52 protein-coding genes and 1 riboswitch (1 of these 53 running past the window's edge) are annotated in these 55992 nt (G+C 68.0%); of the genes, 33 read left to right on the top strand and 19 right to left on the bottom strand.

The features are described from left to right. Both ACSFBE_RS06220 and ACSFBE_RS06225 read left to right on the top strand, forming a co-directional pair. Positions 1-1331, top strand: partial view of an MFS transporter gene (locus ACSFBE_RS06220; protein WP_435489519.1) — the 3' portion only. 364 nt of this gene lie to the left of the window's left edge; only the last 1331 of its 1695 coding nucleotides appear in the window; its start codon lies beyond the left edge, outside the window; the stop codon is at positions 1329-1331. Between the two features lie 124 nt (positions 1332-1455). Then, entirely contained in the window at positions 1456-1605 is a 150-nt protein-coding gene (locus ACSFBE_RS06225) for a hypothetical protein (protein WP_435489520.1), read from the top strand. An 84-nt stretch (positions 1606-1689) separates the two neighbouring features. Here the strand turns inward: ACSFBE_RS06225 and ACSFBE_RS06230 are convergent, their stop codons facing one another. Further along, positions 1690-2802, bottom strand: coding sequence for an ABC transporter substrate-binding protein (locus tag ACSFBE_RS06230; RefSeq protein WP_435489521.1), 1113 nt, complete (start codon positions 2800-2802; stop codon positions 1690-1692). Positions 2803-2974: 172 nt separating this feature from the next. Between ACSFBE_RS06230 and uvrA the strand changes: the two genes are divergently transcribed. After that, a complete protein-coding gene (gene uvrA, locus ACSFBE_RS06235) occupies positions 2975-8749 on the top strand; it encodes an excinuclease ABC subunit UvrA (protein ID WP_435489522.1) in 5775 nt (1924 codons plus the stop codon). On the opposite strand, the gene ACSFBE_RS06240 is transcribed toward uvrA, so the two are convergent. Next, positions 8736-10154, bottom strand: a complete 1419-nt coding sequence (locus ACSFBE_RS06240) for an amidase family protein (protein WP_435489523.1) — start codon at positions 10152-10154, stop codon at positions 8736-8738. The genes uvrA and ACSFBE_RS06240 overlap by 14 nt on opposite strands. Before the next feature lie 156 nt (positions 10155-10310). On the opposite strand from ACSFBE_RS06240, the gene ACSFBE_RS06245 reads away from it, so the two are divergent. The 13 genes from ACSFBE_RS06245 (at position 10311) to ACSFBE_RS06305 (ending at position 22410) form a co-directional block, all read left to right on the top strand. Further along, positions 10311-11318 carry an ABC transporter substrate-binding protein gene (locus ACSFBE_RS06245; RefSeq protein WP_435489524.1) on the top strand — a complete coding sequence of 336 codons (1008 nt, stop codon included), beginning with the start codon at positions 10311-10313 and terminating at the stop codon, positions 11316-11318. A 33-nt stretch (positions 11319-11351) separates the two neighbouring features. Further along, entirely contained in the window at positions 11352-12200 is an 849-nt protein-coding gene (locus ACSFBE_RS06250; protein ID WP_435489993.1) for an ABC transporter ATP-binding protein, read from the top strand. Beyond that, the gene (locus ACSFBE_RS06255; RefSeq protein ID WP_435489525.1) at positions 12197-12955 is read left to right on the top strand and encodes an ABC transporter permease; all 759 of its coding nucleotides are present in this window, start codon (positions 12197-12199) and stop codon (positions 12953-12955) included. Before ACSFBE_RS06250 ends, ACSFBE_RS06255 begins: the two co-directional genes overlap by 4 nt. Next, entirely contained in the window at positions 12934-13692 is a 759-nt protein-coding gene (locus tag ACSFBE_RS06260) for an ABC transporter permease (protein WP_435489526.1), read from the top strand. Before ACSFBE_RS06255 ends, ACSFBE_RS06260 begins: the two co-directional genes overlap by 22 nt. 8 nt (positions 13693-13700) lie before the next feature. Then, on the top strand, positions 13701-14468 hold the full coding sequence (locus ACSFBE_RS06265) for a class II aldolase/adducin family protein (RefSeq protein WP_435489527.1): 768 nt from the start codon (positions 13701-13703) through the stop codon (positions 14466-14468). A 41-nt stretch (positions 14469-14509) separates the two neighbouring features. Continuing rightward, entirely contained in the window at positions 14510-15349 is an 840-nt protein-coding gene (locus tag ACSFBE_RS06270; protein ID WP_435489528.1) for a TauD/TfdA dioxygenase family protein, read from the top strand. A gap of 62 nt (positions 15350-15411) precedes the next feature. Then, positions 15412-16140 carry a GntR family transcriptional regulator gene (locus tag ACSFBE_RS06275; RefSeq protein WP_435489529.1) on the top strand — a complete coding sequence of 243 codons (729 nt, stop codon included), beginning with the start codon at positions 15412-15414 and terminating at the stop codon, positions 16138-16140. A gap of 63 nt (positions 16141-16203) precedes the next feature. Beyond that, the gene (locus ACSFBE_RS06280) at positions 16204-17037 is read left to right on the top strand and encodes an SDR family oxidoreductase (protein WP_435489530.1); all 834 of its coding nucleotides are present in this window, start codon (positions 16204-16206) and stop codon (positions 17035-17037) included. After that, a complete protein-coding gene (locus ACSFBE_RS06285) occupies positions 17034-18209 on the top strand; it encodes a pyridoxal phosphate-dependent aminotransferase (protein ID WP_435489531.1) in 1176 nt (391 codons plus the stop codon). Before ACSFBE_RS06280 ends, ACSFBE_RS06285 begins: the two co-directional genes overlap by 4 nt. A gap of 13 nt (positions 18210-18222) precedes the next feature. After that, on the top strand, positions 18223-19104 hold the full coding sequence (locus ACSFBE_RS06290; RefSeq protein WP_435489532.1) for an alpha/beta fold hydrolase: 882 nt from the start codon (positions 18223-18225) through the stop codon (positions 19102-19104). Next, complete coding sequence (locus ACSFBE_RS06295) at positions 19104-20399, top strand: Zn-dependent hydrolase (RefSeq protein WP_435489533.1); 1296 nt, start codon at positions 19104-19106, stop codon at positions 20397-20399. Before ACSFBE_RS06290 ends, ACSFBE_RS06295 begins: the two co-directional genes overlap by 1 nt. After that, complete coding sequence (locus ACSFBE_RS06300) at positions 20396-21337, top strand: cupin domain-containing protein (RefSeq protein WP_435489534.1); 942 nt, start codon at positions 20396-20398, stop codon at positions 21335-21337. The genes ACSFBE_RS06295 and ACSFBE_RS06300 overlap by 4 nt, the downstream gene beginning before the upstream one ends. Positions 21338-21432: 95 nt before the next feature. Continuing rightward, the gene (locus ACSFBE_RS06305) at positions 21433-22410 is read left to right on the top strand and encodes a tripartite tricarboxylate transporter substrate binding protein (RefSeq protein ID WP_435489535.1); all 978 of its coding nucleotides are present in this window, start codon (positions 21433-21435) and stop codon (positions 22408-22410) included. 52 nt (positions 22411-22462) lie between these two features. Here the strand turns inward: ACSFBE_RS06305 and ACSFBE_RS06310 are convergent, their stop codons facing one another. The 4 genes from ACSFBE_RS06310 to ACSFBE_RS06325 all read right to left on the bottom strand — a co-directional run bounded on the left by ACSFBE_RS06310 (position 22463) and on the right by ACSFBE_RS06325 (position 28797). Then, complete coding sequence (locus ACSFBE_RS06310; protein ID WP_435489536.1) at positions 22463-23905, bottom strand: NAD-dependent succinate-semialdehyde dehydrogenase; 1443 nt, start codon at positions 23903-23905, stop codon at positions 22463-22465. Positions 23906-24027: 122 nt separating this feature from the next. Then, positions 24028-24816 (bottom strand): HAD-IIB family hydrolase, encoded by a 789-nt coding sequence (locus tag ACSFBE_RS06315; RefSeq protein ID WP_435489994.1) that lies wholly within the window; start codon positions 24814-24816, stop codon positions 24028-24030. 258 nt (positions 24817-25074) lie between these two features. Further along, positions 25075-26703, bottom strand: coding sequence for a peptide chain release factor 3 (locus ACSFBE_RS06320; RefSeq protein ID WP_435489537.1), 1629 nt, complete (start codon positions 26701-26703; stop codon positions 25075-25077). A 144-nt stretch (positions 26704-26847) separates the two neighbouring features. Further along, positions 26848-28797 (bottom strand): serine protease, encoded by a 1950-nt coding sequence (locus ACSFBE_RS06325; RefSeq protein WP_435489538.1) that lies wholly within the window; start codon positions 28795-28797, stop codon positions 26848-26850. A gap of 221 nt (positions 28798-29018) precedes the next feature. Further along, a riboswitch (S-adenosyl-L-homocysteine riboswitch) is annotated at positions 29019-29087 on the top strand. Between the two features lie 75 nt (positions 29088-29162). Here ACSFBE_RS06325 and ahcY point away from each other — a divergent pair. The 4 genes from ahcY to ACSFBE_RS06345 all read left to right on the top strand — a co-directional run bounded on the left by ahcY (position 29163) and on the right by ACSFBE_RS06345 (position 32977). Next, a complete protein-coding gene (gene ahcY, locus ACSFBE_RS06330) occupies positions 29163-30602 on the top strand; it encodes an adenosylhomocysteinase (protein WP_435489539.1) in 1440 nt (479 codons plus the stop codon). Positions 30603-30676: 74 nt separating this feature from the next. Next, positions 30677-31477, top strand: a complete 801-nt coding sequence (locus tag ACSFBE_RS06335) for a TlyA family RNA methyltransferase (RefSeq protein WP_435489540.1) — start codon at positions 30677-30679, stop codon at positions 31475-31477. Next, positions 31455-32288 carry a methylenetetrahydrofolate reductase [NAD(P)H] gene (metF, locus tag ACSFBE_RS06340; RefSeq protein WP_435489541.1) on the top strand — a complete coding sequence of 278 codons (834 nt, stop codon included), beginning with the start codon at positions 31455-31457 and terminating at the stop codon, positions 32286-32288. Before ACSFBE_RS06335 ends, metF begins: the two co-directional genes overlap by 23 nt. Further along, positions 32285-32977 carry a septal ring lytic transglycosylase RlpA family protein gene (locus tag ACSFBE_RS06345; RefSeq protein ID WP_435489542.1) on the top strand — a complete coding sequence of 231 codons (693 nt, stop codon included), beginning with the start codon at positions 32285-32287 and terminating at the stop codon, positions 32975-32977. The genes metF and ACSFBE_RS06345 overlap by 4 nt, the downstream gene beginning before the upstream one ends. 37 nt (positions 32978-33014) lie before the next feature. On the opposite strand, the gene ACSFBE_RS06350 is transcribed toward ACSFBE_RS06345, so the two are convergent. Further along, on the bottom strand, positions 33015-33947 hold the full coding sequence (locus tag ACSFBE_RS06350; RefSeq protein WP_435489543.1) for a 23S rRNA (adenine(2030)-N(6))-methyltransferase RlmJ: 933 nt from the start codon (positions 33945-33947) through the stop codon (positions 33015-33017). 185 nt (positions 33948-34132) lie between these two features. On the opposite strand from ACSFBE_RS06350, the gene ACSFBE_RS06355 reads away from it, so the two are divergent. The 5 genes from ACSFBE_RS06355 to mdtD all read left to right on the top strand — a co-directional run bounded on the left by ACSFBE_RS06355 (position 34133) and on the right by mdtD (position 38390). Further along, positions 34133-35200: a porin gene (locus ACSFBE_RS06355; protein ID WP_435489544.1), complete on the top strand. Its 1068-nt coding sequence runs from the start codon at positions 34133-34135 to the stop codon at positions 35198-35200. Positions 35201-35430: 230 nt separating this feature from the next. Further along, positions 35431-35898 (top strand): 50S ribosomal protein L13, encoded by a 468-nt coding sequence (gene rplM, locus ACSFBE_RS06360; protein ID WP_262073483.1) that lies wholly within the window; start codon positions 35431-35433, stop codon positions 35896-35898. Further along, on the top strand, positions 35895-36287 hold the full coding sequence (rpsI, locus tag ACSFBE_RS06365) for a 30S ribosomal protein S9 (RefSeq protein WP_162569459.1): 393 nt from the start codon (positions 35895-35897) through the stop codon (positions 36285-36287). Before rplM ends, rpsI begins: the two co-directional genes overlap by 4 nt. Positions 36288-36494: 207 nt before the next feature. Beyond that, the gene (gene erpA / locus ACSFBE_RS06370; RefSeq protein WP_435457138.1) at positions 36495-36866 is read left to right on the top strand and encodes an iron-sulfur cluster insertion protein ErpA; all 372 of its coding nucleotides are present in this window, start codon (positions 36495-36497) and stop codon (positions 36864-36866) included. Between the two features lie 90 nt (positions 36867-36956). Then, complete coding sequence (gene mdtD, locus ACSFBE_RS06375; protein ID WP_435489545.1) at positions 36957-38390, top strand: multidrug transporter subunit MdtD; 1434 nt, start codon at positions 36957-36959, stop codon at positions 38388-38390. Positions 38391-38417: 27 nt separating this feature from the next. Here the strand turns inward: mdtD and ACSFBE_RS06380 are convergent, their stop codons facing one another. Both ACSFBE_RS06380 and ACSFBE_RS06385 read right to left on the bottom strand, forming a co-directional pair. After that, positions 38418-39527, bottom strand: a complete 1110-nt coding sequence (locus ACSFBE_RS06380; protein WP_435489546.1) for an anhydro-N-acetylmuramic acid kinase — start codon at positions 39525-39527, stop codon at positions 38418-38420. Between the two features lie 30 nt (positions 39528-39557). Continuing rightward, positions 39558-40907, bottom strand: a complete 1350-nt coding sequence (locus tag ACSFBE_RS06385) for a M23 family metallopeptidase (RefSeq protein WP_435489547.1) — start codon at positions 40905-40907, stop codon at positions 39558-39560. A 158-nt stretch (positions 40908-41065) separates the two neighbouring features. On the opposite strand from ACSFBE_RS06385, the gene tyrS reads away from it, so the two are divergent. Next, positions 41066-42298 (top strand): tyrosine--tRNA ligase, encoded by a 1233-nt coding sequence (tyrS, locus tag ACSFBE_RS06390; protein WP_435489548.1) that lies wholly within the window; start codon positions 41066-41068, stop codon positions 42296-42298. 31 nt (positions 42299-42329) lie between these two features. Here the strand turns inward: tyrS and ACSFBE_RS06395 are convergent, their stop codons facing one another. Both ACSFBE_RS06395 and ACSFBE_RS06400 read right to left on the bottom strand, forming a co-directional pair. Next, complete coding sequence (locus tag ACSFBE_RS06395) at positions 42330-42932, bottom strand: OmpA family protein (protein WP_435489549.1); 603 nt, start codon at positions 42930-42932, stop codon at positions 42330-42332. Further along, positions 42929-43396 carry a FecR family protein gene (locus ACSFBE_RS06400; protein WP_435489550.1) on the bottom strand — a complete coding sequence of 156 codons (468 nt, stop codon included), beginning with the start codon at positions 43394-43396 and terminating at the stop codon, positions 42929-42931. Before ACSFBE_RS06400 ends, ACSFBE_RS06395 begins: the two co-directional genes overlap by 4 nt. Before the next feature lie 120 nt (positions 43397-43516). On the opposite strand from ACSFBE_RS06400, the gene ACSFBE_RS06405 reads away from it, so the two are divergent. Further along, complete coding sequence (locus tag ACSFBE_RS06405) at positions 43517-44452, top strand: cation diffusion facilitator family transporter (RefSeq protein ID WP_435489551.1); 936 nt, start codon at positions 43517-43519, stop codon at positions 44450-44452. After that, entirely contained in the window at positions 44449-44892 is a 444-nt protein-coding gene (dtd, locus tag ACSFBE_RS06410) for a D-aminoacyl-tRNA deacylase (RefSeq protein ID WP_435489552.1), read from the top strand. The genes ACSFBE_RS06405 and dtd overlap by 4 nt, the downstream gene beginning before the upstream one ends. A gap of 23 nt (positions 44893-44915) precedes the next feature. Here dtd and ybeY read toward each other — a convergent pair whose 3' ends face one another. Continuing rightward, positions 44916-45374, bottom strand: coding sequence for an rRNA maturation RNase YbeY (ybeY, locus tag ACSFBE_RS06415; RefSeq protein ID WP_435489553.1), 459 nt, complete (start codon positions 45372-45374; stop codon positions 44916-44918). Further along, the gene (locus ACSFBE_RS06420; RefSeq protein ID WP_435489554.1) at positions 45374-46321 is read right to left on the bottom strand and encodes a PhoH family protein; all 948 of its coding nucleotides are present in this window, start codon (positions 46319-46321) and stop codon (positions 45374-45376) included. Before ACSFBE_RS06420 ends, ybeY begins: the two co-directional genes overlap by 1 nt. A 30-nt stretch (positions 46322-46351) precedes the next feature. Between ACSFBE_RS06420 and ruvA the strand changes: the two genes are divergently transcribed. Next, positions 46352-46924 (top strand): Holliday junction branch migration protein RuvA, encoded by a 573-nt coding sequence (gene ruvA / locus ACSFBE_RS06425; RefSeq protein ID WP_435457148.1) that lies wholly within the window; start codon positions 46352-46354, stop codon positions 46922-46924. Positions 46925-46928: 4 nt separating this feature from the next. Here ruvA and ACSFBE_RS06430 read toward each other — a convergent pair whose 3' ends face one another. From ACSFBE_RS06430 to ACSFBE_RS06455, 6 genes are read right to left on the bottom strand one after another with little or no spacing between them, the layout of a single operon-like run. Next, positions 46929-47882, bottom strand: a complete 954-nt coding sequence (locus tag ACSFBE_RS06430; RefSeq protein ID WP_435489555.1) for a phosphatidate cytidylyltransferase — start codon at positions 47880-47882, stop codon at positions 46929-46931. A gap of 5 nt (positions 47883-47887) precedes the next feature. After that, the gene (locus ACSFBE_RS06435) at positions 47888-48562 is read right to left on the bottom strand and encodes a lysophospholipid acyltransferase family protein (RefSeq protein WP_435489556.1); all 675 of its coding nucleotides are present in this window, start codon (positions 48560-48562) and stop codon (positions 47888-47890) included. A 37-nt stretch (positions 48563-48599) separates the two neighbouring features. Then, entirely contained in the window at positions 48600-49043 is a 444-nt protein-coding gene (locus ACSFBE_RS06440; RefSeq protein WP_435489557.1) for a hypothetical protein, read from the bottom strand. Then, positions 49040-50368, bottom strand: a complete 1329-nt coding sequence (locus ACSFBE_RS06445; protein WP_435489558.1) for a phosphatase PAP2/dual specificity phosphatase family protein — start codon at positions 50366-50368, stop codon at positions 49040-49042. The genes ACSFBE_RS06440 and ACSFBE_RS06445 overlap by 4 nt, the downstream gene beginning before the upstream one ends. A gap of 1 nt (position 50369) precedes the next feature. Beyond that, on the bottom strand, positions 50370-52130 hold the full coding sequence (locus ACSFBE_RS06450; protein ID WP_435489559.1) for a bifunctional alpha/beta hydrolase/class I SAM-dependent methyltransferase: 1761 nt from the start codon (positions 52128-52130) through the stop codon (positions 50370-50372). 10 nt (positions 52131-52140) lie between these two features. After that, positions 52141-52758: a CDP-alcohol phosphatidyltransferase family protein gene (locus ACSFBE_RS06455; RefSeq protein ID WP_435489560.1), complete on the bottom strand. Its 618-nt coding sequence runs from the start codon at positions 52756-52758 to the stop codon at positions 52141-52143. A 118-nt stretch (positions 52759-52876) separates the two neighbouring features. Here ACSFBE_RS06455 and ruvB point away from each other — a divergent pair, with 118 nt between their 5' ends. From ruvB to ACSFBE_RS06475, 4 genes are all read left to right on the top strand, one after another. Next, entirely contained in the window at positions 52877-53932 is a 1056-nt protein-coding gene (ruvB, locus tag ACSFBE_RS06460; protein ID WP_262073501.1) for a Holliday junction branch migration DNA helicase RuvB, read from the top strand. Positions 53933-53942: 10 nt separating this feature from the next. After that, positions 53943-54938 carry a CDF family Co(II)/Ni(II) efflux transporter DmeF gene (gene dmeF, locus ACSFBE_RS06465; protein ID WP_435489561.1) on the top strand — a complete coding sequence of 332 codons (996 nt, stop codon included), beginning with the start codon at positions 53943-53945 and terminating at the stop codon, positions 54936-54938. Between the two features lie 61 nt (positions 54939-54999). Further along, positions 55000-55188 (top strand): hypothetical protein, encoded by a 189-nt coding sequence (locus ACSFBE_RS06470; RefSeq protein WP_435489562.1) that lies wholly within the window; start codon positions 55000-55002, stop codon positions 55186-55188. An 18-nt stretch (positions 55189-55206) separates the two neighbouring features. Beyond that, positions 55207-55983, top strand: coding sequence for a hypothetical protein (locus ACSFBE_RS06475; protein WP_435489563.1), 777 nt, complete (start codon positions 55207-55209; stop codon positions 55981-55983). The last annotated feature ends 9 nt before the right edge of the window (positions 55984-55992 follow it).

Below are 55992 nucleotides of genomic sequence, written 5' to 3' on the forward strand. Positions count from 1 at the left end.
GCGTCGCGGCACCGGTCATCCTGATCGCGCTGCGCATGCTGCAGGGCCTCGCGCTCGGCGGCGAGTACGGCGGTGCCGCCACCTACGTGGCCGAGCACTCGCCGCACGGCAAGCGCGGCGCCTACACCTCGTGGATCCAGACCACGGCCACGCTCGGGCTGTTCCTGAGCTTGCTGGTGATCCTGGGCGTGCGCACCTGGCTCGGCGAACAGGCGTTCGGCGATTGGGGCTGGCGCATTCCGTTCCTGGTGTCGATCGCGTTGCTCGGGATCTCGGTGTGGATTCGCCTTTCCCTGAGCGAATCGCCGGCCTTCCAGAAGATGAAGGCCGAGGGCAAGACCTCGAAGGCACCGCTGTCCGAGTCCTTCGGCGAATGGAAGAACCTCAAGATAGTGATCCTGGCCCTGGTCGGCCTGACCGCCGGCCAGGCCGTGGTCTGGTACACGGGGCAGTTCTACGCGCTGTTCTTCCTGACGCAGCAACTGAAGGTCGACGGCACTACCGCCAACCTGATGATCGCCGCCTCGCTGCTGCTGGGCACACCCTTCTTCGTGGTGTTCGGTACGCTGTCCGACAAGATCGGCCGCAAGCCGATCATCATGGCCGGCTGCCTCTTGGCTGTGCTCACCTACTTCCCGGTCTTCAAGATGATCACCGAAGCCGCCAACCCGGACCTGGCACGCGCGCAGGTCAGCGCCGGCGTGACGGTGACGGCCGACCCGGCGACCTGCTCCTTCCAGGGCAACCCGGTGGCCCGCGAGATCGACTTCCGAAGCTCCTGCGACATCGCCAAGCGCTACCTGGTGCAGAACTCGGTGAGCTACGAGAACGTGGCCGGCCCGGCGGGTTCGCCGGCCGTAGTGAAGATCGGCGCCAAGAGCGTTGCAGTGCCGACCGGCAACGTCGTCAACCTGAAGTTCGACGAGACCTCGGCCAAGGCCATCGCCGCCTTCAAGAAGGAAGTCGGCGACGAGTTGAAGGTCGCCGGTTACCCGGCGAAGGCTGACCCGGCCAAGATGAACAAGTTGCTGACCGTGGCGCTGCTGTTCTGGCTGGTGCTGCTCGTGACCATGGTCTACGGCCCCATCGCCGCCATGCTGGTCGAAATGTTCCCCACCCGCATCCGCTACACCTCGATGAGCCTGCCCTACCACATCGGCAACGGCTGGTTCGGCGGCTTGCTGCCCACCACCGCCTTCGCCATCGTGGCCAGCACCGGCAACATGTACAACGGCCTCTGGTACCCGATCATCATCGCGGGCATGACGCTGGTGATCGGCACGCTGTTCATCAAGGAAACGAAGGACGTCGACATCTACGCCAACGACTGATCGACACCAGGCCTCGACCGCGAACGCGCGGCGAGGCTGTTCAGCACAGAGGCTTCATGCCAGCCGATGGGCCGCATGAAGCCTTTTTCCTGAACATCGCAACACCCAAAAGGAGACTCAACCCATGTGGAAAATCGTCGTCGGCTTCATCCTCTTCGCCGCAGCATCGCTCTACTTCATCAACATGGCGGGCGACAAGGTCGACATGTCGGGGGAGAAGCATGGCGGGGACGTCGTGCATGAACCGGCGGCGGGGGCGAGCGGGGCGAAGTGATCGGACGGCGGCATCGGGCGAGCTGCCTGATGTTCCGTCGCGCGCGGGCCGGGCGGGTGTGAGGTACCCAGCGGCCTGCGCCGCCTAGCGCTTGAACCGCCCCTCGCTGATGATGGCCAGGTCCGCGAAGTCGATGCCGGAGTGGTCCGTCGATGAATAGTTGATGTCGAGCCCGCCGCCCAGGTCGAAGTTGCGCAGCCCGTCCAGCGACGTCACGATTTTGGCGCGCGTGGGTTTCGGGCCGGCGCGGCGCAGCGCCTCGACCAGCACCTTGGCGGCGGCGAAGCCTTCCAGCGTCTGCGGCGACAGTTCGGTCTGGCCCTTGGCTTTTGCCAGCGCCAAGGCTTCCTTCACCATCGGCTGGCTGGCGGCCCGTTCCGAAGGAAAGACCTGCGTCACGATCACACCGCCGCTGGCGGCGCCGAGTTGCTTGATGAAGCCGCTCGACGCATTGTTCGACAGGGTGACGACCTGCGCCGCCGAGCCCGAGGCGCGCAGCCCCTTCACGCCCTCAGCCACCGCGTCGGCAGAGCCGATCCACAGCACGGCCTGCGGGTTGGCCTTGGCCAGCGCAGGAAGGATGGCGGCATGGTCGGGCTTGTCGCGGTCGGCCGGGATCACCGCGACCGGCTGGATCTTCGCCTTGGCGAAGCCGATGTTGGCGCCTTCGAGGCCGTCCTTGCCGAAGGAGTCGGCCGCGTGCACCACCGCGATCCGATCGATGCCCACCGTATGGAGGTGCTGCACCGCCTTCTCAGCCTCCCGCTGGTAGGTCGAGCGCACGTTGAAGACGTGCTTCTGTACCGGCTTGTGCAGCACCATCGCGCCGGTCGAGGGGCCGATCAGCGCCACGCCGTATTTGTCGAGCCACGGCAGGATCGCCTGGGTGTGGGGCGTGCCCCGGCTCATGAACAGCGCCACGACCTTGCGCTCCTCGATCAGCACGCGGGCGTTCTCGCCGGCGCGCTTGACGTCGAAGGCATCGTCCAGCCGGACCATCTCGATCGGCTCACCGTGGATGCCGCCCTGGGCGTTCACGTTGTCGATCACCAACTGCGCGCCCTGGATGGTTTCACTCATGCTGGCCGACACCGCGCCGGTGATGCCGGCGGTCTGGCCAATCAGGATCTGGGCCGAGGCGGCGCTGGTGCCGAGCGCCAGGAGGCCGGCTGCGCAGAGCAGGCGAAGTTGCGTCATGTGGAGTCCCAAGGAAGAGGGCGCAGGGCAAGCCCGCGGAGGTCCAGCATTTGTTACCAAATGTCTCCCTGTCCGCATCCGGGAAAACCCTCGGGACTGTGCGCCATGTCACGGACCGCCCGTGGGCGTTGCCGCTGCTTCCTAGAATGTCTGCCCCACCCCCAAGGCACGCATGACACAGGGCTCCATTCGGATTCGCGGCGCACGCCAGCACAACCTCCAGAACCTCGACCTCGACATCCGCACTGGCGAGATGACCGTGGTCACCGGCCCCAGCGGGTCGGGCAAGTCGAGCCTCGTTTTCGACACGCTGTACGCCGAGGGGCAGCGGCGCTATGTCGAGACCTTCTCGGCCTACGCCCGCCAGTTCCTCGACCGCATGGACAAGCCGGCGGTCGACAAGGTGGAGGGCGTGCCGCCCGCCATCGCCATCGACCAGACCAACCCGGTGCGCTCGTCGCGCTCCACGGTCGGCACGATGACCGAGCTGAACGACCACCTGAAGCTGCTCTACGCCCGCGCGGCGCAGCTGTTCGACCGCGACACCGCGCTGCCGGTGCGGCACGATTCGCCCGACACCATCTACGCGACGATGGTCGAGCGGGCTGCCGCGGCCGGCGACCCGCGCATCGTGGTGACCTTCCCGGTCGAGCTGCCCGCCAGCACGACGCCCGATGAGGTCACGCAGTGGCTGTCCGCCAGCGGCTTCACCCGCGTCCAGGCCGAGCGCGAGGTCGCAACGCCGACCGGCCCGCGCAAGGTGCTCGACGTCGTGGCCGACCGCTTCCGCCTCGCGAGCGCCGAGCGTGCCCGCGTGCTCGAAGCCATCGAGACCGGCCTGAAGCGCGGCGTGGGCCGGCTCACCGTGTACGCGGTGCCAGCGGAAGAGGACGTGGAGCCAACGATCTGGAAATTTTCCACAGGTCTCCATTGCCCCGAGAGCGACATCCGCTACGGCGACCCGATCCCGTCGATGTTCTCCTTCAACTCGGCCGTCGGTGCCTGCGACACCTGCCGGGGCTTCGGCCGCGTGATCGGCGTCGACTTCGGCCTGGTCATTCCGAACGACAAGCTCACGCTGCGCGCCGGCGCGATCAAGACCATCCAGACGCCCGCGTGGAAGGAGGCGCAGGACGACCTCATGCGCCACGCCGAAGACGCCGGCATCCCGCGCGACACGCCCTGGGCCAAGCTCACGCAGGCACAGAAAGACTGGGTGCTCGACGGCTCGCCCAACTACACCGGCAAGTGGAACCAGCAGTGGTACGGCATCAAGCGCTTCTTCGGCTACCTGGAGAGCAAGGCCTACAAGATGCACATCCGCGTGCTGCTGTCGAAGTACCGCAGCTACACGCCGTGCCCGACCTGCAGCGGCGCGCGCCTGAAGCTCGACAGCCTGCTGTGGCGCATCGGCGGCAAGGAAGACGCCGACAGCGTGCTCGCGCCGGCCAAGCGTTTCCTGCCGGTGGGCACGAAATGGTCGCGCGCGCAACTGGAGGCATTGCCCGGCCTGTGCCTGCACGACCTGATGCTGCTGCCCATCGAGCGGCTGCGGAAGTTCTTCGACGGCATCGAGCACCGCGGCAGCGGCGCGACCGCCAACGAAGGCGACGCCCAGGCGCTCAAGCTGCTGTTCGAAGAGATCACTACGCGCCTGCGCTACCTGCACGACGTGGGCATCGGCTACCTCACGCTCGACCGCCAGAGCCGCACGCTGTCGGGCGGCGAGGTGCAGCGCATCAACCTGACGACCGCGCTCGGCACCTCGCTGGTCAACACGCTGTTCGTGCTCGACGAGCCCAGCATCGGCCTGCACCCGCGCGACATGAACCGCATCACCGAGGCCATGCTGCGCCTGCGCGATGCGGGCAACACGCTGGTGGTGGTCGAGCACGACCCGGCCGTGATGCTGGCCGCCGACCGCGTGATCGATATGGGCCCCGGCCCGGGCATCCGCGGCGGCCAGATCGTGTTCGACGGCACCACCGACGAACTGCGAAACGCCCATACGCTGACCGGCGACTACCTCGGCGGCCGCAAGCAGATCGGCATGGGCTTCAAGCGCCCGGTGACCGACAGCACGCCGCGGCTCATCCTCGAAGGCGCGTGCGAGCACAACCTGCAGAACATCACCGTCGACTTCCCGCTGCAGCGCCTGGTGGTCGTCACCGGGGTCAGCGGCTCGGGCAAGTCGACGCTGGTGCAGGACGTGCTGGCGCCCGCGCTGATGCGCCACTTCGGCAAGGCGACCGAGTCGCCCGGTGAACACGACCGCCTGCTGGGCGCCGACCACCTGAGCGATGTCGTCTTCGTCGACCAGTCGCCCATCGGCAAGACGGCGCGTTCCAACCCCGCGAGCTATGTCGGCGCCTGGGACGCGGTGCGCGAGATCTTCGCGACGGCCGGGCTGTCGCGCCAGCGTGGCTACACGGCCAGCAAGTTCAGCTTCAACAGCGGCGACGGGCGCTGCCCGACCTGCGGCGGCTCGGGCTTCGAGCACGTCGAGATGCAGTTCCTGTCCGACGTCTACCTGCGCTGCCCCGACTGCGACGGCCAGCGCTATCGGCCCGAGATCCTCGAGGTGAAGATCGAACGCGGTGGCCGCAGCCTGAACGTGGCCGACGTGCTCGACCTCACCGTGGCCGAGGCGGCCGCGACGTTCGGGAACGACCGCGACGTGCTGCGCGTGCTGCAACCCATCGTCGATGTCGGGCTCGACTACGTGAAGCTGGGCCAGCCGGTGCCCACGCTGTCGGGCGGCGAGGCGCAGCGCCTCAAGCTCGCCGGCTTTCTCGCAGAGGCGGCGAAGAGCGGTACCGCGAGCAAGCAATCGGTGGCGCGCCGCGGCACGCTCTTCCTGTTCGACGAGCCGACCACCGGCCTGCACTTCGACGACATCTCGCGGCTCATGCGCGCGTTGCGCAAGCTGCTCGACGCCGGCCATTCGCTGGTCGTCATCGAGCACAACCTCGACGTGATCCGCGCCAGCGACTGGCTGATCGACCTCGGCCCCGAAGGCGGTGACGGCGGCGGCCAGGTCGTGGCCGTCGGCACCCCCGAGCAGGTGCGCGAGATGAAGGGCTCGCTCACCGGCGACGCGCTGCGCGACTACGAGCTGTCGCTCGGCCCGTCGCGCCACGCGGTGCGCGAGCGCAGCGGTGCCGAGCTGGCGCGGCGGGCCCTCCCGGCCTTCGGCCGCGAGGCGATCCAGATCGTCAATGCGCGCGAGCACAACCTGAAGAACCTCTCGGTCGACATCCCGCGCGGCAAGTTCAGCGTGGTCACCGGCGTCAGCGGTTCGGGCAAGTCGACGCTGGCCTTCGACATCCTGTTCAACGAAGGACAGCGGCGCTACCTCGAATCGCTCAACGCCTACGCACGCAGCATCGTGCAGCCGGCGGGCCGGCCCGAGGTCGATGCGGTCTACGGCATTCCGCCGACGGTGGCGATCGAGCAGCGCCTGTCGCGTGGCGGCCGCAAGAGCACGGTCGGCACCACGACCGAGGTGTGGCACTTCCTGCGCCTGCTCTACGTCAAGCTCGGCACGCAGCACTGCATCCACGACGGCGCAGCGGTGCAGCCGCAGACGCCGGACAGCATCGCGGCGCAGCTGCTGAAGAACTTCAAGGGCCAGCACATCGGCCTGCTCGCACCGCTGGTGAGCAACCGCAAGGGCGTCTACACCGAGCTGGCCGACTGGGCGCGGCCGCGCGGCTACACGCACCTGCGGGTCGACGGCGGCTTCCTGCCGGTCACGCCCTTCCCGCGGCTGGACCGCTTCAAGGAGCACAGCATCGAGCTGCCGGTGGCCAGCCTCGACGTGTCGCCGTCGAACGAAGCGGCGCTGCGCGAGGCGCTGACCAAGGCGCTCGAACTCGGCAAGGGCGTGGTGCATGTGCTGAGCGACATCGATGCGCTCAAGCCGGCGATGGAAGCGGGCGAGCCGACGGCGGGCATCGGGCGCACGCAGGTGTTCTCCACGCTGCGCGCCTGCCCGATCTGCAGCACCAGCTACGCCGAACTCGACCCGCGCCTCTTCTCGTACAACAGCAAGCACGGCTGGTGCCCCGACTGCGTGGGCACGGGCGTGAAGCTGACGAAGGACCAGCGCAAGGTCTACGACGACTCGGTGCTGGCCGACGACCAGAAGGGCCGTGAACAGACCTTCGCGGAACCCGAGGCTGAAGACGTGGGCGACGTGACCTGCCCGACCTGCGAAGGCCGGCGCCTGAACGCAACGGCGCGCGCGGTGAGCTTCGGTCCCGCGACGCACCCGGCCGCGCACGCGGGCCCGTTCGGCGCGGGCGGCATCGGCATCACCGAGATCGCGCGCATGAGCGTGATGGACATCCGGCAGTGGTTCGAAGGCCTTGCGCTCGTGGGCCGCGAGGCGGAGATCGCGCGCGACCTGGTGCCCGAGATCAAGAGCCGCCTCGAGTTTCTCGAAGAGGTCGGCCTCGGCTACCTCACGCTCGACCGCGGCGCACCGACGCTCTCCGGTGGCGAGGCGCAACGCATCCGCCTGGCGGCGCAGCTCGGCAGCAACCTGCAGGGCGTGTGCTACGTGCTCGACGAGCCGACCATCGGCCTGCATGCGCGCGACAACCGCATCCTGCTCAACGCGCTGCACAAGCTGGGCGAGAAGGGCAATACGCTGGTGGTGGTCGAGCATGACGAAGACACCATCCGCCGTGCCGACCACATCATCGACATCGGCCCCAGCGCGGGCAAGCGCGGCGGCCGCCTGGTGGCCGAAGGCACGGTCGCCGACATCGAGGCGGCGGGCGATTCGCAGACCGGCCGCTACCTGCGCGATGCCATCAAGCACCCCTTGCAGGAACGACGCGCCGTGCCGCCACCCGAGCCCGGCGCACCCGACTGGCTCACGGTGCATGGCGCCGATCTGCACAACCTGCAGGACGTGACGACCACGCTGCCGCTGCATCGCCTGGTGGCGATCACCGGCGTCAGCGGCTCAGGCAAGTCGACGCTGGCGCGTGACGTGCTGCTGACGAACGTGCAGGCGATCGTCATCCAGCGCATGACCAAGGCCGGCCGCGACAAGGATGCGGCGGGCAAGCGCGCGGCGTGGTCGGGTTGCAAATCGGTCGACGGCTACGAGACCATCGACCGCGTGCTCGAAGTCGACCAGACGCCCATCGGCAAGACGCCGCGCAGCTGCCCCGCGACCTACATCGGTTTCTGGGACACCATCCGCAAGCTCTTCGCCGACACGCTGGAAGCCAAGGCGCGCGGCTATGCGCCGGCGCGCTTCAGCTTCAACACCGGCGAAGGGCGCTGCCCGGCCTGCGACGGCGCCGGCATCCGCACCATCGGCATGAGCTTCCTGCCCGACGTGAAGGTGCCTTGCGAGGTCTGCCACGGTGCGCGCTTCAACCCCGAGACGCTGGCGGTCACCTGGCGCGGCAAGAGCATCGGCGACGTGTTGCAGATGGAGGTCGACGAGGCGGTCGATTTCTTCGCCGCGATGCCCAACATCAGCCACCCGCTGCAACTGCTGAAGGACGTGGGGCTCGGCTATCTCACCCTCGGCCAGCCCTCGCCGACGCTGAGCGGTGGCGAGGCGCAGCGCATCAAGCTGGTGACCGAACTGAGCAAAGTGCGTGACGACATCACGCGCCGCGGACAGAAGCCGCCGCACACGCTCTACGTGCTCGACGAGCCGACGGTCGGCCTGCACATGGCCGACGTCGAGAAGCTGATCCACGTGCTGCACCGGCTGGTGAACGGCGGGCACAGCGTGGTGGTGATCGAGCACGACCTCGACGTGATCGCCGAAGCCGACTGGCTGATCGACCTCGGCCCCGAAGGTGGCAACGGCGGCGGGCGCATCGTCGCGGCGGCGCCGCCGGAGGACGTGGTCGAGCTCGGCACGCACACCGGCGTGGCGCTGGCACCGGTGCTGGCGCGGGCTATGTCGCGCTGAGAATTTGGGCTGGCCGCGGCGCGGCCGGCAAGGCCGCTTCGACGCCCAGCGCCAGCGCGAGCAGGGCGGTGTCTGCGCCCGCAGCACCGGTCAGCTCCAGGCCGGCCGGCAGCCCGTCGCGCGTCAGGCCCATCGGCAGGCTGAGCGCGGGCAGGCCCGCCATGCCGGCCGGTCCGGTGTTGCGGATGTAGGCCTGGAAGGCCGTGGTGGGCCGGCCACACAGCGTGAGCTCGACGTCTTCGCCGATGCGTGCCGCCGTGAGCGGACTGGTCGGGAACAGCAGTGCGGCGAGGTCGTGCCGCTCGAAGCAGCGCCGGTAGGCTTCCTGCAGGGCCGGGCGCAGCGTGTGCCGGGCGTGCGCGTAGGCCGCGGCGGTGATGGCGTCCGGACCGAGCGGTCGTTCGAACAGGGGGCGCACGTCGGGGCTCGCCACGCTGTCGGCCAGCGCCCGCGCATCGAAGGGCCGCCCGTGCGATGCGAAGTACGCGGCCAGCGCGGGCAGGATCTCGTGCAGCGAGATCGACATCGCGCCTTGCTGGAAGAGGGCGCCGGCTTCGGCCAGGTCGCAGGGCACCAGCACCGCACCGGCCTCGCGCAGCCGCGCAAGTGCGGCGCGGGCCAGTTCGGCCACGGGCGGATCGATGTCGTCCCAGAAATAGGCGTCGGGCACGCCCAACCGCACGCCGGCCAGCGGCGTCGCCGCGAGCTGCAGTGGCCCGCCGGCCACGGCGTGGTCGGCCAGCACGCAATCGTCCACCGAGCGGGCCATGACGCCCGCGGTGTCGAAGGTCGGCGAGATCGGCACCAGTCCGTCGTGCGGCCAGCGCTGCACCGTCGGGCGGAAGCCCACCAGCCCGCACAGCGCGGCCGGCACCCGCACCGAGCCGCCCGTGTCGGTGCCGATCGCCATCGGTGTGCCGCGCAGGCCCAGCAGTACCGCATTGCCGCCGCTGGAGCCGCCGGTGACGCGCGTGGGGTCGAACGGATTGCGCGAGGGTCCGAAGCTGTGGTTGTGGCCGGTCACGCCCTGGCACCACTCGTGCAGGTTGGTCTTGCCGAGCACCAGGGCGCCTGCCGCGCGCAGGCGTTGCGTCACCCCGGCGGAGCGCTGGGGCACGTGGCCGCGCATCCAGGCGCTGCCGGCCGTCGTCGGCAGGCCGGCCACGTCGATGTTGTCCTTATAGGCCAGTGGCACGCCGTACAGCGGTTGCGTTCCCGCATCGGGGCGTGGCGCGGCATCGAGCGCTGCGGCGTCGGCCAGCAGCCCGTTGCGGTCGAGATGGATCAGCGCGTTGAAGGGCGCGCTGGCTTCGACCCGCGCCAGCAGCGCCTGCGCATAGTCGGCAACGCGCAGGTCGCCGCGCGCCATGCGCAGGGCCGCCTCGCGGGCAGAAAGTTCGGTCAATGCTGAATCTGGATGCATGCGGGCGCGAAGTTGGGGCGAACGTCGCGATCGGGTGCACGTTTCGGGCCAAACCAGCCTTCTGAACCCTCCAAACACATCGAAATTAATTGGCATGAATACTGCTTAATCTATTTTTTGTATTCATGAGGTCTTCCGATGCTTTCCAAGTCCTTGCGTTTCCTGGCCGCCGTCGCTTCCTCGATGGCACTTCTCGCGGCGATGCCCGCCTCGGCCGCGGAGAAAGTGTCCGTGCGCCTCAAGTGGCTGGCGCAGGCGCAGTTCGCCGGCTTCTACGTGGCCAAGGCCAAGGGCTTCTATGAGCAAGGCGGCCTCGACCTGACGATCAACCCCGGCGGCCCGAACCTCAACGTCGAGACGCTGGTCGCCTCGGGCAACGACACCTTCGGCCTGGCCGGCGGCACCGAGACCGTGCTGCTGGCGCGCGAGAAGGGCCTGCCGCTGGTGTGCATCGGCGTGACGGTGCAGAAGACGCCGTTCACCTATGTGACCTACAAGGATTCGGGCATCAAGACGGTGAAGGACTTCGCCGGCAAGAAGGTCGCCACCTGGTTCACCGGCACGCAGTACACGCTGTACTCGATGCTGGCATCGGCCGGCGTGAAGCAGAGCGATCTGACCATCGTGCCGCAGTCGGGTTCGATGGCACCCTTCGTCGAAAAGCAGTTCGACGTGGCCGCCGCCACCTACTACAACGAACTCAACACCCTCAAGTCGCAGGGCCTGGGCGAGAAGCTGACGCTGATCTCGCCGGACGACTACGGCGTGACGGTTCAGCAGGACACGGTGCTGGTGTCCGAGAAGTACCGCAACGAGAAGCCGGCGCAGGTGCAGGCCTTCCTCGACGCGACCATCAAGGGCTGGAAGTACGCGCTGCAGAACAAGAAAGAAGCCATCGACATCGTGATGGCCGCCGCCCCGAGCCTGAACCGCGCGCACCAGGAAGCCATGCTCGACGAGTTCGAGAAGCTGGTGAAGGCCGGCAAGGGCACGACCGACGGCATCCTGGCCATCGACCTCCCGACCGTCGAGAAGATGCAGACGCAGCTGGTGGGCTACCAGGCCCTGAAGGCGCCGGCCGACCTGAGCAAGGCCTACGACCCGAGCTTCTGGGCCAAGGTGCCGGCCGGCGACAAGAAATTCTGAGCCACCTTTTGCGACATCCCGCCCGTGAAATTCATGCCCCATGAAGTGACGCCGCCCGCGGCCCCGAGCGCAGCCGGTGCCGTGCCCATGCTGGAACTGGTCAACGTCTGGAAGCGCTTCGGCGAAGCGCCGGCCCAGACGGTGGCGGTGTCGGGCGTGAACCTGCAGATCGCGAAGAGCGAGTTCGTCACGCTGGTGGGACCGTCGGGCTGCGGCAAGTCGACCCTGTTCAACATGATCGCGGGCCTGCTGCCGCCCGACAGCGACGGCTCGCTGCTGTTCGGCGGCGCGCCGCAGCGCGACGGGCAACTGCTCGGCAAGGTGTCGTTCATGCCGCAGCGCGACCTGCTCTTTCCGTGGCGCACCGTGCTCGACAACGCGATCCTCGCGCTCGAGGTGGAAGGCGTGCCGCGCAAGGAAGCGCGCGACCGTGCGCGGGCCATGCTGCCGGAGTTCGGCCTCTCCGGCTTTGCCGACCACTACCCGCACCAGCTCTCCGGCGGCATGCGCCAGCGCGTGGCGCTGATGCGCACCTTCCTGTTCGAGCGCGACCTGCTGCTGCTCGACGAGCCTTTCGGCGCGCTCGACGCACTGACGCGCACGCGCATGCAGCACTGGCTGCTCGACCTCTGGGCGCGCCACCGCCGCACCGTGCTATTCATCACCCACGACATCGACGAGGCCATCGTGCTGGGCGACAAGGTGCTGGTGATGACCGCGCGTCCCGGCACGGTCAAGAGCGAGACGGTGATCGACCTGCCGCGTCCGCGCGACCCGTCGATCGTGCTGTCGCCCGCGTTCATCGGCATCAAGCAGCGGCTGCTGGCCGAGATCGAGGAAGAAAGCCAGAAGACCTTCGCGCAGGAGGGCACGGCCTCGTGACGGCGTCGTCGCAGCGTGCGCTCGCCACGTCGGTGCTGGCCTTCGTCGGCCTCGCGCTGCTGTGGGAGGCGTGCGTGCATGCCTTCGCGCCGTCGCCGCGCTACCTGCCGGCGCTCAGCGCCATCGCGCTGGACGCCTGGTCGGTCTGGCCGCAACTGCTGCGCAGCTTCGGCCGCACGCTGCTCGAGACGGTGCTCGGCTTCGCGCTGGGCGCGCTCTTTGGCTGCGCCTGCGGCACCGTCTTCACCTATTCGCGCTGGATGGAGCGCTCGGTGTTCCCGCTCTTCGTGGTGTCGCAGACGGTGCCGGTGGTGGCTTTCGGCGCGCTCATCGTCATCTGGTTCGGCAACTCGCTGCTGGCCAAGGTCATGACGGCCTTCTTCCTCACCTTCTTCCCGGTGACGGTGAACACGCTGCGCGGCCTCAAGTCCTGCGACCCGCAGCGCGTGGCGCTGATGAAGAGCTTCGGCGCCAGCGGGCTTGTGATGTTCTTCAAGCTGGCGGTTCCCTCGGCGCTGCCGCAGATCATGGTGGGCCTGCGCGTGGCCATCGGGCTGAGCCTGATCGGCTCGGTGGTGGGCGAATGGTTCGGCGAAACCGTGGGCCTCGGCGTGATGCTGATGGAAGCCATGAACGCCGACCTCGTGGTGCGTCTCTGGGTCGTGATGTTCGCCTGCGGGCTGATGGGTGCGCTGCTCTACGGGGCACTCACCTTTGTGGAAAGGAGGCTCGTATGGTGGCGCAGCGAAAGCTGATGGCGCAGCGCGTGGTGCCGGTGCTGCTGAGCATCGCGGTGCTGCTCGTGGTGTGGGAAGGCGCGATCGCACTCTTCCGGATTCCGCCCTTCGTGCTGCCCAGCCTGCACTCGATCGTGCGCCATGCCTTCGGCGACGCCGGTCGCCTCTCGGTGGCGCTGATGGCCACGCTGGGCGAGGCGCTGGGTGGCTATGCGCTGGGCAACCTGCTCGGCCTGCTGCTGGCCGTGCTGCTGCTGCTCGCGCCGCCACTGGAGCGCCTGGTGATGCCGCTGGCGGTGGCGGTGAACGCCGTGCCGACGGTGGCCTATGCGCCGCTCTTCCTGATCTGGTTCGGCCTGGGCGCGGCGTCGAAGGTGGCGCTGGTGGCGCTCGCCGTCGGCTTCACCATGCTGGTGAACGCGCTGCACGGCCTGAAGCAGGCCGACCTGTCCGCGGTGAACCTCATGCGCAGCTTCGGCGCGGGGCCGCTGAAGATCGTGTGGCGCCTGCGGCTGCCGGTGGCGATGCCGTCGGTGGTCACCGCGCTGCGCATCGGCGTGCCGCGCAGCATGATCGTGGCGATCGTCGGCGAGATGCTCGGTGCCTACGCCGGGCTCGGCCGGATGATCTATGAGTCGACCCAGCAGGTCGACCTGCTGAGCGTGTGGGCGGCGGTGCTCGTGGCCTCGATGGCGAGCATGGTGTTCTACGGTGTGCTCGTGTGGATCGACCAGAAACTGGTGTGGTGGCGCTGATGGCCGGGATGAAAACGAATCCCGCGGCTTACCCCGACACCGAAGCCGAACTGCGCGTGCAGCTCGCCGCCTGCTACCGGCTGGTGGCGCACTTCGGCATGGACGACCTGATCTACAACCACATCTCGGCGCGTGTGCCGGGGCCCGAGCACCACTTCCTCATCAACCCCTACGGGCTGCTGTTCTCGGAAGTGACGGCGTCGTCGCTGGTGAAGATCGACCTCGACGGCCACAAGGTCGACGACACCGAGGCCGAGGTCAACCAGGCCGGCTTCGTGATCCACAGCGCCATCCATGCGGGCCGGCCCGACGCGCTGTGCGTGCTGCACACGCATTCCGACGCCGGCACCGCCATCGCGGCGATGCCGAACGGCCTCGCGCCACTGAGCCAGTTCGCGATGCGCTACCAGGGCCACACCGCCTTCCACGACTACGAAGGCGTGGCGCTGGAGACCGGCGAGCGCGAGCGGCTGGTGCGCGACCTGGGCGCGCACAACACCCTGGTGCTGCGCAACCACGGCATCCTGACCGTGGGGCGCACGATCCCCGAAGCCTTCATCCTCATGTACTACTTCGAGAAGGCGGCCAAGGTGCAACTGCTCGCCCAGGGCGGCCTCGCGCCCGGCGAAGCGCTGGTGGTCCCGCAGCCTGAAGTGAGCGCACTGGCGGCGCGCCAGTTCACCGAATTCGCCGGCGACATCCGGCCGCCCGGCACGCGCGAGTGGCCGGCCTTCCTGCGCATGCTGGAGCGCACCCAACCCGACTACCGACTCTGAGCGCCGACGTCTTTCCCTCAAACCGACAACCCCGTTCGACCATGCAACTCGAGAACCTCACCTCCTTCATCGGCACCGAAGTCAAAGGCATCGACCTGCGCGAGCCTGTGAGCGACGACGACTTCGCGGTGCTGCGCGACGCGCTCAACCAGCGTTCGCTGCTGCTGTTTCGCGGCCAGCGCATCGATGAATCGCAGCACGTCGCCTTCTCGCGCCGCTTCGGTCCGCTGCTGGGCCATGTGCTCACGCAGTTCCTGAAGAAGGAGCATCCCGAGGTGTATGTGCTGTCGAATGTGTCGGAGAACGGCAAGCCCATCGGCAACCACAAGGAGGGCTGGAACTGGCATTCCGATCTCTCGTACAAGGCCGAGCCTTCGATGGGCGCGCTGCTCTACGCGCTGGAAGTGCCGCCGGTCGACGGCGACACCTTCTTCGCGTCGATGCATGCCGCCTACGAGGCGCTCGACGACGGCATGAAGGCGCGCATCCGCCCCATGACGGCCACGCACAGCTACGCCAACTACTACGGCAAGGCCTTCGCCGACCGCAACCCGCTCACGCCCGAACAACTGGCCGCCACGCCCGACGTGGTGCACCCGCTGGTGCGCACGCATCCCGAGACGGGGCGCCTCTCGCTCTACGTGGGCGAGGACGTGGTCAAGCACATCGACGGACTGCCCGCCGACGAAAGCGCTGCGCTGCTGGCCGAGCTCAACGCGCATGCCATCTCGCCCGAGTTCAGCTACCGCCACCAGTGGCAGGCCGGCGACCTGCTGGTGTGGGACAACCGCTGCACCATGCACCGCGCCACGCCGTACGACGACAACGCGTACCGCCGCGTGATGCACCGCACCACCGTGGCCGGCGACCGGCCGTTCTGAATCACCGCCGGCCCGCCACCGAATCCGTCTCGACGACAACCACAAGAAAGAAGGCACAACGCATGGAGTCCAACCCCCCCGACATGGCGGAGCCCTCGGCACTGCGCGAGCGACAGCGCGGCAAGGGCGCCACGCTCTCCGACGAAATCAAGGACACGCTGGAAGACCTGATCGTCAGCGGCGTGATGAAGCCCGGCACGCGGCTCGACGAGGCCGAATTGGCGGAGCGCTTCAAGGTCTCTCGCACGCCGGTGCGCGAAGCGCTCAAGGCGCTGGCCGCCACCGGCCTGGTCGACCTGCGCAGCCGCCAGGGCGGCGTGTGCGTGGCGCGCATCTCGCTGCCGATGCTCATCGAGATGTTCCAGATGATGGCCGTGATGGAAGGCCTGTGCGCCAAGTTTGCGGCGCGCCGCGCCACCGAGGCGCAGAAGCAGCGCCTGAACACCCTGCACGAAGACCTGACCGGCATCCTGGCCTCGGGCGACCACTCGCGCTTCTACGACGTGAACCAGGACTTCCACGACGCACTGTACGAAGCCTCGAACACGCAGTACCTGGCCGACCAGACGCGTGCGCTGCGCAAGCGGGTGCGCGTGTACCGCCGCTACGTCACCTTCCAGCCCGGCCGCATGCACGCGACCATCGGCGAACACGGCGCCATCCTCGAAGCCATCACGCGCAACGACCCGAAGGCCGCGTTCAGCGCCGCCATCGACCATGTGAGCCTGCTCGAGGACGACATCGTCGACCTGGTCGCCGCATTGACCGAGCAGGACACGGGCACCGCATGACGCACGCTCTTTCCCTTTCCCATTGACCCCGCATCGACAGACCGCATCCCAGGACATCACGCCATGAAACTCGAACTCGAAGGCAAGACCGTGCTCGTCACCGGCGCCTCCAAGGGCATCGGCCTGGCCGCCGCCCATGCATTCGCGGCCGAAGGCTGCCACCTGCAGCTGGCCGCACGCGATGGCGCGGCACTGGCCGCCGCCAAGGAAGACATCGAAAAGACCCATTCGGTGCGTGTGCAGATCCATCCGATGGACCTGGTTGCCGACGGCGCCATGGCGCAGCTCGCCGAAGCGGCCGGGCACGTCGACATCCTGGTGAACAACGCGGGCGACATTCCCGCCGGCCCGATCGAGTCGCTCGACTTCGCCGCCGTGCGCCGTGGCTTCCAGCTCAAGGTGCTGGGCTACATGGAGCTCAGCCAGATCTACTACGCGCGCATGAAGGCCGCGGGCGGTGGCGTGATCGTCAACGACATCGGCAACTCCGGCGAGAACTGGGACGCCAACTACATCGCCGGCTCCACCGGCAACGCCGCCGTCATGGCCTTCACCCGGGCGCTGGGCGGCGTGAGCCTGGACGACGGCATCCGCGTGGTGGGCGTGAACCCCGGCCCGGTGGCCACCGACCGCATGGTCAAGCTCATGAAGCGCCGGTCGCTCGATACGCACGGCGACGAAGGCCGCTGGGAAGAGCTGTTCGACAACTACCCGGGCGGCCGGCCGGCCACGCCGGAGGAAGTCGCCGAGCTGATGGTGTTCCTGGCCTCGCCGCGCGCGGGCTACATCACCGGCACGGTGGTGACCATCGACGGCGGCATCGCCGCACGCGGCTCGATCATCAAGACCAGCAAGAAGGCGATGGCGGCCGAGCAGGCGCGGAAGGTGGCGGCGTGAGCGCGGTCCTGAAAGCCGCGCCGGTGGCCTCATCGGTGACAGCCGATGCGGAATCCCGCAACCAGTACTTCGACCGGCTGTTCTCCAATCCCGCGCTGATGTGGCTGGGCCAGAACACCAACCACTTCCCGCTGCACCCTGCCGTGCGCCAGGCGCTGCACGACGCCATCGACGACGAAAGCTTCCACGCCTACGCGCCGCCGCTGGGCATGGAGGCGCTGCGCGCGGCCATCGTGGCCGACCTGGGCGTGCCCGGTCAGTCGGCCGTCGTCACCGATGGCGCGGTCGCTGCGCTGGCGCTGGCCTGCCGCGCCTTCTGCGTGGCCGGCAAGGGCTTCGTCACCACCGACCCCGGCTGGAAGTGGCCGCTGGGCTTCGCCGCCAAGGCGGGCTCGACGATCACCGAGATCCCGATCTACGGGCCCGAATACGGCTTCAAGCTGTCGGCCGAGGCGCTCGCCGCATCGACCGATGCCGACACCGCGGTCATCTATCTGGTCGACCCGAACAACCCGCTGGGCACCACCTACGCCGAGGACGAGATCCGCGCCTTTGCGGCGCGGGCGCGCGAGATCGGCGCGATCCTCATCCACGACTGCACCTACCGCGACTTCGCCGACAGCCACACGCTGGCCTCGCGCTTCTACCCGGAAGGCACGGTGACCATCGTGAGCTTCTCGAAGTGGCTGGGCCTGGCCGGCCTGCGCCTGGGCGCGCTCGTCGCCGCACCCGAGTTGCTGGCGCGCATCCTGCCGCATTCGCAGGCCCCGCTGGGTGCCAGCGTGTTGGCGCAGCGCGCGGCCATCGCCGGCCTCGCGGTGAAGGACGAATGGATGGCCGAGGTGATCGCCAAGCAGCGCGAGAACCAGCGGATGATCGTCGACGCCTTCGCCCGCCTGCCGGGCTTCGAGGTGCCGGTGTTCCCCTCGCAGGCCAACTTCATCGTGGTGGAGTGCAGCAAGGCGGGCGTGACGCCCGAGGCGCTGGTCACCGCGCTGGGCGAGCACGACATCATGGTGCGCCAGGGCACCTACCACACGCCGCGCTTCGGCCACCGCTTCATCAAGATTTCAACCACCGTGCCCAAGGCCTGGGCGCAAGCGCTGTGCGACGTGCTGCCGCAGGCGGTCGCGCGTGCGAAGACGCTGCCGGCCACGGCGGCGCTGTTCTGACCGAGGAGCGACGATGAGTTTCGCCACCACCCCCGACGGCGTTCGCCTGTACTACGAGACCGCCGGCAGCGGCACGCCGATCGTCTTCGTGCACGAGTTCGGCGGCGACCACCGCAGCTGGGAGCCGCAGATGCGCTATTTCGCGCGGCGCCACCAGTGCGTGACCTTCGGCGCGCGTGGCTATCCGCCGTCGGACGTGCCGGCCGACGTCGAGCGCTATTCGCAGGCCACGGCGGCCGACGACATCGCCGCGGTGATGGACGCGCTGGGGCTCGCCAAGGCGCACATCGTCGGCCTGTCGATGGGCGGCTTCGCCACGCTGCACTTCGGCCTGCGCCATGCCGCGCGTGCGTCATCGCTGGTGATCGCCGGCGCAGGCTACGGCGCCGAGAAGGAACACGAGGCCTACTTCCGCGGCGTGTCGATGGAGGTCGCCAAGCAGTTCGAGGCGCAGGGCGCCGAGACATTCGCGCGCACCTATTCGCTCGGCGCGAGCCGCGTGCAGTTCCAGAACAAGGACCCGCGCGGCTGGCAGGAGTTCGCGACCTGGCTTGGCGAGCACGACGCCGTAGGCGCGGCCAACACCATGCGTGGCGTGCAGGCGCGGCGCCCGTCGATCTACGACCTCGAGTCCGAGCTGCGCGTGATGCCGGTGCCCTCGCTGGTGGTGGTCGGCGACGAGGACGACCACTGCCTGCAGCCCGGCATCTTCCTCAAGAAGACCGTGCCGGCCTGCGGCCTGGCGGTGATGCCCAAGACCGGCCACACGCTCAACCTCGAGGAGCCGGCTGCCTTCAACGCGCTGCTCGCCGAGTTCTTCGCGCAGGTCGAGGCCGGGCAGTGGAGGGTGCGCGACCCGCGCGCGCTGCCCAGCCAGATCATGAAGACCGACTGATGGCGGCATCGGCATCGGCATCGGTGGCAACGCGCGAGGCACCGGCGCTCTGGCGCATCGATGGCGAGCGGCTGTGGGCGCGGCTCATGGCGCTGGCGCAATGCGGCACCACGCCCGGCGGCGGCGTGAACCGGCAGGCGCTCAGCGCGGAAGAGATCGCGTCATGGCGCGTGATGCTCGGCTGGGCGCAGTCCTGCGGCCTGGAGCCCGCGACCGATGCGGCCGGCAACCTGTTCATCGCGCTGCCCGGCACCGACCGCGACGCACCGCCCGTGCTTGCCGGCAGCCACCTCGACAGCCAGCCCGGCGGCGGCCGTTTCGACGGCGTCTACGGCGTGGTGGCGGCGCTCGAAGTGCTGGTCACGCTGGCCGAGCGCGGCGTGCGCCCACCGGTCGACCTGGTGTGCGTCGCCTGGATGAACGAGGAGGGCTCGCGCTTCGCGCCCGGCATGATGGGCTCCGAAGCCTTCGCCGACGTGCGCGACCTGGCGTCGATCCGTGCCACGCGAGACGCCGACGGTGTGTCGGTGGCCGATGCGCTCGATGCGCTGCATGCGGCGTTCCCCGCGCTGCGACGTCGCCCGCTCGGCTTTCCGGTCGCGGCGTATGTCGAGGCCCACATCGAACAGGGGCCGTTGCTCGAAGCGCAAGGGCGCGTCATCGGCGTGGTCGAGGGCATCCAGGGCAAGAAGACCTTCGATGTCGTGATCGACGGCGAGCGCGGCCATGCCGGCACGCTGGCGATGGCCGACCGGCGCGACGCGCTCGCGGCGTTCAGCCGCATTGCGAGCGCGCTCTATGCCGAGATCGGCGGCCACGACGCGCGGGTGAAGTTCACCATCGGTCGGATTCAGGTCGAACCGAACGCGCCGTCGGTGGTGCCGGCGCGCGTCACGCTGCGCATCGATCTGCGCCACCCGGACAACGCGGTGCTCGATGCATTGGGTGTGCGGCTGACCGCGCTGTGCTTGCGGCACGCCGCGCCCTGCCAGGCGCGCGTGATGCCACTGGTCGACGCGCCGTCCAACGGCTTCGACGTTGCGCTGCAGCAGGCGATCGCCGACGCCGCCGAGCGGATCGGCCAGTCGCACATGCCGATCCTGTCGGCGGCCGGCCACGATGCGCGGCACCTGGCGCCGCTGTGCCCGAGCGCGATGATCTTCATCCCGTGCCGTGGCGGCGTGAGCCATGCTGAGCACGAGTGGGCCGAGCCGGCGCATGTGGCCGCTGGCGCGGACGTGCTGCTGCAGGTGCTGCTGCCGCATGCCGTGCCAGACGCAGGATCGATGCGATGAGCCCGTCCGAACCCCTGGCCGAGCCGCCCGACATGGCCGACCTGCCGATGCAGCACGCGCAGGCACCGACCAGCGCCGCGCAGTCGCGCGCCCGCTTCTTCAACTCAGGCAATGCCTTCAACGTCAAGCTGCCCGCGGTGCCGGCGCAGGCCTTTGCGCCACCCGCGGCCGGGCGCTACGGCGTGTTCGATTGCGACCAGTCGCCGGCGCTTGGCTGCGACTTCCCGGCGACCACGCCGCTGATGCTGGCGCGCTACGTGCAGATGGCGGCCGGCACGTCGCTGGCCATGCCGCTGCGCGCAACGGGCGTGGTCTGGTACGTGATCGCTGGCGCCGGGCACCTGCACAGCGCTGGCGAAGGTTTCGACTTCGCGGCGGGCGACGTCTTCCTGCTGCCTGGCGCGCCGGATTACCGGCTCGATGCTGCGGGTGCGGACGTGCTGCTCTGGGCGGTGGGCAACGAGCCGCAATTGGCTTTCGAGCATGCGCAGCCGGCCGCACCGAACGACGCGCAGGTCGACCTGGTGCATTGCACGGCCGAGGAGATCGAGCGGCAGTTCGCGCTGATCTTTTCCATGGGCACCAGCGACGAAACTTCCGGCCGGGCGCTCATCTTCTCGTCGGCGCGACAGGCGGCGGCGCGCAATCTCACGCCGACGCTGACCTTGAGCTTCAACACGTTGGCGCCGCACACGCACCAGCGTGCCCACCGCCACAACTCGGCGGCAATCACGCTGGCGGTGCAGGGGGCGCGATGCCACTCGATGGTCGATGGCGTGCGCTGCCCGTGGACGCCATGGGCGACGCTGGTCACGCCGCCCGGCGCACCGCATTCGCACCACAACGAGGGCGAGACGATGGCGCGCTTCCTCATCGTGCAGGACGGCGGCCTGCACTACCACGCGCGCACCATGGGTTTCGAGTTCCTGGGGCGCTGACGCGTAGGCGACCGCCGCGGGACTTCACCGATTGCGCCGGACAGCGTGCATCGGCCCAATGGCGGCTTTTCGATCCGTCTCCAGGAAGCTCTTTCATGCAACGTCGTTCCCTCGTCTCTCTTGGCGCCATGGCGCTGGCCAGCGCCGCCGCACTGCTCGCGCCGTTCGCGGCCCAGGCGCAGGCCTTCCCCAGCCGGCCGATCAAGCTCGTGATCGCCTTTCCGGCGGGCGGCCCCACCGACATCACGATGCGCCAGTTGGCCGACAACGCCAGCAAGATCCTGGGCCAACCGGTCATCGTCGACAACAAGCCCGGTGCCGGCGGCACGCTGCCCGCGCAGGCGTTGCAGGGCACACCGGCCGACGGCTACACCGTGGCGCAGATCCCGCTCGGCGTGTTCCGCCTGGGCTACACCACCAAGATCAACTGGGACCCGATCAAGGACATCAGCTACGTCATCAACGTCACCGGTTATGCCTTCGGCATCGTGGTGCCGGCCGACAGCCCCTTCAAGACCTGGAAGGATTTCGTCGACTACGCCAAGGCCAACCCGGGCAAGCTGAGCTACGGCTCGACCGGCACGCTGACCAGCCCGCACCTCACGACCGAGCGCATCGCGCAGCAGGCCGGCATCCAGCTGCAGCACATTCCCTACAAGGGCAGCGCCGACCTGATGCTCGCGCTGCAGAGCGGGCAGCTGATGTCCGGTGCCGACAGCACCGGCTTCGCGCCGCAGGTCGAGGCCGGCAAGCTGCGCGTGCTCAACACCTGGGGCGAGAAGCGCCTGGCCAAGTTCCCCGACGCGCCCACGCTGAAGGAACTGGGCTACGACATCGTCCAGAACTCGCCCTTCGGCATCGGCGCCCCCAAGGGCACGCCGCCCGAGGTGGTCAAGAAGCTGCACGACGCCTTCAAGCAGGCGATGGAAGAGCCCAGCTACGTCGCCGCGCTGGGCAAGTACGACATGCTGCCCGACTACAAGAGCAGCGCCCAATACGCCCAGTTCGCGCAGGACACGGTGGCGCGCGAGAAGGTGATCATCGAGAAGCTGGGGTTGGCGAAGGGGCAATAAAAAAGCCGCTACCTCGCGGTAGCGGCTTTTCATGCCGGGGGGCGGTAGGCGATCAGGCCGCCATGATCGACACCGCCTTGGTGTTGAGGTAGGCCTCCACAGCCTCCGGCCCGCCTTCCGAGCCGTAGCCCGAATCCTTCACGCCGCCGAAGGGCATTTCCGGCGAAGGCGCGGCGGGCTGGTTGATCCACAGCATGCCCACTTCAACGCGACGCGCCAGCTGGTGCGCGTTCTTGATCGAGGTGGTGAAGGCGTAGCCGGCCAGGCCGAAAGGCAGGCGGTTGGATTCGGCGATGGCTTCGTCCAGCGTGTCGAAGCCGCGGATGGCGGCGATCGGGCCGAAGGGTTCGTTGTTGAAGATGTCGGAGTCGAGCGACACATCCGTCAGAACCGTCGGTGCGAAGAAGTTGCCGGTGCTGCCCACGCGCTCGCCGCCGGTCGCGACCTTGGCGCCAGTGGCTTGCGCGTCCTGCACCACCTTGGCCATGGCCGTCAGGCGGCGGTCGTTGGCGAGCGGGCCGAGGGTCGTGCCTTCGGCCAGGCCGTCGCCGAGCTTCAGGCTCTGTGCATGCTTCACCAGCAGTTGCGCGAACTCGGCCTTCAGGCTGTTGTGCACCAGGAAGCGGGTCGGCGAGATGCAGACCTGGCCGGCATTGCGGAACTTGGCGGCGCCGGCGGCCTTCACGGCCAGCACGACGTCGGCGTCTTCCGCCACGATCACCGGGGCGTGGCCGCCCAGTTCCATCGTTGCGCGCTTCATGTGGGCGCCGGCCAGGGCGGCGAGCTGCTTGCCGACCGGGGTCGAGCCGGTGAAGGTGATCTTGCGGATCACCGGATGCGGGATCAGGTAGTTCGAGATCTCGGCCGGGTCGCCGAAGACCAGGCCCACGGTGCCGGCCGGCACGCCGGCGTCGACGAAGGCCTTGATCAGTTGCGCCGGCGATGCGGGCGTTTCTTCCGGCGCCTTCACCAGGAACGAGCAGCCGGCCGCCAGCGCGGCACCGAGCTTGCGCACCACCTGGTTGATCGGGAAGTTCCACGGCGTGAAGGCGGCGACGGGGCCGACAGGTTCCTTCATCACCAGCTGCTGCGCCGCCAGGTTGCGCGAGGGCACGATGCGGCCGTACACGCGGCGGCCTTCGTCGGCGAACCATTCGATGATGTCGGCAGCGGCCAGCACTTCGCCGCGGGCTTCGGCCAGCGGCTTGCCCTGCTCCTGCGTGAGCAGTGGTGCGATCTGGTCGGCGCGTTCGCGGATCAGGCCGGCCGCGCGGCGCATGATCGCAGCGCGTTCGTTGGCCGGCACGTCGCGCCAGGCTTCGAAGCCCTTCTGAGCCGCGGCAAGCGCGCGGTCGAGGTCAGCGATACCGGCGTGCGCGACCTGGCCGATCACCTGGCCGGTGGCAGGGTTGCGAACGTCGAGCGTCTTGCCGCTCTTGGCATCGACCCACTCATTGGCGATGAGCAGCTGGGTGGCGGGGTAGGAAGTGGTCATGAGGCGTCTTTCGTCGGACAACGGAGGATGGAAAGAGGTGGGCGTGGGATCTGGCGGAGTCGCCGCCACAGCGTCGGCGCAGGGCCGAACTTCGACATGCTACGCCAATGGGAGCGAACGCGTCAGCGTGCCGCCAGCACGGCGGCAGCGACTTCTGCGAAGCCTGCGCCACGCTCGCCCTGCGTCAGGTAGCGCGGAAGATCGTTCAGTTGCGGCACGAAGCGCGCCACGTTGGCCACGCCGATGCTGTTCGCGAAGGTCTTGAACATCAGTTGGTCGTTGGTGGAGTCGCCGACGTAGGCCCACCGGTCCATCTCGGCATCGAGGTCGCGGCCCCAGAGCTCGCGCACGATCCAGCGCGCCCCGACGAGCTTGTCGTGGTCGCCATACCACCCGTTGATGTGGATGCTGCTCACCGTGGCGTGCATGCCCTCGCTGCGCATGCGCGCTACGACTTCGGTGATCTGCGCCTCGCTCAGGTGCGCGAACTCGCTGTGGTCGATGGCTATGTCGCATTCGCGGCCGGGCGAGTCGGTGGCGCGCACCGCGCCGGGCATCTCGCGCTCGATGCGCGCCAGCGCCTGCTGCATGCGGGCAAAGTTGGCGGCGCGCACAGCGGCGTCCTGCTGGTAGCGCTTGGCGAGCGTGCCGTCTCCGCGCCGCACCAGTGCGACCGCGCCGTTTTCTGCCACGATCGAATCGATCGGCCAGGCGGTCGCGAAGGGCTCGCTCCAGCCGACCGGGCGCCCGGTGATGGCGACGACGTGCAGGCTGGCGGCTTTCAGGTCGGCCAGCGCCTGCAGCGCATCGGGCGTGATCGCGCCATCGGTGGTCAGCGTGTCGTCGATGTCGGTGAAGACGCCGAGCAATCCGCCGCGGGCCGCGGCCGGCCACTGTGCAAGCGGCAGCATCAGCCCGCCGCCGGGCCGCCCCAAGGCGGGCTGCGCCCCCTCGGGGGGCAGCGAGGACACGGCAGTGCCGAGCGTGGGGGTCACATCAGCCCGCCGCCGGGCCGCCCCAAGGCGGGCTGCGTCCCCTCGGGGGGCAGCGAGGACACGGCAGTGCCGAGCGTGGGGGTCACATCAGCCCGCCGCCGGGCCGCCCCAAGGCGGGCTGCGCCCCCTCGGGGGGGCAGCGAGGACACGGCAGTGCCGAGCGTGGGGGTCACATCACCCCGCCGTCTGCAGCGCCAGCCCCGCGTGCTCCCGCAGCGGATGGAAATGGATCTTCGGAAAGCGCTCCTGCGCCAGGCGCACGTCGTACGGCGAGGTACAGAGGTAGGCCAGCGTGTTCGCAGCGTCGAGCGCCATGCGCGCCGGGTAGGCGTTGACGAAGTCGCGCAGCTCGGCCGGCGTGTCGGCCGTGATCCATCGCGCGCCGGTGTACTGGCAGCCTTCGAGCCGCACGTCGGCGTCGTACTCGGCCTTCAGGCGGTGCTGCACGACCTCGAACTGCAGTTGCCCGACGGCGCCCAGCAGCATCGGGCCGCCGATTTCGGGACGGAAGACCTGGATCGCGCCTTCTTCGCCCAGCTGCGCCAGGCCCTGCTGCAGTTGCTTGGTGCGCAGCGGGTTCTTCAGGATCACCGTCATGAAGAGTTCGGGTGCGAAGAAGGGCAGGCCGGTGAACATCAGGTTCGCGCCGTCGGTGATGGTGTCGCCGAGCTGCACGCCGCCGTGCGTGGTGAAGCCGACGATGTCGCCCGCATAGGCCTCTTCGACCGCCTCGCGGCGCTGGCTCATGAAGGTCACGACGCTGGTGGGGCGCAGTTCCTTCGAGGTGCGCTGCACCTTGAGCTTCATGCCCGGCGTGTACTTGCCCGACGCCATGCGGACGAAGGCGATGCGGTCGCGGTGGTTGGCGTCCATGTTGGCCTGCACCTTGAAGACCACGCCGGCGAAGTCCTTGTCCTCGGGCAGGATCTCCTTCACCACCGGCTGACGGTTGACCAGGGTCGTGCTGATGCGCGACTGTGGCTGCGGCGCGAGGTCGACCAGCGCATCGAGCACTTCCATCACGCCGAAGTTGTTCACGCCGGAGCCGAAGAACACGGGCGTCTGCTTGCCGGCGAGGAAGGCTGCACGGTCCCAGCTCGGCGAGGCACCGGTGGCCAGTTCCATGCTGTCCATGGCCGATTCGAAGTCGGCGCCGAAACGCTTCGTCAGCGTGTCGCGATCGCTCAGCGGGATGGTTTCGAAGTCGTCCGACAGGCGTTCCTTGCCCGACTCGAACACCGTCATCGCCTGCGTGCGCAGGTTCATGATCCCGCGGAAGCTCTTGCCCTGACCGACCGGCCAGGTCATCGGCACGCAGGGCATGCCGAGCTCGCGCTCCACCTCGTCGAGGATGTCGAGCGGCTCGCGCACTTCGCGGTCCATCTTGTTGACGAAGGTGATGATGGGCGTGTCGCGCTGGCGGCAGACCTCGATCAGCCGCCGCGTCTGCGCTTCGACGCCGTTGGCCGCGTCGATCACCATCAGCGCAGAGTCCACCGCCGTCAGCACGCGGTAGGTGTCTTCCGAGAAGTCCTTGTGGCCGGGCGTGTCGAGCAGGTTGATCACGTGGTCGCGGTACAGCATCTGCATGACCGACGAGGCCACCGAGATGCCGCGCTGCTTTTCGATCTCCATCCAGTCCGACGTGGCATGCCGCGTCGCCTTGCGCGCCTTGACCGAGCCTGCGATCTGGATCGCGCCCGAGAACAGCAGCAGCTTCTCGGTCAGCGTGGTCTTGCCGGCATCGGGGTGGGAAATGATCGCGAAGGTGCGACGGCGGCGGGTTTCGGATTCGAAGGTCATGGCGTGAACGCGGGGCGCGCGAAGAACAGTGAGCGCGTGGCGCTCACGGCGCGGCGGCTACGCAAAGCCGATGATTTTAGCGAGCGCACCCGGTCCGGGTGGGCGTCGGTCTTGCGTCGGCGGCGGGAAGCCGCCGCCGACACCTCAGGGGCCAGTCCAGCCGAAGTAGGCGACGCCTTCGTACTGGTACTGCGACAGCGTTTGCTGCACGATGTCCCGTTCGCTTGCGTTGATTGTGTAGAAGTGCGTCTGCGCTTGCGGACGGTAGAACCGGAACATCGGTGTTGCGGCCGCAGTCGGCGAGGTGTTCGCGTACCAGGTCACGCCCTCGTACTGGTACCAGGGAAGGCTGGCCTGCACCTGCGCGCGTTCCTGATCGTTGATCGTATAGAAATGCGTTCCGTTGCGGGTGTTGAAGAACCGATGTACCGGGCTCGTGCCAGCGGCCTGGGCGCCAAACGCGAAGAAGGCCGGACCTTCGTAGTTGTAGTTGCGCATCTTGGTGATGACCAGATCGCGTTCCTGCACGCTCGATGTGTAGAAATGCGTATCCGTGGCCTTGTTGTAGAACCGATAGACCGCCGTGCGCTGTGTCGTCGACGGAATGTTCAGCCATTGTTGCAGCGAGGCGTTGAACGCCAGGTCGAAGCGCCCGTAGACGTCCGGGCCAATCGGGTTGCTGCAGGCGGAGGAGCCGCCGAGCAGTTGGCCCACCAGATAGTCGTTGCCGTTGAGGCGCTGGAACAGTCCGGAGCCGCTGCTGCCGCTTTCAGTCACGCCTTGCGACCAAGTGACCGAGTGAAAGCCTGCGTTGCTCTGGTTCGACGAGATGCAGCTGGTCGTGCTGCAGTTGGCGGTCCCAAGGTAGGTGCCGACGCTGTACTTCTGCAAGTCGCCATGCGGATGATGTACCCCGTACACCTGGTCGTACAGACCGAGCCCGAAGGGACTCGAGCCGGCAAACACGGCGCCGGCCGGCGGTTGCGAGTTCAGGCGCATGAACGAGGTATCGGTCGCGGCCGCCGCGTAGAGCAGCGTCGCGCCGGAAGTCATCGCGACCGCCGCGGGGTTGACCTGCGTGCTGTTGCAGCTGGCGGAGCGGTAGAACCAGAGCGTGAAGAGCGTCGATGCCACCGTCTGATTGGAAATGCAGTGGTTGGCACTCAGGAAGTACGGGGTGCCGGTCGACATGCGGTCGTTGAGCAGCGTTCCGGTGCACACGTAGTTGGCGCCGTCCTTCATGAAGTCCATCAGGGCGGCTGACTTGCTCACGCCGTCGTACTGTGTCGTGCAACTGACATCCAGATTGCAGCTGCCAGCCTCGCCGACCTTCTCCAGAGTGCCGGACTTGCGAATATCGACGCTGACATGGGACAGCAGTGGAACGGCCACGCGGACCTCCGCTGTCGCTGCGTTCGCAGGCACCTGAATTTCGATCGTGAGCGCTTCACCGCCCAGATTGGGCGACCAGTAGATGCGTGCGTTGTCGCTGGTGTCGCCGGCATCGAGATTGCGCTGGATCACGGTGAGAATCTCGTGCGCAGAGATCTCGTACATCTTGGTGTCGGCGTCGCCATAGAAGCGGACCATGGTCCCCGGCGGCAGGCTTTCCACGCGCAGTCCCAGGCGGACGCCCTTGGCGCCGGGCGACGAGAAGCGCAGGGCGGTCGACTTGCCACCGTCCTCGGCCGGCGACCAGCCCATCGCAGCAGTTGTCGCGCCCGTGGTGGACGTGTCCGCCACCGGACGGGCGACGCCGATCCGTCGGGCGATGCCGAAGATCGCCGGGGCTGACTTCAACAGATCAGCACTGTCGGTCGGCAGCGCCGGGAGCAGCACTTGACGCGGCACGGGGCGGCCTGCGGTCGGCCGGTCCTTGAACGGGTCGACGTCGCCTGCGGCGCCTTCGGCGGTCTGCACCTTGGACGCAATCAGGGCCGGCTCGGTGAGGGCCGTTGTGCTTGAAGTTGCCGCCTGCGTAGACGTGCCGGTTGCACCGGACGGCGTGCTGTCGCCGCCGCCGGCTCCGCACCCTGCGATGAGCACCGACAGTGCCATCGCCATCCCCCAACCCATCCTGAACTTGCGCTGCATGCTTCCGCCAATTTGAAATGCTTAGACCGAAGATTTTCCAGTGGCCTCCCGAAGCCGCGTGGCGCGGTGGCAGAACGATTTCGAACGGCGTCTCCGGTCGTGCAATTTGTCACAGTTCGGCAGCACAACCGTCGCGGCTGACCGACACTCGATCGATGGGCGTCGCCTGACCGAGATTTCGACGGCTTTGAAGCGGCGCCGTGCGAGGCGGTTAAAATCCTTCTTCCGAGGAGCGTTGCAGCGCCATCAGGCGTGAGGCTCGGACCCCATCGCAACCACGCTCATCCGCTGTTCTCGCGGTGAGTCCATTTCCGGTCGAACCTCCCGAGTGCAGCGGCAGTCGTCAAACCAGCTTTGGAGTTCTCATGAACGCTGTTCTCAAGCCCACCCCCGTCGCCAATGCCGACCAAGCCATTGCGGACCTGTCCCTTGCTGCCTGGGGCCGCAAGGAAATTCGCATCGCCGAAACCGAAATGCCTGGCCTCATGGCCATCCGCCAGGAATTCGCCAAGGGCCAGGCGCTCAAGGGCGCGCGCATCACGGGTTCGCTGCACATGACGATCCAGACGGCGGTGCTCATCGAGACGCTGCAGGCCCTCGGCGCCGAAGTCCGCTGGGCTTCGTGCAACATCTTCTCGACGCAGGATCACGCCGCTGCCGCCATCGCTGCCGCCGGCACGCCGGTGTTCGCGATCAAGGGCGAGTCACTGACCGACTACTGGGACTACACCCACGCCATCTTCGATTTCGGCCCCAAGGGCTCGAAGGGCGAAGGCCCGAACATGATCCTGGACGACGGCGGCGATGCCACGTTGCTGATGCACCTGGGCCAGCGCGCCGAGAAGGATCAATCGGTGCTCGCCAACCCGACCAGTGAGGAAGAACGCATCCTCTACGCCGCGATCAAGGCCAAGCTGGCCGTGGACGGCACCTGGTACACCCGCAAATCGGCCGAGATCATTGGCGTGACCGAGGAAACCACCACCGGCGTGCACCGCCTGAACGAGATGTCGGCCAAGGGCACGCTGCTGTTCCGCGCCATCAACGTGAACGACTCGGTCACCAAGAGCAAGTTCGACAACCTCTACGGCTGCCGCGAATCGCTGGTCGACGGGATCAAGCGCGCAACCGACGTGATGATCGCCGGCAAGGTCGCCTGCGTGGCCGGCTACGGCGACGTGGGCAAGGGCTCGGCACAGGCGCTGCGCGCGCTGAGCGCTCAGGTGTGGGTGACTGAAATCGACCCGATCAACGCCCTGCAGGCCGCGATGGAAGGCTACAAGGTCGTGACCATGGAGTACGCCGCCGACAAGGCCGACATCTTCGTGACGACCACCGGCAACAAGGACGTGATCACGCACGACATCATGGCCGCGATGAAGGACCAGGCGATCGTCTGCAACATCGGCCACTTCGACAACGAGATCGACGTTGCTTCGATCGAAAAGTACGAGTGGGAAGAGATCAAGCCGCAGGTCGACCACATCACCTTCCCCGACGGCAAGAAGATCATCCTGCTGGCCAAGGGCCGCCTCGTGAACCTGGGCTGCGGCACCGGCCACCCGAGCTTCGTGATGTCGTCGTCGTTCGCCAACCAGACCATTGCCCAGATCGAACTCTTCACCAAGCCCGACGCGTACGAAGCCGGCAAGGTCTACGTGCTGCCCAAGCACCTGGACGAGAAGGTCGCCCGCCTGCACCTGAAGAAGGTCGGCGCGATGCTGACCGAACTGACGGACGCGCAAGCTGCCTACATCGGTGTCGACAAAGCGGGTCCGTACAAGGCGGACACGTACCGCTACTGATTGCGCGGACGTGAAAGACCTCCATGCTTCGCATTGCGGTGCGAGCGCGCTTGGGGCGGCCCGGCGCTTCGCTCATGCGTGCTGATCAATTGTTGGTGGAACGCGGCCTGGCAGCCTCGCGCTCCCAAGCCGTCCGCCTCATCGCGGGCGGACTGCGCTGGCGCGATGCCGGCAGTGGCGCCGACTGGCGCAGCGTCGGCAAGAACCGGGACGACATCCCCGAATCGGCCGAGCTCGAACTGGTCGATGCGGCCGAGTCGCGTTACGTGTCGCGCGGCGGACTGAAGCTCGACGGCGCACTGGCTGCGACGGGCATCGACCCGTCGGGCCGCCGCTGCCTCGACATCGGCCAGTCGACCGGTGGCTTCACCGATTGCCTGCTGCAGCACGGCGCCGTGCATGTGGTCGGCATCGACGTGGGCCACGGCCAACTGCACGACCGCATCCGGGCCGACGAGCGGGTGACCGCGATCGAGAAGATCAACGCGCGTGCGCTGACGGCCGACGATTTTCCCGAGGACGAGAACACCGCCTTCGATCTGATCGTCGGCGACCTGTCTTTCATCTCGCTCACGCTGGTGCTGCCGGCCGTGGTGCCGTTTCTTGCGGCCGGCGGCGACCTGCTGATGCTGGTCAAGCCGCAGTTCGAGCTGCAACCGGGGCAGGTGGGCAAGGGCGGCATCGTGCGCGACGACGCGATGTACCCGATCGTCGAGCAGCGGCTGCGCGACGCCTGCGCCGCGTTGGGCCTGCGCGTGGTGCGTTGGCTCGACAGCCCGATCGAGGGCGGCGACGGCAACCGAGAGTTCTTCATCCATGCCGTTCACGCCGACGGCCACGCAGGAGCCGCTCATGCGACTACCCCTGAGCTTTGAGTTCTTCCCGACGAAGACGCCCGAAGGCGCGGTCAAGCTGCGCGGGGTGCGCCAGCAGCTCTATGCCATGCGGCCCGAGTTCTGCTCGGTCACGTACGGCGCTGGCGGCTCGACGCACGAAGGCACCTTCGCGGCGGTGCGCGAGATCCTGGAAGAGGGCGTCGACGCCGCCAGCCATTTCTCGTGCATCGGCGCAACGAAAGCCACCGTGCGGGCACAACTGCACGAGCTCAAGGCGATGGGCGTCAAGCGCCTCGTGGCCTTGCGCGGCGACCTGCCCAGCGGCTATGGTGCCGGCGGCGAATTCCAGTACGCAAGCGACCTGGTGGCCTTCATCCGCGAAGAAACCGGTCGCGACTTCCACATCGAGGTGGCCTGCTACCCCGAGGTGCATCCCCAGGCCCGCTCGCCCGAGGCGGACCTTCGCGCCTTCGCCGCCAAGGTGAGCGCCGGCGCCGACTCGGCCATCACGCAGTACTTTTTCAACGCCGATGCGTACTTCCGCTTCGTCGATGAATGCAGCAAGCTGGGCATCGCGACGCCGATCGTGCCCGGCGTGATGCCGATCACCAGCTCGACGCAGCTCATGCGCTTTTCCGACGCCTGCGGGGCCGAGATTCCACGCTGGATTCGGCTGCGCCTGCAGAGCTACGGTGACGACACGGCCTCGATCCGGGCCTTCGGCCTCGATGTGGTGACGCGTCTCTGCGAGCAGCTGCGCGACGGCGGTGCCCCCGCGCTGCACTTCTACACGATGAATCAATCCGTCGCCACGCTCGCCTTGGTGGAGCGGCTCGGCGCCAACACATGAGTTGGGCCGCTGCCGGCGTGCGCTGGCGTGTGGGCGGTGCGGCTCTGCTCGCCGGGCTGCTGGCGGGCTGCACGGTGCCGCCGCAGCGGGGCCAGGACGAGGCGCCGCCCAGCCTGAAGCCGCTCACCCGCGAGCTGGCCGTGCCCCCGGGGGCACGCCCACGCTCGGCGGTGCCGTCGGTGCGCTACGACCTCTTCTCATCGGACAAGGACGAACTCCCGTCCGACGATGGACTGCCGGGCGATGGGCCACCGAAGACCATCTTTCAGCGCGGTGGGGCGTCGTGGTATGGCATCGGCTTCCACATGCGCAAGACGGCCAACGGCGAGCGCTTCGACATGGGCTCGATGACCGCGGCCCACCGCACGCTGGCCTTCAACACCGTCGTGTGCGTGCGCAGCCTGGTCAACGGGCGCGAGGTGCTGGTGCGCATCAACGACCGCGGGCCCTTCGCCTCCGGCCGGATCATCGACCTGAGCCGCGCGGCGGCGGAGGCGCTGGACATGGTGAGCACGGGGATCAAGCAGGTCTCCCTGCATGTCATCGACGAGTCGGGCATGCGTTGCAATGGCACGGTAGCCGACGTGGCTGCACTGCAGCCGGCGCTGGATGCCGAGCCGGCACGCGCGGCGAAGTCGCCACCGAAGGCCGCGCCGCAGCGCCCGGTACCGGCGCGCCTGCGCAGGTAGCCCACGGCGAAACGGAGACGCAATGGGGACGCGGCGCTCAGCCGCCGGCGTCGAGCGAGAAGGCGGCGTTGCGGTCCTGCCCCAGACGTTCCACCAGCTGCGGCAGCGCGGCCGCCATCTGCGCCTTCAGCGTGTAGGGCGGGTTGATCAGGAACATGCCGCTGGCGGGCAGCCCAGGCCGGCGCGTTTCCCCTGTCGGCGCTGTCACGATCTTGCTCGACTTGACGGTGAGCGTGGCGTGCAGCCAGGACTTGCCGGCCTTGGTCGCCATCGTCTTGAGTCGACGCGGCAGGTCGTGGGCCTCGGGCCGCGGAATGATCGGGTACCAAACCGCATAGGTGCCGGTCGCGAAGCGCTTGAGCGCCTCGCCGACGAAGTCCAGCACACGTCCGTAGTCGCTCTTCAGCTCGTAACTCGGGTCGCACAGCACCAGGGCGCGGCGCGACGGTGGTGGCAGGAACTTGGTGGCGCTGCCGAAGCCGTCTTCGCTGAACACGGCGATCTGCCGGCCGGCCTCGAGCTGCGCGATGTTGGCGTCGAGCGTGCGCGAATCGGTCGGGTGCAGCTCGAAGAGCTTGAGCCGGTCGTGCTCGCGCAGCAGGTGCTGCACGATGAAGGGAGAGCCAGGGTAGACCTTGGCGCCGCCTTTGGGATTGAAGTCGGCGATCACCGCGAGATAGCGAGCGATGGCGTCGGCCAGCGGCGCTTCGGCGGCCTCGGTGGTTGTCTTCTTCTTGGCGCCAGGCGCGACGGGCGGCGGTTGCAGCAGCCGTAGCACGCCCTGCGCGGCCTCGCCGCTGGTGTCGGCGTAGTCGCCGTCGAGCCGATAGAGGCCGGCACCGGCATGGGTGTCGACCACGGTGAGCGCCGCGTCTTTTTCGAGCAGATGCTCGAGCGTGGCGATCAGCACCGTGTGCTTGAGCACGTCGGCGTGGTTGCCGGCATGGAAGGCGTGGCGGTAGCTGAACATGTGAATGGTGCCTGAGAGAAAGGTGACGATCGCTCGACCAGCCGCTATTGCATTCCACAAGAGAGGCGGGAGACGAATTCCGGACTGTCGATTTTGCCCCCGTGCCGTGATGCGAAAACAACGGGATCGATTTTGCGAGTCGAGAATGCATTCTCACATTGCTCAAGTTTTGTAACACTGCCTTCATGCTCCGACGTTCCTGCCTCATTGCCATCGCCACGGCCATCGCCACTGCTGTCGCTGGCCCTGCCTATGCCCAGTCCTCTGTGACCCTGACCGGGCTGGCCGACGCCTTCATCGGCTCCGTCCGAATGGCGGGTGCGCCCGGGCGCGTCGATCAGGTGGGAAGCGGCGGCCTCACGACATCGTGGTTTGGCATGCGAGGTGTCGAAGACCTCGGTGGTGGGTTGTCGGCGACCTTCGTGCTGGCCTCGTTCATGCGGGTCGACACTGGCGAATCCGGGCGTTTCAATGGAGACCCGTTCTTCACGCGTGACGCGAACGTCGGCCTCTCGGGCAGCCTGGGGTCGTTGCGGCTCGGTCGTGCCGCGGCACCGAATTTCATCCCGACCATCCTGACCAATCCCTTCGGCGATACCTCGACGTTTTCGCCGCTGGTGTTGCATGCGAACGTGAACAACGCCGCCTGGCTGCACCGCACCACGCCCTCGGACACGGGCTGGGGGAACCAGGTGCTCTACACGACTCCCAGATTCGCCGGGCTGACGGCAACGCTCCAGTATCAGTTCGGCGAACAGCTCGACTCCACGGGCAACGACGGCAAGAAAAATGTCGGTGTGAGCGTTCTCTATTTCAACGGCCCGTGGTCTGCGACGGCCTATTTCGAGCGCGATCAGGTGTCGAACTCGGGCCCCTCGGCGCCGCTGACGACCGTTGTGGCGGGCGTGGCCGTGCCAGAGACCAAGAAGGACTGGATGGTCGGTGGTTCGTACGACCCGGGCTTCGCCAAATTCTTCGTCACCTACGGCGGTGCCAAGACCGATATCGCCGATTACGATGCCAGGACGACGTCGCTGGGCGTGTCGGTGCCGGTGGGCGCCGGCGCCATTCTGGCGGCCATTGCCCGCACCAAGGTCGAAGGCACCTACGACGGCAGTCGCACGACGGCCAGCGTGGGCTACGACTACTTCCTGTCGAAGCGCACCGACCTGTACGCGGTGCTCATGCAGGACCGGATCACGGACCGGAGTCACGGCAACAGCTTCGGTCTGGGCATGCGCCACCGCTTCTGATCGTTGCCTGACCCTGCTGGCCCCGGGCTGGCAGGGAACTTGCCCGGACCCCGCCTTTCGTCATAGAATCGCGGGCTTCGCAGCGTTTTGGCAGCCCCGCGGCGAGGTGTGCGAACCGGTTCCGGTTCGCGATCCCCCACCTAAGAGATTCCCATCAGAGGAAAACCGACCGTGGAAAAGGGCACAGCCACACCAACTCCGGTTGGGCAAACCAAAGTCGAAAGATACTCATGAAAACGTTCAGCGCAAAACCCGCTGACGTGACGCACGAGTGGTTTGTGATTGACGCGACCGACAAGGTCCTCGGACGAGTAGCCAGCGAAGTTGCTCTCCGTTTGCGCGGCAAACACAAGGCCATTTACACGCCTCACGTCGATACCGGTGACTTCATCGTCATCATCAACGCAGCCCAGCTGCGCGTCACCGGCGCCAAGTCGATCGACAAGGTGTACTACCGTCACTCGGGTTACCCGGGCGGCATCAGTGCCACCAACTTCCGCGACATGCAGAACAAGTTCCCTGGCCGTGCCCTGGAAAAGGCCGTCAAGGGCATGCTGCCCAAGGGTCCGCTTGGCTACGCCATGATCAAGAAGCTCAAGGTGTACGGCGGTGCGGAACATCCGCACACCGCACAACAGCCCAAGGTCCTGGAAATCGCAGGCTTGTCCACCAATGCCCAACGTGAGGCCGCCAAATGATCGGTGAATGGAACAATGGAACCGGCCGTCGCAAATCCAGCGTCGCCCGTGTGTTCATGAAGAAGGGCACTGGCAAGATCACGGTCAACGGCAAGGACATCCAGGCCTATTTCGGCCGCGAGACGTCCATCATGATCGCCAAGCAGCCGCTGTTCTTGACGAACAACGTCGAAGCCTTCGACATCATGATCAACGTGGCCGGTGGCGGCGAATCGGGTCAAGCCGGCGCAGCGCGCCACGGCATCACCCGCGCTCTGATCGACTACGACGCGACGCTCAAGCCGGTGCTGAGCCAGGCTGGCTTCGTGACGCGCGATGCGCGTGAAGTCGAGCGTAAGAAGGTCGGCTTGCACTCCGCCCGCCGACGCAAGCAATTCTCGAAGCGCTAATTCGCTGCTGTGCCACTGCATGGCGGCGTTGCAAATCCTCGCCGGACGCAAGTCCGGCTGCGGTTTGCGCCTTGCCCTGCAGCGACTCGCTACGCGAATATCCGCACTTCGTACGTTGCCGAAGCCGCCCTCCGGGGCGGCTTTTGCGTTGTTGAAGTAGCATCCTTCCATTGGCCGCACGTTCGGCCTACCCCACAGGAGTAAGCCATGAGCGCCGTTGCCGAAACCATCCAGATCCCGACCCAGATGCCCGAGCCGATCGTCTTCACCGACAGCGCGGCCGCCAAGGTCGCCGACCTGATCGCCGAAGAGGGCAACCCGGAACTCAAGCTGCGGGTGTTCGTGCAGGGAGGCGGCTGCTCCGGCTTCCAGTACGGCTTCACCTTCGACGAGATCACCAACGAGGACGACACGACCATGACCAAGAACGGCGTGTCGCTGTTGATCGACGCCATGAGCTACCAGTACCTGGTCGGCGCCGAGATCGACTACAAGGAAGACCTCCAAGGCGCCCAGTTCGTGATCAAGAACCCCAACGCCACCAGCACCTGCGGCTGCGGCTCGAGCTTCTCGGCCTGATGCCTGGATGCCGCTGACCCGGCATCCCCGAGAAGCCGCCTCCGGGCGGCTTTTTGCTGCCTGTCGTTCTTTCCATCTTCCTGTTTTCCCATGACGTCAGAGGCCATCACCCCCGTCGCCCCCGTCCGCAAGAGCCTTCTCTGGCTCGTTGCCGTCGGCTTCTTCATGCAGACGCTCGACGCGACCATCATCAACACGGCGCTGCCGGCCATGGCGGCCGGCCTGGGCGTCAGCCCGCTGCGCATGCAGTCGGTGGTGGTGGCCTATTCGCTCACGATGGCGATGCTGATCCCGGCATCGGGCTGGATCGCCGATCGCTTCGGCACGCGGCGCATCTTCTTCTCGGCGATCGTGCTGTTCGTCCTCGGATCGGTCGCCTGTGCGCTATCGCAAGGCCTGGGTCAGCTTGTGGCCGCGCGGGTGGTGCAGGGGCTCGGCGGCGCGCTGCTGCTGCCGGTGGGGCGCCTGGCACTGCTGCGCACCGTGCCGCGCGGCGAGTTCCTGCAGGCGATGAGCTTCGTCGCCATTCCGGGCCTGATCGGCCCGCTGCTCGGCCCGACGCTCGGCGGCTGGCTGGTGCAGTACGCGTCGTGGCACTGGATCTTCCTGATCAACGTGCCCGTCGGCCTGTTGGGCTGCATCGCGACGCTGCGCTTCATGCCCGACCTGCGCGGCGCAGTGCTGCAGCGTTTCGATTCGACGGGCTATGCGATGCTGGCCTTCGGCATGGTCGCGATCTCGCTGGCGCTCGACGGCGTCGCCGAGCTCGGCCTGCGGCAGGTCAGCGTCTTCGTGCTGCTGGTGTTCGGCTTCGCCAGTCTGACCGCCTACTGGCTGCATGCATCGCGCAGGCCCGAGCCGCTGTTCTCGCCCACGCTCTTCAAGGTGCCGACCCTGAGCATCGGCCTGCTCGGCAACCTGTTCTCGCGCCTGGGCAGCGGCTGCATGCCCTTCCTGGTGCCGCTGCTGCTGCAGGTGTCGATGGGCTACTCGCCGCTGCGGGCGGGGCTGATGATGCTGCCCATCGCCATGGCCGGCATGGCGATGAAGCGATTCACCACGCCGCTCATCACCCACCTCGGCTACCGGCGGGTGCTGGTCGCCAACACGGCGCTGGTCGGGCTGACCATGGGGAGCTTTGCGCTGACCTCGCCGAGCCAGCCCGTGGCGCTGCACATCGTGCAACTGCTGTGCTTCGGTGCCGTCAATTCGCTGCAGTTCACCGCCATGAACACCGTCACGCTGCGCGATCTCGACGGCAGCATGGCCAGCAGCGGCAACAGCCTGCTGTCGATGGTGCAGATGCTGGCGATGAGCCTGGGCGTGGCCGCCGCGAGTTCGGTGCTCGGCGGCTACACCGGCATCTTCGGCAGCGCCGCGCCCGTCGATGTCCTGCATGCTTTCCAGGCGACCTTCGCGACCATGGGACTGATCACGCTCGCGTCGGCATTGATCTTCTGGCACCTGCCGCCCGAGGCGCGTGCCGTGCAGCCGGCGCAGCCCGAGGTTTCGGGGCAAGGCTGATCGGCTGATCGAAGCGTTCGATCGCTGTCAGGCGGGGTAGACGGCGCCCAGCACCCGCGCGCCCCGCGCACCCGTCACGCTGGCGAGGTTGCCCGGCTCGCGTCGGATCGTGGCCCGTGCCAGCCAGGCGAAGGCCGCCGCTTCGACCTGCTGCGGCGGCAGGCCGCGATCGACGGAGGAGCAGACCGTCAGCTTGGGCAAAAGGGCGGCCAGGCGTGCCATGAGCTGGTCGTTGAGCGCGCCGCCGCCGCAGACGATCAGTGCCGTCGCGGCGCCGCCGTACAGGCGCACGTCGTGCGCGCACGCAGATGCAGTGAGCTCGGTGAGCGTGGCCTGCACGTCGACCGGGGTGAGGGTCGTGTCGCCCAGCACGGCATCGAGCCACGCCGGATGGAACAGGTCGCGCCCGGTGCTCTTGGGCGGCGGTTGGGCGAAGAAGGGCTCGGCGCGCATCCGCGCCAGCAGCAGCGGGTCGACGCGCCCGCTGGCGGCCCATCGGCCGCCGTCGTCGAAGGGCTGGCCGGTGTGCGTGCGGCACCAGTGGTCCATCAGCGCGTTGCCCGGCCCACAGTCGAAGCCCAGCACCGTGCCATCGCCCGCGGGCAGCACGCTCAGGTTCGAGATACCGCCGATGTTGAGAATGGCCAGGCTCTCCCCGGCCCGGCCGAAGACCGCGCGGTGAAAGGCGGGCACCAGCGGGGCGCCCTGGCCACCGGCGGCAACATCGCGGCTGCGGAAGTCCGCAACCACGTCGATGCCGCAGAGTTCGGCCAGCAGGGCCGGGTTGTTCAATTGCAGCGTGTAGCCGATGCCATCGACGGCGCCCGGTTGGTGCCGGACGGTCTGCCCGTGGGCGCCGATGGCCGTGACGTCCGCCGCCTCGAGCCCTGCCTCGTCCAGCAATCGCCGCACCACCGAGGCATACGTGCGCACCAGCGCGTTCGCGGCCAAGGCAGCGCGGTGCAGTTCGTTGTCCGCCGCGCGGTTGAGGGCGAGCAGTTCGCTTCGCAGAGGGTCGGGAAGGGCGGCGCTGGCATGGGCAAGCACGGTGATGCGGCCGTCGGCCAGGTCCGCCAGCACGCCGTCGACCCCGTCGAGCGAGGTGCCCGACATGAGGCCGATGAATCGCTCAGCCATGCGTGCGGGCCGGCCGTTGCAGGGTGGCGCTCAGTCGGCGCTGGCCTGCACCACCGAGAACGCCGCCGACAGCTCGCGGCGCGTGGCCATCGCGACCCGATCGAAGGCCGGGCGTGCCGAGGCGGCGATCGGCGTGCCGTTGTCCTGCTGGGCAATGGTCGCCGGGTTGGTGTACTCGCCGTTCACCCGGAATTCGAAGTGCAGATGCGGGCCGGTGGCCCAGCCGGTGGAACCGACCGCGCCGATGAATTGGCTCTGGCTCACCGCCTGGCCGGTGCGGACGTCGATGCGGCTGAGGTGCGCATAGACGGTTTCCTGGTTGCTGCGGTGCTTCACGATAATCACGTTGCCGTAACCATTCTGGCGGCCGGCGAACTCCACCACGCCATCGCCGACGGCGCGCACGGCGGTGCCGGTGGGGGCTGCGAAATCGATGCCGTTGTGCTGGCGCCAGCTGTTCTGGATCGGGTGCATCCGCATCGCGAAGCCGCTCGAGATGCGCGAGAACTCAACCGGTGACGACAGGAAGGCGCGCACCAGGCTGTCACCGTTCGGGCGGTAGTAGCCGCCCTTCTTGCCGGGCTCCTGGAACCAGAGGGCCTGGTAGATCTTGCCGTTGCTTTCGAATTCGGCCGACAGCACCCGGCCGCTGCGCAGCGACTGGCCGTCGGCTTCGAAGGTCTCGTAGACCACGGCGAAGCGGTCCCCCTTGCGCAGGGAGCGGAAGTCCACGTCGGCGGCGAAGATGTCTGCCAATTGGCTCGCGACCGCATCAGGGATGCGCGCCTCGTCGGTGGCGGCGAACAGCGAGCTGCGCACGACGCCGCTGGCCAACCGGCTGGCGGCGGCCAGCTGGTCGGCTTCGGTGCGGACGGTGAAACCCTTGGCGTTCCGGGCGATCACCAGACGCTTGAAACTGCCGTCGCCGTCCGGAATCCAGCGTGCGCTCAGGCGTTGCAGCGTGTTGTCGCGCGTGGCTTCGGCCGTCACCGTGCGGCCGGTGCGGTTGAACAGCGCGCCCCGGGCCTCGGGATTGCTGCGCACGAAGGCCGCGGCCGCGGGATCGTTGATGCCCAGACGCTTGAGCAGCGCCTCGATGGTGTCGCTGGCACGGGTGAGTTCGGTGCGGAACAGCGTGAAATCGTGCGTGTCGAGCGTTTCCACCTGATCGGCATAGGCCAAAGGCTGGACCGCTTCGAGCACCTGCTGAACGGGCAGGTCCGCCACGTCCGGGCCCAGCGAGGCCACGGCGAAGGCGCCACCGCCGGCGCACAGCAGCAGGGTGCCGATCGCCGCAGTGATCTGCTTCGGATATGTCTTGAACGTGTGGGCCAGGCGAGAAGCGAGTAACTCCTCGGCGGCCAGAATGGCGTTGATCAACGTCTTAAAGCCCTGTATCGGTTCGGTCGGTCCCAGCGCGTGCTTCGTCGCGCGAAGCTGTAGGACGGAGCGAAAGGAAAGCGCCGCTTAGAATCCGACGCTTGGAAAGTCGGGCTGAGTATAGCTTCGGCCATACGCAAAACTGCCAAAAATTACCAATGAAGCCCGACTTTGTTACAAGCGAAAACCTTTCGTCAGGTGTAGGACACGCGCTCGAAATCTCTCTTCGAGGTGCCGACGAGCTCCTGCCGAAAGACGAGTGGGTGCGCAAGCTGCAGCGCGCCGAGGCCTCGGGCACGCCGTTGCGCATCAAGTTGGGGCTCGACCCGACCGCTCCGGACATCCACATCGGTCACACGGTCGTCCTGAACAAGATGCGTCAGCTGCAGGATCTGGGCCACACCGTCATTTTCCTGATTGGCGATTTCACCAGCACCATCGGCGACCCCTCTGGCCGCAACAACACCCGCCCGCCGTTGAGCCGCGAACAGATCGAATCGAACGCGCAGACCTACTATCGGCAGGCGAGTCTGGTGCTCGACCCGGCCCGCACGGAGATCCGCTACAACTCCGAATGGAGCGACCCGCTCGGCGCCCGCGGCATGATCCAGCTGGCCGCCAAGTACACGGTGGCGCGGATGATGGAGCGGGACGACTTCACCAAGCGCTTCAAGGCCGGCCAATCGATCTCGGTCCACGAATTCCTCTATCCACTGATGCAGGGCTACGACTCCGTCGCCCTCAAGTCCGACCTGGAGCTGGGTGGCACCGACCAGAAGTTCAACTTGCTGGTCGGTCGGCATCTTCAGCAGGAATACGGGCAGGAGCCGCAGTGCATACTCACTATGCCGCTGCTCGAAGGACTCGACGGCGTCGAGAAGATGTCCAAGAGCAAGGGCAACTACATCGGCGTCACGGAAGACGCGAACACGATGTTCGCCAAGGTGCTGTCGATCTCCGACGACTTGATGTGGCGCTGGTACACGCTGCTGAGCTTCCGCTCCATCGCCGAGATCGAGGCACTGAAGGCCGAGGTGGCGGGGGGGCGCAATCCGAAGGAGGCCAAGGTGGCGCTGGCGAAGGAGATCACCGCCCGCTTCCACAGTGCCGCGGCGGCCGAAGCGGCCGAGCAGGATTTCGCCAACCGCAGCAAGGGCGGCGTGCCCGATGAAATCCCCGAGGTGACGCTGTCTAGCGCCCCGTTGGGCATCGCACAGCTGCTCAAGCAGGCGGGGCTGGCCCCGTCGACCTCGGAAGGCAACCGCCTGATCGACGGCGGCGGCGTGCGCGTCGATTCGCAGGTGGTGAGCGACAAGGGTCTCAAGCTGCCGGCCGGCAGCTATGTGGTGCAGGTCGGAAAGCGCAAGTTCGCGCGCGTGCTGCTGAGCTGAGCCCTGCCGCGGCGCCAAGGCCGCAGGGGCTTCAGCGGACCTCGATCGTCACGCGGCGGTTCCGCGGCTCCGCGACGTCGTCCGCGGTTGGGATGGCCAGGCTGCGCTCGCCCCGGCCGACGGCCTGGATGCGGTTCGCGGGGAACCCTCGGTCCGCAAACATCTGGCGCACTTCCTGGGCGCGGCGGCGGGACAGCTCGTCGTTCCGCTCCAGGGGACCGAGTGTGTCGGTGTGGCCGGTCACCACGATTTCTCCGCCGCTTCTGGCAGCTGCCGCGGCGAGGGCTTCGTTGAACGTGGTTTGGGATTCGATCGTCAAAGCCGTCTCGCCGGCGTCGAAGTAGAGCGTGTAGCGCTGCGGCCGGCCCGGCATCAGGTCGAAGAGGCTGCGGTTTTCCGCTTCAATGCGCACTGGATCGGCTTGGTCGATCGCAGGTGCCCCAGTGGCGCCTCGGCTTGCGGTGGCCCGCTGGTAAGGCTTGGCCAGCACCCCTTCGCCACCGTTGGTGCGGACCACCACCGCCGAAGCGCGGCCATCGGGCTGCGGCAGCAGCACCACGCGGGTGGACGGCGACGAGCAGGCTGCGATCATGCCGCTGGCCGCGGCAAGGGCAGCAAGGCGGCAAAAGGTCACGGTTGGGCGTCGGCCTGCACGATGAAGTCGGTGCCTCGGATGCCGATGGTGGCGGTCTGGGTCTCAACGCGCACGGCGTCAGGCTGCTTCTTGCCGATCAGGCCGGTGATCATGCGCATCGAACCGCGCAGCAGCGACACCAGCAGGCCGCCGTCCTGCGTCGTGGCATCGAAGTGGAATTCCTTCACATCGAGTCGCGAGGAGGGGCCCACGACCATCGTGGTGCCGTCGCGCAGTACCACGCTCGCCGCCGAATTGGCACCCGTCAGCAGGCGATCGATGGGCATCAGCGCATCACCTGCGCTCGCCGGACGCTGTGTGCCGGAGGCGCTCAGCAACTGCACGTCGCCACGGACCGATTTGATGGTGCCCGCCTGAAGTTCCGATGGGGTCGCCGTCTGCGCCAGCGCGGCCCCACTGGTGAGGGCGAGGGCGCAAAGCAGGGTCGTGATTCGATGGTTCATGGTCGCTCCCGGGGTCGTGTGGCACAGAGGCCCGACATGGTAAGCGACTGCCTCCGGCCGACCGCCGAGTCACGATAATTCAGGTCCCACCTGAGGTCTAGTACCGCATTTTTACGCATCATGCCTTCCCATTCACTTCCCCCGACCGGCCTTCGCAGTCCCAAGGCCCTGTTGCGCGTGTCGGTGGCGGTAGCGGTGATCACCATCGTGCTCAAGGGCGCGGCGGGCTATGTAACCAACTCCATGGGCCTGATCTCGGATGCGATGGAGTCCTTTGTGAACCTCGCAAGTGCGATGTTCGCGCTCGCCATGGTGACCATCGCCGCGCGGCCGGCCGACGAAGATCACCCCTACGGCCACCACAAGGCCGAGTACTTCTCTTCCGGCTTCGAAGGCATCCTCATCATCGGCGCCGCACTCGCGATCGGCTGGGCGGCCATCGTGCGGCTGCTGTCGCCGCAACCGATCGAGCAACTCGGTTGGGGGCTGGCGCTGTCGATCGTGAGTTCGGTGTTCAACGCGGTGCTGGCCATGGCGCTGTTCAGGGCTGCCCGCGAACATCGCTCCATCGCGCTCGAGGCCGACGGACGGCATCTCGTCACCGATGTGTGGACCTCCGTGGGTGTCGTGGTCGGGGTGGTCGCGGTGCATTTCACCGGCTGGCTGTGGCTCGATCCGCTGCTGGCGATCGGCGTCGCGATCAACATCGTGCGCGAGGGGATGGCGCTGGTGTGGCGTTCGTCGCAGGGCCTGATGGACCAAGCGCTCGACGCGCCGTCGCGCCAGGCACTCGATGCCGCGCTGGCCCGCTTCGCAGCGCGGGCCGATGGTGGCGCTCTGCGCTTTGACGACATCGTGACGCGCAGTGCCGGGCAGCGCCGCTTCGCCGACCTGCACATGCACGTACCGGGCGAGTGGTCGCTGCAGCGCGCGGCAGCGTTGCGCGATGCGCTCGAGCAGGCGCTGATGGACGCGGTGCCGGGCTTGCGGGTGACGATCCAGTTGCTGCCGCTCAACATGGAAGCTCGCGCCGTGCGCATGGAAGAGCACGAATGAAAGCGCTGCTGCAACGGGTGCGTGAAGCGCGGGTCGACATCGCTGGCGACACCGTCGGTGCCATCGGCGCGGGGCTGCTGGTCCTGCTATGCGCCGAGAAGGGCGACCGCGATGCGCTGGCCGAGCGCCTGCTGGCCAAGATCCTCAAGCTGCGAATTTTCGCGGACGAGGCCGGCAAGATGAACCGCAGCGTGCAGGACATCGGGGGCGGGCTGCTGCTTGTCAGCCAGTTCACCCTGGCCGCAGACGTGAGCGGCGGCAACCGGCCGAGCTTCACGCAGGCGGCGGCGCCCGATGAAGGCCGGCGGCTCTACGACCTGTTCGTGGCGCAGGCGCGTGCTGCGCATCCCGTCGTGGCCACCGGCGTGTTTGCCGCCGACATGCAGGTGCACCTGGTCAACGACGGTCCGGTGACCATCCCGCTGCAGATGACGGCGTAGCGGCCACCCGCGCGTCTACACGTCTACTTGCCGTAGGGGCTGCGGATACCCATCTCGGCGAGGATCTCGATCTCGTAGGCCTCCATCTCGTCGGCGTCGGCATCGCCAGTCTCGTGGTCCCAGCCCTGCGCGTGCAGCGTGCCGTGCACCAGCAGGTGCGCGTAGTGGTCGGCGAGCGTCTTGCTGTTCTCCTTCGCCTCGCGTGCCACCACCGGCGCGCACAGCACCAGGTCGGCCATCACGACCGGGGCCTGCGCATAGTCGAAGGTCAGCACGTTGGTCGCGTAGTCCTTGCCGCGGAACTCGCGGTTGAGTTGCTGGCCTTCGTCCGCATCGACGATGCGCACGGTGATCTCGCCGTCGATGTCCAGTGCATGCCGGATCCACCGCGTGACGCGGTGGCGCGGCAACGCGGCGCGGTGCCGCTCCACGCCCTTGAAGCGCCCGAACTGCAGCGACAGCGACAGAGCCGGCAGCGCCATCACTCGGCTCCGCCGCGCTTGCGCTGGCCGTCGTAGGCATCGACGATGCGCGCGACCATCGGATGCCGCACCACATCGGCGCTGCTGAAGCGCGTGATCGCGATGCCCTTGACGCGCTTGAGCACGCGCTCGGCGTCGATCAGGCCCGACAGTTGCGACTTGGGCAGGTCGATCTGACTCACGTCGCCGGTCACCACCGCCTTGGCGCCGAAGCCGATGCGCGTGAGGAACATCTTCATCTGCTCGGGCGTGGTGTTCTGCGCCTCGTCCAGGATCACGAAGGCGTTGTTGAGGGTGCGCCCGCGCATGAAGGCCAGCGGCGCGATCTCCAGCGCGTTGCGCTCGAAGGCCTTCTGCACCTTGTCGTAGCCCATCAGGTCGTACAGCGCGTCGTACAGCGGGCGCAGGTAGGGGTCGACCTTCTGCGACAGGTCGCCCGGCAGAAAACCGAGACGCTCGCCCGCCTCGACCGCCGGGCGGGTGAGGACGATGCGCTGTACCGCGCTGCGCTCCAGCGCGTCGACCGCGCAGGCCACCGCGAGGTAGGTCTTGCCGGTGCCCGCCGGGCCGATGCCGAAGGTGATGTCGTGCTGGGCGATGTGGTCGAGGTAGGCCGCCTGGGTCGGCGTGCGGGCGCGCAGGTCGGCGCGGCGCGTGACCAGCATCGGGCCGGCCTCGCCCGACTCGGTCATGCCCGAATCGCTCGCGAGGGTGAGCTGCACGACGGCCGGGTCGATCGGCCGCTCGGCGATCTCGTACAGCGCCTGCAGCACCTCCATCGCCTGGTCGGCAATGGCCTTCGGGCCTTCGACCTTGAACTGCTCGTGGCGGTGCGCGATCGTCACGCCCAGCGTGTCCTCGATGCGGCGCAGGTGCTCGTCGAGCGGGCCGCACAGGTGGCCGAGGCGCACGTTGTTCAGGGGCTTGAAGGTGTGGCGAACGATCAAAGGATAATTCCGGCTCTTGAAGGGGTACCCATGATAGGCAAATTGACCGGCACGCTGGCCGAACGCAATCCACCGCAGGTGGTCGTCGACTGCAACGGCGTCGGTTACGAGGTCGACGTGCCGATGAGCACCTTCTACAACCTGCCGCACACCGGCGAGCGCGTGTCGCTGCTGACGCACTTCGTGGTGCGTGAGGATGCACAGATCCTCTACGGCTTCGGCACCCACCAGGAACGCGCTGCCTTCCGCCAGCTCATCAAGATCTCCGGCATCGGCCCGCGCATGGCGCTGGGTGTGCTGTCGGGCCTGAGCGTCGGCGAGCTGTCGCAGATCGTCACGCTGCAGGACGCTGGCCGGCTGGTGAAGATCCCCGGCATTGGCAAGAAGACGGCCGAGCGCCTGCTGCTCGAACTCAAGGGCAAGCTGGGCGCCGACATCGCGCTGCCTGCGCATGCTGCCACCGATGCGCAGGCCGACATCCTGCAGGCGCTGATCGCGCTGGGCTACAGCGACAAGGAGGCCTCGGCGGCACTGAAGGCCCTGCCGAAGGACGCGAGCGTGAGCGACGGCATCAAGTTGGCGTTGCGGGCTTTGGCCAAGTAAGGGCTCAAGGAACCCACCAGTACCGCAGCGCGTGGAAATAGACCGGCGCCGCGAAGATCACCGAGTCGAGCCGGTCGAGCATGCCGCCATGGCCTTCGATCATGTGGCCCCAGTCCTTCACGCCGCGGTCGCGCTTGATGGCCGACATCACCAGGCCGCCGAAGAAGCCCATCAGACAGATGGTCAGTGCCATCAATGCCGCTTGCCACGGTGTGAAGGGCGTGGCCCAGGACAGCGCGGCACCGAGCGCGGTGGCACTGGCCACGCCGCCGATCAGCCCTTCCCACGTCTTCGACGGTGACAGCTCGGGCGCCACCTTGCGCTTGCCCAGCAGCTTGCCCCACACGTACTGCAGCACGTCGCTGCCCTGCACGACGATCACGAGGAAGGCGATGAGCAGCAGGTTGCGGCCTTCGAAACCGGGGATCTGCAGCGTGAGCAGTGCCGGCACATGGCTGATGCAGAAGACGCAGACCATCAGCCCCCACTGGATCTTCGAGGTGCGTTCGAGAAAGCGCTGCGTGTCGCCCCCCACTGCCGCCAGGATGGGCAGCACCAGGAAGGCGTAGACCGGGATGAAGATCGCATACAGCCCGTACCAGTCGATCCAGATCAGGAAGTACTGCGCCGGCAGCGCGATGAAGAAGGCCACCGCGATGGCGGCGTGGTCGCCGCGCCGGGTGTAGGCCAGGCTCATGAACTCGCGCAGCGCGTAGAACGAGATCAGGTAGAACAGCACGATCACGCCGCCCTTGCCGAAGGCGAAGGACAGGCCGATGACCGCCACCATCACCCACCATGCGTTGACGCGCGCATTGAGGTTGTCGATCACCGAATGTGGCTGGCCGTGTGCCACGCGCCATTTCAGCAGCGCGCCGATGGCTGAGGCGAGCACGAGCACGCCGAAGACGCCGCCGAAGAGCATCAGCGTGGTGTGGGTCGAAGCGGAGATGTTCATGGCCTTCAGTCTTCCGCCTTGTCGTACTCGGGGCGCAGGTCGAGCATCGCAGCGCGGGCACGCGCGATGAACGCGTTCTTGTCCTCGCCCTCGGCCAGCACCAGCGGTGTGCCGTAACGCACCGTGCAGGCCAGCGGGATCGGCACCAGCGCGCCCTTGGGCAGCACGCGTTTCAGGTTCTCGATCCACACCGGCACCAGCCGCACCTGTGGGCAGGCGCGCGCCAGGTGGAACAGGCCGCTCTTGAGCGGCAGCAGGATGTCGTCGCCGATGTTGCGCGTGCCTTCAGGAAACATGATGAGCGAGTCACCGGACTGCAGCGCCTCGGTCATCTGCTCGACTGGGTTGGGTGCGCCCGCCGCGGTGCCGCCGTCGCGCCGGATCATCAGCGCGTTGAACACGTCGACGCCGATGAAGCGCCGCATCGACGATGCCTCCCAGTAGTCCTGCCCGGCCACCGGACGCGTCAGCGCGCGCAGGTCGGCCGGCAGCGTGGCCCACAGCAGCACGAAGTCGCCGTGGCTCGTGTGGTTGGCGAAGTAGAGCGTCTGCTCGGCCTTGGGCGTGGTGCCCGACCAGATGGCGCGCACGCCGGTCAAGAGGCGCGCGGCCAGCACGATCGACCAGGCCGAGACGACGGCCGCCGCATGGCGAAGGCCGCTGCGAGGAAGGGAACTCATGGTGACGATGCTTCTTCTTGGGGTGGGAGAGGAGGGGTCAGCGCAAGTCCTGTGTCAGGAGCGCCAGCAGGAACATCGCGCTCTGGCAGGCGACCGCGATGCCGTGGCGCTGCATCAACTGCCGCGCGCCCTGCACCCGGTCGGCGAGCGCGCGTGGTGCATCGGGCGCCTCAGGCGAGTGGCGCAGGCCGAGCTTCTGCAGCGCCACGTCGAGCGTGCTGAGCGAGGGGATGGCGCCACTCGCCAACCCATCGAACAGCCCGACGTCGAGCCGCAGCCGCAGCGCCATGTAGCGCTCGAAGAGGCCGATGATCGCGACCGCGCCGAAGCCCATGCAGGACAGCATCGACAGCGAGCGCCCCGTCAGTGCCAGCACGCCGATGGCAACGAGGCTCAGCCCGAGCCCCCAGGCCGCGACGACGCCGGCCGCCTGCAGCAGGCGGGCCGTGGCGGTACAGAGGGCGCGTTCGTGGTCGGTCATGGGGTGCGAGTGTGCCGGGTCGCGTGGTCGAGGGCCTGCTGCCAGGCAGCACGCAGCACGATCTGCGGCCGCGCACGGCGCACCTGCGCTTCGGCATCGCCGACGCCGGTCGCGCTGCCATGCAGGCGCAGCCAGGCGATGGTGGCCGCTGCGCTGCGCGAGAAGCCGAGCGCGCAGCACACCCACACGGTGTGGCCCGCGCGGCGTTGCGCATCGATGACGTGGGCCGCACGCTGCAGGCGGTGCGGCGGTGGCACGACCAGGTCGAGCATTGGCAGACAGCGTGCGGCGTCGACGCGCGGCAATTGCAACTCGGCGCACAGGCTCACCAGCCGAGGCTGGCCGGCCGCGATCCATTCTTCGTGCGTCGGGATGCGGCCGAGCCGCAGCCCCGGCGCCACCTCGACCGACGCCGGCAGCCGCCGCGTCCAAGCCCAGGCGTTGACCGCCGCGCCGAGCCGGTAGGGCGCGAACAGCCATCGTGCCGCCCAGCGCATTCGGCCGCGGTCGCCCATCTGGAAGCCGTGCGCGCCGAGCGCCGCGTAATTCATCGCGACCAAGGCGAGCGATGCGGCCGGCCAGCACAGCCACAGGCCGAACCCGCCGATGGCCAGCGCGGCGCCAAGAAAGATCAGCGCGCCGACGCCATAGAAACCTGCCAGCTTCCAGCGCTGCGGATCACGCGTGAGACGCCATCCCTGCCGGATCGACGCCACCCGTTCCAGCGGCCACAGCCACACGCACACCAGCCCGAGCAGCGCACCGGTCGGGATGTCGATGAAGTGGTGCTGCCAGGTCGTCAGCACCGACGCGCAGATGGCGAACGCCCACACGTGCAGCACGAGGCGCGCCCACAGCGGGCGGATGAAGCGGCGGTACCAGTCCCACAAGATGACCGCCAGCGCGATGTGCAGCGACGGCGCCTGGTTGAAGGGCTGGTCGAAGCCGCGCAGCGCGTCGAAGAGAAAGGCGGGCGCACCGTTGACCGCCGGCTGGCCGAAGCTGAAGCGCAGCGGCCACAGCACGAAGCAGCTCACCGCGATGACGGTGGCGCTGACGAGCCGCAACGCGTGCCGGTCCATCGTGTGCCGGTCGCGTGCGAGGAAGAGCGAGAGCGCGTAGAAGACGTTGATGGTCCAGTACGGAAAGATGGTCCACGGCCAGAAGGGAATGCCACGCTCCCAGCCGAAGGCCAGCGTCGGCACCACGGCACGCGACGCGGCCCACCCGTTCGCGAAGCCGTAGGTCGCGTAGAACAAGGGGCCGAGCAAGACGAGCCAGGCGATCGCGCGCTTCCAGGGACGTTGCGCGAGCCAGAGACTCATGTCACTGCACGGTGCGGATGGCCAGCGACACGGTGAAGATGCCCCATTCGTCCACGCGCTGGGCGATCTTGCGGAAGCCGGCTTCTTCCACCAGCTGGTCCATCTCGGCCTGCGTGCGGCGGCGCATCACCCAGGCCTCGCCCTGGCGGTGGCTGGTCAGCGCGCGGGCGATCATCTCCAGCTGCGGGTGCCAGGGCTGGCCGGTGTAGACCAGGTAGCCGCGGTCTTCCACCGCATCGCCGACGCCGGCCAGCGAGCGGCGCACCATCTCGTTGTCGGGGAACAGCTCGTACAGGCCCGACACCACGGCCAGCGTCGGCCGCGGCGTGACGGTCGCGAGGCTGATGCGGTCGAAGGCGTCGGCCTGCACGAACGTCGCGACGTTCTGCAGTTCCTTCTCGGCGATGAGCTTGGTGCCGTCGCGCACGTTGATGTCGCTGTAGTCGCGCAGCAGGATCGAGCTGGCCTTCACCGGGCTGGCCTGCACCGCGTCGAGCACATAGCGGCCGTGGCCCGCGGCGATGTCCATCACGCGCACCTCGCGGTGCTGTTCGGCCAGGCGTTCCATCGCTTCGCGGATCAGTTCCTCGACATGGATCTTGCGCTGGCGGATGCCGCGCCAGCCGATGGAGCTCAGGTAGGTCTTGTCGATCGACCGGCCCAGCGCGCCCTTGCCGTCCGGCGCGTTGCGGTAGACGTAGTCGAGCGTGCTGCCCGAATCGAAGCCGGTGTCGTGCCCCAGCTTCACGCCGCGCGAGAACAGGCCACCGAAACGCAGGCTGGCGCGCGTCATCGCCCAGTAGGCGCCGCGCGGCGACCAGGGCGACAGCGGGGCGGCGAGCGCGCGCGACTCGTCGGCCGTCGCGCCTTGCAGGTGCGCCTCACGCAGGTCGACCGGCGGCGTCGGCGCGTCGAAGCGCTGCAGGATGAATTCGCGGATCGACGCCACCACCGGCGCGCGGTCGCGCTCGCCCAGCGTGTCGTGGAAGAAGCCCGGCAGCACCGTCTTCGTCTTGATCGCGCTGCCCAGCTTGTCGAAGAAGCTGTGCTGTGGCTTGTGGTGCACCACCCAGTCGGCGCCCGAGATCAGCAGCTGCACCGGCTGCGTGATCGCGTTGGCATCGGCCACCACGCGGTCGGCCGCCGCGTATAGGTCCAGCAGGATATTCACCGCGATCGGCCGCGAGATGAGCGGGTCGCGCTCGTAGCTGGCGATGCGCTTCGGGTCGTGCGTGAGGAACTTCGGCTTGACGTAGCTGTTGACGAAGAACAGCCCGCGCAGCTTGTGCATCAGCCCGAGCCCGGCACGCGCGAAGGGCACGTAGAGCTTCACCTGGAAGGCCGGCGATGCGAGCGTCAGGCCGCGCACCTTGGGCGCGTAGTCGTGCGCCCAGGTCGAGATCAGCACCGCGCCGACGCTCTGCGCGATGACGTACTGGTCTTTCTCTCGCACGCCGTGCGCGCTGCCGATGTGGTCGACGAAGGTCTGCACGTCGCGCACCGAGGTCGCGAAGCTGGGGCTGTGGCCGCGCGGGCCGGGCGATTGGCCGTGGCCGCGGGCGTCCCAGGCGAAGAAGTCGAAGTCGGGCAGGTCCAGCTCGTCGACCAGGTGCGCCATGCGCGCGCCGTGCTCGTGGCCGCGGTGGAACAGCAGGATGGCACCGCGCCGCGTGGCGCCGGTGGCCGGCCAGTGCCGATAGAACAGCGAGACGCCGTCGTGCGTGGTGAAGTGGTGCTCGTGTGGAACGCGAGGCTGGGTCATGAGGTTCGATTCAGAGAGTGGGGCGCGCGCCGGCTTCGGCCAGTGCGCGCCGGATGCGGTTGACGATGGTCCAGGCGACGAGCGCGGCGAGCAGCGGCATCAGCCAGCCGGCCCAGCCGGGCAGCGGCCAGCCCAGTGCGACATAGAGCCCGAGCGCGCCGAAGACGAAGGCGCGGTCGCTCTTGCCCAGCGGGCCGTCGTAGCGGCGCGAGGCGCCGACCGTGGGGCCGAGCGCGCCGGTGAATTCGCTGAGGCCGGCCAGCACGATCACCGTGCCGACCCAGAAGGGGTGAAAGGGCGCGACGAGCGCGAAGGGCAGGTACAGCGCCGCGTCGGAGAGCACGTCGGTCAGCTCGTTGAGGAAGGCGCCCAGAGCGCTCTGCTGGCCGTGCTCGCGCGCCAGCATGCCGTCGATGGCGTTGAAGGCCATGCGCAGGGCCATCCAGAGCGGGATCAGCACGAAGAAGACGGTACGCGGCGCGGCGAAGAAGAGCCACAGCCCAAGCGCCACCGAGATCGCGCAGGCTGCCAGCGTCACCTGGTTGGCGGTCACGCCTGCGGCGTGCAGTCGCACCACGAGCGGCCGCAGCAGCGCCTGGAAGCGAGGCTTCAGTTCATAGATGGACACGTGGACGGCTCCCTCCTTGGGAGGGGGCATTCTGCCCGAGGGTGTCGTGGCTGCCGGCCGCAGACGACCCAGGCGCGGCCGTTCGGCCGACTAAACTGTTCCTCCAGCCTAGCCTCCCATGACCATCCAGACCGACGACTTCGCCCCCGCCCCGCCACGCGTGGTCTCCGCCGCGCCTGCTTCGCCCAAGGAAGAAGCCATCGAGCGGGCCTTGCGGCCCAAGCTGCTCGACGACTACGTCGGCCAGGTCAAGGTGCGCGAGCAGCTGGAGATCTTCATCGGCGCGGCCCGCAAGCGCGGCGAGGCGCTCGACCATGTGCTGCTGTTCGGCCCGCCCGGCCTGGGCAAGACCACGCTCAGCCACATCATCGCGGCCGAGCTGGGCGTGAACCTGCGCCAGACCTCCGGCCCGGTGCTGGAGAAGCCCAAGGACCTGGCGGCGCTGCTGACCAACCTCGAGCCGAACGACGTGCTCTTCATCGACGAGATCCATCGGCTGAGCCCGGTCGTCGAGGAAATCCTCTACCCCGCGCTGGAGGACTATCAAATCGACATCATGATCGGCGAAGGCCCGGCCGCGCGCAGCATCAAGCTCGACCTGCAGCCCTTCACCCTGGTCGGCGCCACCACCCGCGCCGGCATGCTGACCAACCCGCTGCGCGACCGCTTCGGCATCGTCTCGCGGCTGGAGTTCTACACAGCCGAAGAACTGGGCCGCATCGTCACCCGCAGCGCCGGCCTGCTCAACGCGCCGATGGACCCGGCCGGCGGCTTCGAGATCGCCCGCCGCTCGCGCGGCACGCCGCGCATCGCCAACCGCCTGCTGCGCCGCGTGCGCGACTACGCCGACGTCAAGGGCGACGGCCGCATCACCGAAGACATCGCGCACAAGGCGCTCGCCATGCTCGACGTCGACCCGCAGGGCTTCGACCTGATGGACCGAAAGCTGCTCGAGGCCGTCATCCACCGCTTCGATGGCGGCCCGGTCGGCCTGGACAACATCGCCGCCAGCATCGGCGAGGAGTCGGGCACCATCGAGGACGTGATCGAGCCTTACTTGATCCAGCAGGGCTACCTGCAGCGGACGCCGCGCGGCCGCATCGCGACGCTGGCAGCCTATCGGCACCTCGGCGTGGCGCCGCCCACGCGGGACGGCGACATGTTCGGCACCTGAAAGAACCGCCATGCACACCCGCGACCTGAGCCCCTGGCAACACCACCACCGCTTCGACACCGAGAGCCACGGCGCCGAGCGCAGCACCCGCCTGGTGATGTGGATCACCGCCGCCACCATGGCGCTGGAGATCGGCGCCGGCTGGTGGTTCAACTCGATGGCGCTGCTGGCCGACGGCTGGCACATGAGTTCGCACGCCTTCGCCATCGGCCTGAGCGCCTTCGCCTATGCGGCGGTGCGGCGCTATGCGGCCGACCCGCGCTTCGCCTTCGGCACCTGGAAGATCGAGGTGCTGGCCGGCTTCGCCAGCGCGCTCTTCCTGCTGGGCATCGCGGCGCTGATGGTGGTCGGCTCGCTGGAGCGGCTCTGGTCGCCCGAGCCCATCCACTACCGCGAGGCGATCGTGGTGGCCGTCATCGGGCTGCTGGTCAACCTCGTCTGCGCCCGGCTGCTGGGCGGTGCGCACCATGGGCACGACCATGGCCATGCGCACGAACACGGCCATGACCATAACCATGACCATGACCACGGCCACGCCCATGGCGAAGACCTCAACCTGAAATCCGCCTACCTCCACGTCATCGCCGACGCCGCCACCTCGGTGCTCGCCATCGCGGCGCTGGTCGGCGGCTGGCTGATGGGCTGGCGCTGGCTCGACCCGGCGATGGGCATCGTCGGCGCCGTGCTGGTGGCGGTGTGGGCCAAGGGCCTGCTGCTGCAGACCGGCCGCGTGCTGCTCGACCGCGAGATGGACCACCCGGTGGTCGACGAGATCCGCGAAGGCGTCGAGCACGGCCTGGCCGATTCGCACACCCGGGTGGCCGACCTGCATGTCTGGCGCGTCGGCCGCAACGCCTATTCGTGCGCGCTGACGGTGGTGACCCACTCGCCGACGCTCGACGCGGCCGCCGTGCGTGCGACCTTTTCGATGCACGAGGAAATCGTGCATTCGACCGTCGAGATCCAGCGCTGTGCCGGCGACGAGCCCCCACACCTGGTGATGTAGCGTCGCTTCTGGCACCATCCGGGCCATCGGCCCCTTGCCGCCCTCCGTGAACGGACCCGCCATGAAAGCGCTTCAAAGCCCCCTTGCGAAGAAAGTCCTGGCCGACAACCAGGCGCGCACGCAGCTGCGCCAGGTGGTGTCGCTGGCGAGCCGCCGCGGCGAGCCCGACGCGAGCGAGCCCACCATCCTGCTGCGCGAAGGCGCCACGGTGCGCCGCCTGACCGCCGTGGTCGTCCCCAAGGCGGCCTGACGCCGCCCGCGAACCGCGATGAACGTCGCGCTGCCGGCGCTGGTCATCTTCCTGCTCGTCCTCCCCGGTTTCGTCTTTCGCAGCCGCTTCAAGCGCGCAGAGCGCACCGCCCTCGACTACGCGCCCTTCGGGCGGGTCGTCGCCGAAGCCGTGCTCTGGGCCTGCCTGCTGCACGGGCTGTGGCTCTTCGGGGCGTGGCTCTTCCTCGGTGAAATCCTTCGCTTCGATCTGCTGCTGGGCCTGCTCTCGTCCAGCCCGGCCACGCAGACCGCGGCGGTCGCCAGCGTCGGCGCGCTGGCCGGGCCGGTGGCGCGCTACTTCGGCACGCTGCTGGCCGCGAGCGTCGTGGCGCCCACGCTGCTGCGGTCGCTGATCACCTGGCGCCGGCTCGACCGGCTCGGCCACTGGCTGGCACCCGTCGCGCGCTTCCACGACGCGCCCTGGTACTACCTGCTCACCGGCGCCGACTTCGAGCGCGCCGAGTTGCCTGACCTGATCAAGGTGGCCGCCGTCGTCGATGTCGCCGGCCAGCCCGTGGTCTACCAGGGCTTTCTCGAAGACTTCTATTTCACCCCCGACGGCGCGCTCGACCGGCTGGTGCTGCAGGGCGTCGGCCGCCGCCCGCTCAGCGGTGACAAGGCGCTCGACGCCGCGCCGGGCGACCCGGCCGGCGAGGAGCGCTTCTATCCGGTCGAGGGCGATTATTTCGTGCTGCGCTATGCCGAGGCGATCACGCTGAACATCCAGTACCTGCGGCTGGAAGAAGAGACCGAGCCGGCTCCTCCGGCTGCCTGAACGGCTCCG

It is taken from the genome of Variovorax sucrosi (assembly GCF_051216635.1).
In the GTDB taxonomy this organism is placed as follows: domain Bacteria; phylum Pseudomonadota; class Gammaproteobacteria; order Burkholderiales; family Burkholderiaceae_C; genus Variovorax.

Bases quoted from the DNA above. Each gene is read 5' to 3' on its own strand.
- ACSFBE_RS06295 (WP_435489533.1), top strand. From the start codon at position 19,104: ATGGCGGCATCGGCATCGGCATCGGTGGCAACGCGCGAGGCACCGGCG.
- ACSFBE_RS06345 (WP_435489542.1), top strand. From the start codon at position 32,285: ATGAGTTGGGCCGCTGCCGGCGTGCGCTGGCGTGTGGGCGGTGCGGCT.
- ACSFBE_RS06270 (WP_435489528.1), top strand. From the start codon at position 14,510: ATGCAACTCGAGAACCTCACCTCCTTCATCGGCACCGAAGTCAAAGGC.
- ACSFBE_RS06225 (WP_435489520.1), top strand. From the start codon at position 1,456: ATGTGGAAAATCGTCGTCGGCTTCATCCTCTTCGCCGCAGCATCGCTC.
- ACSFBE_RS06310 (WP_435489536.1), bottom strand. From the start codon at position 23,905: ATGACCACTTCCTACCCCGCCACCCAGCTGCTCATCGCCAATGAGTGG.
- ACSFBE_RS06350 (WP_435489543.1), bottom strand. From the start codon at position 33,947: ATGTTCAGCTACCGCCACGCCTTCCATGCCGGCAACCACGCCGACGTG.
- ACSFBE_RS06300 (WP_435489534.1), top strand. From the start codon at position 20,396: ATGAGCCCGTCCGAACCCCTGGCCGAGCCGCCCGACATGGCCGACCTG.
- ruvA (WP_435457148.1), top strand. From the start codon at position 46,352: ATGATAGGCAAATTGACCGGCACGCTGGCCGAACGCAATCCACCGCAG.
- ACSFBE_RS06260 (WP_435489526.1), top strand. From the start codon at position 12,934: ATGGTGGCGCAGCGAAAGCTGATGGCGCAGCGCGTGGTGCCGGTGCTG.
- ACSFBE_RS06470 (WP_435489562.1), top strand. From the start codon at position 55,000: ATGAAAGCGCTTCAAAGCCCCCTTGCGAAGAAAGTCCTGGCCGACAAC.
- ACSFBE_RS06280 (WP_435489530.1), top strand. From the start codon at position 16,204: ATGAAACTCGAACTCGAAGGCAAGACCGTGCTCGTCACCGGCGCCTCC.
- erpA (WP_435457138.1), top strand. From the start codon at position 36,495: ATGAGCGCCGTTGCCGAAACCATCCAGATCCCGACCCAGATGCCCGAG.
- ACSFBE_RS06445 (WP_435489558.1), bottom strand. From the start codon at position 50,368: ATGAGTCTCTGGCTCGCGCAACGTCCCTGGAAGCGCGCGATCGCCTGG.
- metF (WP_435489541.1), top strand. From the start codon at position 31,455: ATGCGACTACCCCTGAGCTTTGAGTTCTTCCCGACGAAGACGCCCGAA.
- ACSFBE_RS06325 (WP_435489538.1), bottom strand. From the start codon at position 28,797: ATGCAGCGCAAGTTCAGGATGGGTTGGGGGATGGCGATGGCACTGTCG.
- ahcY (WP_435489539.1), top strand. From the start codon at position 29,163: ATGAACGCTGTTCTCAAGCCCACCCCCGTCGCCAATGCCGACCAAGCC.
- ACSFBE_RS06475 (WP_435489563.1), top strand. From the start codon at position 55,207: ATGAACGTCGCGCTGCCGGCGCTGGTCATCTTCCTGCTCGTCCTCCCC.
- rpsI (WP_162569459.1), top strand. From the start codon at position 35,895: ATGATCGGTGAATGGAACAATGGAACCGGCCGTCGCAAATCCAGCGTC.
- ruvB (WP_262073501.1), top strand. From the start codon at position 52,877: ATGACCATCCAGACCGACGACTTCGCCCCCGCCCCGCCACGCGTGGTC.
- tyrS (WP_435489548.1), top strand. From the start codon at position 41,066: ATGAAGCCCGACTTTGTTACAAGCGAAAACCTTTCGTCAGGTGTAGGA.
- ACSFBE_RS06355 (WP_435489544.1), top strand. From the start codon at position 34,133: ATGCTCCGACGTTCCTGCCTCATTGCCATCGCCACGGCCATCGCCACT.
- ACSFBE_RS06265 (WP_435489527.1), top strand. From the start codon at position 13,701: ATGAAAACGAATCCCGCGGCTTACCCCGACACCGAAGCCGAACTGCGC.
- ACSFBE_RS06440 (WP_435489557.1), bottom strand. From the start codon at position 49,043: ATGACCGACCACGAACGCGCCCTCTGTACCGCCACGGCCCGCCTGCTG.
- ACSFBE_RS06400 (WP_435489550.1), bottom strand. From the start codon at position 43,396: ATGAACCATCGAATCACGACCCTGCTTTGCGCCCTCGCCCTCACCAGT.
- ybeY (WP_435489553.1), bottom strand. From the start codon at position 45,374: ATGGCGCTGCCGGCTCTGTCGCTGTCGCTGCAGTTCGGGCGCTTCAAG.
- ACSFBE_RS06305 (WP_435489535.1), top strand. From the start codon at position 21,433: ATGCAACGTCGTTCCCTCGTCTCTCTTGGCGCCATGGCGCTGGCCAGC.
- ACSFBE_RS06250 (WP_435489993.1), top strand. From the start codon at position 11,352: ATGCCCCATGAAGTGACGCCGCCCGCGGCCCCGAGCGCAGCCGGTGCC.
- mdtD (WP_435489545.1), top strand. From the start codon at position 36,957: ATGACGTCAGAGGCCATCACCCCCGTCGCCCCCGTCCGCAAGAGCCTT.
- uvrA (WP_435489522.1), top strand. From the start codon at position 2,975: ATGACACAGGGCTCCATTCGGATTCGCGGCGCACGCCAGCACAACCTC.
- dtd (WP_435489552.1), top strand. From the start codon at position 44,449: ATGAAAGCGCTGCTGCAACGGGTGCGTGAAGCGCGGGTCGACATCGCT.
- ACSFBE_RS06335 (WP_435489540.1), top strand. From the start codon at position 30,677: ATGCGTGCTGATCAATTGTTGGTGGAACGCGGCCTGGCAGCCTCGCGC.
- ACSFBE_RS06230 (WP_435489521.1), bottom strand. From the start codon at position 2,802: ATGACGCAACTTCGCCTGCTCTGCGCAGCCGGCCTCCTGGCGCTCGGC.
- ACSFBE_RS06450 (WP_435489559.1), bottom strand. From the start codon at position 52,130: ATGACCCAGCCTCGCGTTCCACACGAGCACCACTTCACCACGCACGAC.
- ACSFBE_RS06275 (WP_435489529.1), top strand. From the start codon at position 15,412: ATGGAGTCCAACCCCCCCGACATGGCGGAGCCCTCGGCACTGCGCGAG.
- ACSFBE_RS06430 (WP_435489555.1), bottom strand. From the start codon at position 47,882: ATGAACATCTCCGCTTCGACCCACACCACGCTGATGCTCTTCGGCGGC.
- ACSFBE_RS06245 (WP_435489524.1), top strand. From the start codon at position 10,311: ATGCTTTCCAAGTCCTTGCGTTTCCTGGCCGCCGTCGCTTCCTCGATG.
- ACSFBE_RS06405 (WP_435489551.1), top strand. From the start codon at position 43,517: ATGCCTTCCCATTCACTTCCCCCGACCGGCCTTCGCAGTCCCAAGGCC.
- ACSFBE_RS06380 (WP_435489546.1), bottom strand. From the start codon at position 39,527: ATGGCTGAGCGATTCATCGGCCTCATGTCGGGCACCTCGCTCGACGGG.
- ACSFBE_RS06435 (WP_435489556.1), bottom strand. From the start codon at position 48,562: ATGAGTTCCCTTCCTCGCAGCGGCCTTCGCCATGCGGCGGCCGTCGTC.
- ACSFBE_RS06320 (WP_435489537.1), bottom strand. From the start codon at position 26,703: ATGACCTTCGAATCCGAAACCCGCCGCCGTCGCACCTTCGCGATCATT.
- dmeF (WP_435489561.1), top strand. From the start codon at position 53,943: ATGCACACCCGCGACCTGAGCCCCTGGCAACACCACCACCGCTTCGAC.
- ACSFBE_RS06290 (WP_435489532.1), top strand. From the start codon at position 18,223: ATGAGTTTCGCCACCACCCCCGACGGCGTTCGCCTGTACTACGAGACC.
- rplM (WP_262073483.1), top strand. From the start codon at position 35,431: ATGAAAACGTTCAGCGCAAAACCCGCTGACGTGACGCACGAGTGGTTT.
- ACSFBE_RS06315 (WP_435489994.1), bottom strand. From the start codon at position 24,816: ATGCTGCCGCTTGCACAGTGGCCGGCCGCGGCCCGCGGCGGATTGCTC.